Source organism: Nocardia niwae NBRC 108934 = DSM 45340 (assembly GCF_001613465.1).
Lineage (GTDB): Bacteria > Actinomycetota > Actinomycetes > Mycobacteriales > Mycobacteriaceae > Nocardia > Nocardia niwae.
This window is the reverse complement of the sequence record NZ_BDCK01000001.1, coordinates 1-55,470: the sequence shown is the minus strand read 5'-3', so window position 1 is coordinate 55,470 and position 55,470 is coordinate 1. Positions and strand designations below refer to the sequence as shown.

Here is a 55,470-nt window from a genome sequence, read left to right as displayed (position 1 = left end):
GAGCGTGTCGAGGTCGACGTCGTCGGCCAGCGGCACGGCGCGGCCAGCGGTGTGCAGGATCTCCCGCCGGGCGTCGGCGTCCGGCGGCGGGACATAGACCAGCCGTTCGAGCCTGCCCGGGCGCAACAGCGCTGGATCTATCAGCTCCGGCCGGTTGGTCGCGCCCAGGACCACCACGTCGCGCAGCGGCTCCACACCGTCGAGTTCGGTGAGCAGCGCGGCGACCACACGGTCGCCGACGCCCGCGTCGGCGCTCTGTCCGCGACGCGGGGCCAGGGCGTCCACCTCGTCGAGGAAGATCAGCGAGGGCGCGGAATCGCGAGCGCGCTGGAACAATTCGCGCACCGCCCGCTCCGACGAGCCGACCCACCGATCCAGCAACTCCGCGCCTTTGACCGCGTGCACGCTGAGCTGACCGCTGCCGGCCAGCGCGCGCACGAGGAAGGTCTTGCCGCAGCCGGGCGGGCCGTAGAGCAGCACCCCGCGCGGCGGCTCGATGCCGAGGCGAGCGAAGGAGTCGGGGTGGCGCAGCGGCCACAGCACCGCCTCGGTCAGCGCCTGCTTGGTTTCCGCCATGTCGCCGACGTCGTCGAGACTCAGGCTGCCGATGGCGAGTTCCTCCATGCCGGAGCGCGACAGCGGCCGGATGACCTCGAGCGCGCCGAGCAGGTCGGGCTGGGTGAGCTGCGGCTCGCCGTTCTCCCTGGCCCGCGACGCCGCGCGTAACGCGGCCTCCCGGCACAGCGCCGCCAGATCGGAGACCACGAATCCGGGGGTGCGCGCCGCGATCTCCTCGAGCTTCAACTCCGCGGTCGGCACCCGGCGCAGCAGATGTTCCAGTAGGGCCTTACGCACGGCCGCGGTGGGCAGCGGCAACGCGAGCTCGCGGTCGCACAGATCGGGCGCGCGCAGACGCTGGTCGATCCCGGCGGGGTGCGCCGTGGTCGCGAGGAACGCGACGGAGGGTTCGGCGATCGCGGCGCGCAGCTGGTCCAGGATGAGCGTGGCGACCGGTTCGGCGTCGGCGGGCAGCAGCGCGTCGATGTCGGTGATCAAAAGGACGCCGCCCTTGCCGCAGCCGATGTCGGCCACCGCTTCGGCGACCTCGCGCAGCCGCGCGCCGCTCTCGGCCGCCCCGATGGTGGGGCCGTCCAGTTCCACCACGCGCCGCGGCGCCGCGACCGCGCGGGCCAGTGTGGTCTTGCCGACGCCGGCCGGGCCGGTGATCAGCACGCCGAGATGCGGTCTGGCGCCCAGCGTGCGCAGCAATTCGGGCTCGTCGAGGGCGAGGCTGAGCCATTCGCCGAGCTTCGCGGCCTGGCTGCGCGCGCCCGCCAAGTCTTCGACCGAGACGCTCGGCATGTCCCCGGGCGGCGTGGTCCGGGTCGCCGCGCCGTCGGCGCTGTCGCCGGGGGCCGTCGCGCCGGCCGCGAGCGACGCCGCGGCCGAGGCGGGAGCGTCTCGCGCGGCGACCGCGCCCGCGCCCCAGACCACGGCGGTGTTCGGCTGTACGCTCACCGGGCCGCGCGGATCGGTGGCGGTGACGGTGAGCAATTCCGTGGTCCAGGCGATGCCGAAGGTGCGCGACAGCGCCTGGGTGGCGGCCGTGGAACTGATGTCGGGGCCGAGGTCGCGCGGCAGCAGGGAGACCGCGTCGCCGACCGTGACGACCTTCCCGAGCAGCGCCTGCCGCAGCGTCGCGGCCGGAATCGTGCGGGTGGCGTGCACCGAGCCGCTCACGGTGATCTGTTTCGCGCCGTAGACGGTCGCGGGGGAGATCACCACCGTCGCATCCTCGCGCAGCCCGGCATTGGACAGCGTGACGTCGTCGAGCAGGGCGAATCCGGCGGGCGTGCCCGGACGGGCGACGCCGACGACCGCGGCCGTGCGCCGGGAGCCGACCAGCATGACCCCATCCCATTCCCGCAACCCGAGCGCGGTCAGCGCTTCGGGATGCAGCCGGACTACGCCGCGGCGGGCGTCGGCGGCCGAAGGATTCAGGCGGGCGGTGAGTGCCAGTTCTGCCACTGTGCCATTCTGCCGCGCGAGCCCGCCCTCGGTCACGGTTCGTCATCCCGGAATCGGACGCGGACGACGAACCCCCGGCTACTTCTTCGCGATTCCGGCCGCGACGGCGACCGAGGTGTCGGCGACGCTCGGCGACAGGCACACGAGCTTGGCCGTCCCCAGCGCGACATTCGGGCTGCCGTCGAACGGGCCACCGGGGTTCTCCGCGAGGATCTGCTCGATCAGCGCTTTCTCCTGGTCGCTGTCGAGCTTCCGGAACTCACCGCAGGTGGTGCTGGACGCCGGGCCGAGGGCGGAGTCGCGCTGCTTCGTCGTGGCCGGTGCGTCGGTGTCGGCCGTGGCGGTCGGCGTCGCGGTGCCGGGTGCGGTCGTGGTGCGCGGTGCCGAGGCGGACGTGGTCGCGCTGGCGGAGCCCTTGCGCAATCCGTTCGCGTCGGTGGACTCGTCCCCTCCGCCGCAGCCTGCCAGCAGGAAACCCACCGTCCCGGCGATCAGGACGATGGCGGAAGTTCGTTTCATACCGTGCTTTCCCCGGGTGGATCGTGGTGCCGGAGGCCCGGCGTCCGCAGCAGCGTACCGGTTCTCGCGGTTCAGTGGATGTGTGCCTGCCAATCCTCTGGCACCCGTTCGCGCGGACCCGGCACGCCTTGATCGGCGGGGTGACTGTGCGGTGGCGCCAATTCCGGTCCGCCCGTGTACATCTCTTCGGTCTCGAAGTTGTAGAACCAGTCCTCGCCCGGCTCGAAACTCTGGATGAACGGATGACCGGTGCTCTTGGCGTGGGCGGTGGCGTGCTGCGCGGGCGAGGTGTCGCAGCAGCCGACGTGCCCGCACTGGGCGCAGCGGCGCAGATGCACCCACCAGCCGGAGTTCTGCTCGCACTCCAGGCAACCGGGGCCGCTGGGTGGTACCGCGGGGTCGATGCCCGCGAGTCGCTCGGTCATGACTGCCCTTCCGTGTCGATGGCGGCGACCGGCTCCTGGTCGGGGCGGTGCAGCGGCAGCCAGACGGTGAACTTGGTGTCGCCCGGCTCGGAGTCCACCCGGATGTCGCCGTTGTGTTTGTTGACCACGATCCGGAACGAGATGTCCAGCCCCAAGCCGGTGCCCTCGCCCATCGGCTTGGTGGTGAAGAACGGTTCGAAGATCCGGTTGCGGGCCTCCGGGGCGATGCCCGGCCCGGTGTCGCCGATCTCCACGACCGCGCAATCGTTCTCGTGCCTGGTGCGGATGGTCAGCGTACCCTCGCCGTTCATCGCGTACACCGCGTTGTCGATCAGGTTGGTCCACACCTGGTTGAGTTCGGCCGCGAAGCACGGCACCTGCGGCAGCGTCCGGTCGTACTCCTTGACGACGTGCACGCCGTCGCCGATCTTGCGGCTGAGCATCACCAGCGTGCTGTCCAGCAGTTCGTGGATGTCGACCACCTGGAACGGCGCCCGGTCCATCTGCGAGTACTGCTTGGCCGCCCCGACCAGCGACGAGATGCGGGTCGTCGAATCCGCGATCTCGTTCATCAGCAGCTCGGTCTCGATGGTGTAGTTCAGCCAGCGGATGGCCCCTTGGAACACCTGCTCCGGCGAGCCCTCCAGGGTGGCGGCCACCCGTTCCAGCCAGTCGGTGTCGAATCCGGCCTGCACGAAGTTCGGCGCGAGGTTCCAGCCGTCGCTGATCCCGTGCTCCTCGAGCCACTCCCCGAGCAGATCCTCGCGGTCGGCGGCCTCCATCGGCGTGAGCTCCGGCGCCTTCGCGACCTGGGCGGCCGCCTCCTCCTGCAGGCGCACCAACGCGCCCAGCGACGACGGATCGAACTTGCCTTCCGCGATCATGGCGAGCTTGTGCCGCATGCCGGCGACCCGCTCGCGCAGCCCCGAGGTGGCGCGTACCGCGGCGGCGGCCGGATTGTTCAGCTCGTGGGTGAGCCCCGCTGACAGCGAACCGAGCGCCAGCAGCCGTTCCCGCTCACCGATGCGCGCGTTGGTGTTGCGATTGCCGAAGAACACGCCCTCCAGCAGGTGCACGGCCATCGGGAACCATTCGTGCATCATCCGGGCGAAGACCTCGGCGTCCAGCACGTAGAACCGGGACGGTCGTGTCACCTGCATCGTCCCGTTGTAGGTCTGCTCGACCTTGTCGCCGATGTAGGACGTCCAAGCGCCCGCGTAGGAACCGCGGTGCTCCGTGCGCACCAGCTCGATCTCCGCGCCTGCCGACTGCTTGGTGAGCACCACCTCGCCGTCCATCAGCACGTACAAGCACGTGGCCGGATCGCCCTCGCGGAAGACCAGCCCGGGTTGGATGGTCTCGATCCGCCCGTCGGCGCACAGCCATTCCAGCTGCTCGTCGGTCAGTTTCTCGAACAGGAACAGGCTGCGCAGCTCGGCGGGATCGCACACCGACCGGCTGCTGCGGTCCGCGGTCTGGTTCGAAGTCATCTGCGGCCTCCTGGTTAGGCGAGATAGCGGTGCACGAGCATGACGGCCATGGCGCCCTCGCCCACGGCGGAGGCGACGCGCTTGGCCGATTCGGCGTGCACGTCGCCCGCCACGAACACGCCGGGCACGCTCGTCTCGAGATGATGCGGTGGCCGGGACAGTTCCCAGCCGGTGGGGCGCGCGCCGTCGACCATCAGGTCCGGCCCGGCGAGCACGTACCCGGCGCTGTCCCGGATGACCACGCCGTCGAGCCAATCGGTCTGCGGCGCGGCGCCGATGAACAGGAACAGCCGCTCCGCGTCGGCCTTCTCCTCGGCGCCGGTCCGGTTGTCGCGCAGCACGATCTGCTGCAAGTGGTCGTCACCCTCGGCGGCGATCACCTCGGTGCCGGTGTGCACCTCGATGTTCGGAATCTGCGCGATCTGCTGGATGAGGTAGTGCGACATCGACTGTTCCAGCGACTCCGCACGGACCACCAAGTGCACGGTGCGCGCGTTGCGGGACAAAAACACCGCCGCCTGGCCCGCGGAGTTCGCGCCGCCCACGATGTAGACCTCGTGATCGGCGCACTCGGACGCCTCGGTCATGGCCGAACCGTAGTAGACGCCGCGCCCGGTGAAGTCGTCGACGCCCCGCGCCGGGTGGCGGCGGTAGTCGACGCCGGTCGCGATGATCACGGTGTGCGCGCACAGGCTGCCGCCGTCGGCGAACCGCACGGTACGCGCCGACCCCTGCACCTCGAGTCCCACCACCTCACGTGTGGTGATCACCTCGGCGCCGAATTTCGCCGCCTGCCGCCGGGCCCGGTCGGCCAGTTGCGCACCCGACAGGCCGTCGGGGAACCCGAGATAGTTCTCGATGCGCGAACTCTGCCCCGCCTGCCCGCCGGTGGCCGTCCGCTCCACCAGCACGGTGCGCAGACCCTCGGACGCGCCGTAGACCGCCGCGCCGAGACCGGCGGGACCGCCGCCGACCACGATCAAGTCGTAGAACTCGCCCGCCGGATCGACGGTCAAGCCCACGTTCTGGGCCAGTTCGCTGTCGGAGGGCTGCACGAGCGCCTCGCCCGCCGAGGTGATCACCACCGGACAGCGGTCGGGATCGGCGCCCGCCGCCTCCAGCAACCGCGCTCCCTCGGGCTCGTCGGCCAGGTACCAGCGGTAGGGCAGCTGGTTGCGCGCGAGGAATTCGCGCACCTGCGACGACCGCGGCGACCACCGATTGCCGATCACCTTGGTCTCGGTGACCGGCCGGTGGTCACTGCTGCGCCAGGCGTCCAGCAACCCGTCCAGCACCGGATAGAGCTTCTCCTCCGGCGGGTCCCACGGCTTGAGCAGGTAATGGTCCAGATCGACGACATTGATCGCGTCGATCGCGGCGTTGGTGTCGGCGTAAGCGGTCAGCAGCACGCGGCGCGCGTAGGGGTGCAGGTCCATCGCCTGCTCCAGGAATTCGATGCCGTCCATGCCCGGCATCCGGTAGTCGGCGATCAGGACCGCGACGGGCTGCCCGCGCAACTTCATCTCGCGCAGCGCGTCGAGCGCCTGGGCTCCCGATTCCGCGCGCAGAATCCGGTAGTCGGCGCCGTAGCGGCGGCGCAGGTCGCGCACGACTGCCCGGGACACCCCCGGGTCGTCGTCGACGCTCAGGATGGCCGGTTTCGTAGCAGCGGGTGAAGTCACCTGACGAGTATGGAGCCTCGCGGCGCCGTCTGTCGTGGGCGTTCGCGCAGGGCTCAGAGCCGATGGTGCAGGACGAGATCCAGCTCACTGGGCGTGAGCAGACGCTCCAGGCGTTCTTCTTGCGCGGCCGATCGGATGTGCCGCGGGAATGCCGAGGCGCCGCGCGCTCGTCGCTCGTCCTCGGGCTCGACGGCGGGAAGCAGCGGAACCTGGTCCGCCGGTCGCCGATGTAGCAGGGAGCGCAGTCTCACGGCCGATCACCTCACGTTGGGACGCCGAAATGTTGGAGGCAGTGTCTGTGCTTGATCTATCTGCGATTGTGCGCCGATCATTACAGCGACCGGCGCACGAGTAGCGAAAATGTGACGCAACTGTCTTCCGGTCTACGATGTGCGCGACTCGTTCCACCGCGTTCGGACAGATGGCCGTCGGTCCGTCGCTCGTATCCCGGAGGCAGCGTTGCCGAAAAATCTCGAAGTCAGCATCGACATCTCCGCGCCCCCGGAGCGGGTGTGGGCGGTGGTCTCCGATCTGAAGCGGATGCCGGAGTTCAGCCCGCAGTGCGTGCGCATGGTGGCGCTCGGCTCGCTGAAGGCGGGTACCTGGACGATCAACCTCAATCGCGACGGCAACAAATACTGGCCGACCACCGCCCGTATCGTGCGGTTCGAGCCGAACCAGGCGTTCGCCTTCCGGGTCAACGAGAACCGGACGGTGTGGAGCTACACCCTGGAGCCGACCGAATCCGGCACCAGGCTGATCGAACGGCGGGACGTGCCCAACGGCACCACGTGGTTCTCCCGCAGGGCGATCGATGCCGCGCTCGGCGGCGAGCTGCCGTTCGAGGAGGCGCTGGTGCGCGGCATGAACGAGACGCTCGGCAACATCAAGACCGCGGTCGAAGCAGGCGCCTGAGCGGGGTCGCGGCACGCGCCCCGAACGCGCTCGGCGCGGTGACGGCACGGGCAGCCGTGCTGGTCACCGCGCCGAACGACCGGCGTTCCGCAGTCGGGGTTACTTCCAGTTGGGCAGGGTCACGACCTGTGCCGCGTAGGACAGACCCGCGCCGAACGCGATGAGCAATGCCGTGTCGCCCGGCTTCGACTCGCCCTTGCGCAGCAGCGCCTCCATCGCCAGCGGGATCGAGGCGGCCGAGGTGTTGCCCGCCTCCTCGATGTCGTTGGCGAGCGCGCAGTGCTCGGGCAACTTCAGCACCCGGGCCATGATCTCGATGATCCGGCCGTTGGCCTGGTGCGGGATCATCGCGTCCAGGTCCTCGGGGGACAATCCCGCGCGATCGATGGCATCGCGGCACACCTTCTCCAGCGAGTGCGCGGCCCAGCGGAACACCGCGGTGCCCTCCATGGCCAGGTAGGGCCGCACCGCGTCCAGGCCCTTCTCATCGATTTCGTGGAAGTACTCCATCCAGTCCTTGTCCTGGCGGATTGCGTGGTGCTGGGTGCCGTCCGAGCCCCAGACGGTGGGTCCGATGCCCGGCTCGTCGGACGGGCCGACGATCACCGCGCCCGCGCCGTCGGCGAAGAGGAAGGCGGTGGAACGGTCGGTCGGGTTGACCGTGTTGGTCAGTTTCTCCACGCCGATCACGAGGACATGGTGGGCGGTACCGGCCCGGACCAGGTCCGACGCCAGCGCGATCGAGTGGCAGAAGCCCGCGCAGCCGGCCGAGACGTCGAACGCGGCGGCGCCGTTCATGCCGAGTTCGGTGGCGATGCGCGGCGCGGCGGCCGGCGTCAGCAACAGGTGGGTGGATGTAGCAACGATCACGCAATCGACTTGGTCGACGGCGATGCCCGACGATTCCAGCGCGCCGCGCGCGGCGGCGACGCTCATGCTCTGAATCGTCTCCGAGTCGTCGGCGAACCGCCGGGTCTTGATGCCCGACCTGGTCCGGATCCATTCGTCGCTCGAGTTGATCGGACCTGCCACCTCGTCGTTGGTGACCACGCGAGCAGGGCGGTAAACGCCGAGCCCGAGGATCGCCGTGTGCTCAGCTCCGGTGGTCTGGGCGATTCGAGCAGCCATCTGCGTCTCCTATGTACCTGCGGCGGCGCCGCCGGGTTTCCCCGAAGCATCGAAATCGTTCCCTCATCAGCCACTGCCCATCAGCGGATAGACATGAGGCTTCCTCATATTAGCTTGAAAGTCGCTCATCTGCCGCGCGTATTCCGACAATCGGTGGGTATCTCGTCTGCGCACGCCACTGCTGTACGAGGCGTGGCCCAACTAGGATGCGAGGACACAATGCTCGGTCTCGGGATTATCGGATGGATCATCATCGGCGGTCTGGCCGGTTGGATCGCCAGCAAGATCATGAAGACGGACGCCCAACAGGGCATTCTGCTCAATATCGTGGTCGGCATCGTCGGCGGTCTGCTCGGTGGGTTCCTGCTGAAGCTGCTCGGCGTCGACGTCGAGGGCGGCGGCCTCTGGTTCAGCTTCTTCACGTGCCTGGGCGGCGCGGTGATCCTGCTGTTCCTGGTTCGACTGGTCACGGGGGCCCGAGTCAGGTCGTGACCTCGCGTGCCACAGGCTCCTTTCCCGTAAGGTGTGAACGCTTGCGCCCGTCCTATCGTGGAGAGGCGCGAACCGTTTGCATCGAGCACGAAAGAGGAGCCTGTGGCCCGCCGTCCCACCCCGCCCGGCACGCCTGAACGCACCGGAGTCGGCCACGTCGCCGACCTGGTCCGCAACGCGATCCCTCCGTTGCATCCCGCCGGGCTCCCGTTCGTCGCCGCGCCCTTGGCGGTCGCCGTCGTAGGCGGCAAGCGCAAATGGGTGCGGCGCACGGGATTGTTCGCCGCGGCGGCCTGCGCGACATTCTTCCGCCACCCGCATCGCGTGCCGCCCAACCGGCCGGGCGTCGTCGTCGCCCCCGCCGATGGCGAGATCGCCTTGGTCGATACCGCCGCTCCCCCCGCCGAACTCGGTCTCGGTGACGCGCCGCTGCCGCGGGTCAGCATCTTCCTCTCCGTCTTGGACGTCCACGTGCAGCGCACGCCGGTTTCCGGCGTCGTGCGCGCGGTGCAGCACCAGCCGGGCCAATTCCGCTCCGCGGACCTGCCCGAGGCGAGTTCGGTGAACGAGCGCAACAGCATGCTGCTGGAGACCCCGGACGGCAGTCAGGTCGTGGTCGTGCAGATCGCCGGGCTGCTCGCACGCCGGATCGTCTGCGACGCCCAGGTCGGCGACGTGCTGACCATCGCCGACACCTACGGCCTGATCCGCTTCGGCTCGCGGGTCGACACCTACTTCCCGGCGGGCACCGAACTGCTCGTGCAGCCCGGCCAACGCACCATCGGCGGCGAGACCGTGCTCGCCGTGCTCGGCTCACCCGCTGACGCCTGATGGAAGCGGCGGTACCCACCCAGCGGCGCAGGCGGCGCAGCATCCGGCTGCTGCCGAGCATCGTCACCATCCTGGCGCTGTGCGCCGGGTTGTCGGCGGTGAAATTCGGCCTCGACGGCGAACTCGATATCGCGCTGGCCATGATCGGCGCGGCGGCCGTGCTGGACACCCTCGACGGCAGACTGGCCAGAATGCTCGACGCCACCACGAAGATGGGCGCCGAGCTGGACTCGCTGTCGGATGCCATCTCCTTCGGCGTCGCCCCCGCGCTGGTGCTGTACGTGACCCTGCTCAGCAGCAACAGTGTGGGCTGGATCGTCGCGCTGCTGTTCGCGGTCAGCATCGTGCTGCGCCTGGCGCGGTTCAACACCCTGATGGACGACGACACCCGGCCGGACTGGGCGCGGGAGTACTTCGTGGGTGTGCCCGCCCCGGCCGGCGCGCTCATCGCGATGGTGCCGGTGGCGTTGTTCGTGCAGTTCGGCGACGGCTGGTGGGTCGGCTTCTACGAGGTCGCGGCGTGGACGGTGTTCGCCGCCGCACTGGCTGTCAGCACCATTCCGACGCTGGCCATGAAGTCGGTGTCGGTGGCGCCCCAGGCCGCGGCCGGGCTGCTGGTGCTGGTCGCGCTCGCCGCGGCGGCGCTGGTCACCTATCCGATCGTGCTGCTGCTGGTGCTGGTGGCGCTGTACCTGGGACACATTCCGTTCGCCTGGCATTCCCAGCGCTGGGTGGCCGCGCGGCCGGAGACTTGGACGCACAAACCCGCCGAGCGGCGTGCGCAACGGCGAGCGGACCGGCGGCTGCCCGCCATCCGCCGTCCGGCCATTCCGCGTCCCGCGATCCGCGGTTCGGCGCGTCTGCGGCTGCGCCGACCTGGGGCGAAGCAACGTCAGAATGGTCATCCGCCGCCCAACGCGGGACTCTGACCCCGGCCTGCGCAGAAGGCTGGTCTCCTTCGGCGCGGCATCCGAGCGGCGCACCGGCGCCTTCGCGCGCCCCGCTGGGGGCGGTACGGTCATATCCGTCGGCCGGGGTGGAGGAAGGTGACCATGGAGTCCGACGGATTGCGGGAATTCGAGGGGCATCGGCCGCGCCTGTTCGCGCTCGCCTACCGGATGCTCGGCTCGGCGAGCGAAGCCGAGGACGCGGTGCAGGAAACCTATCTGCGCTGGGACGGCGCCGATCGGGCCACGATCCGGTCCGCCGAGGCGTGGTTGACCACGGCCCTGGTGAATCTTTGCCGTACCTGGCTGGTTTCGGCGCGAGCCCGGCGGGAGAGCTACGTCGGGCCGTGGCTACCCGAGCCGGTGCCAACGGCGCGCGGCGAGCTCGGGCCGCTGGAGACCGTCGAGGAGCGCGAACTGGTTTCGCTCGCGCTGCTGACGGCGCTGGAGCGCCTCAGCCCGGTCGAGCGGGCCGTCTTCGTGCTGCGTGAGGCGTTCGGCTACGCGCACCGCGAGATCGCCGACATGCTCGACGTCACGGAGACGAACTCGCAGCAGATCTTCCGCCGGGCGGCCCTGCGTGTGCGAGAGGGCCGGGCCCGCTTCGGCGTTCCGCCAGAGCATGCCCGCGAGCTGATCGAGCGATTCATGAAGGCGGCGCGCGAGGGTGATGTCGCGGCGCTGGAGCGGATGCTCGCCGCCGATGTGAGCGCGACGGCCGACGGCGGCGGCAAGGTCAACGCGGCCCGGCGCTCGATCCACGGTGCGAATCAGGTGGCGCGGTACCTGGCGGGCCTGTTGCGCTGGGAGGTGCCGGGGATGCGGCTGCTCGTGGAAGAGGTCAACGGGGCGCCCGCCGCGGTCGCGCGGGCGGACGGCGCGCCGCTGCTGGTGGTGGGCATCGATGCGGCCGACGGCGCGGTCACCGCGTTGCGGCTCATCGTCAATCCGGACAAGCTGGCCTATTTCGCCGGCTCGGATGGCGGGGTGGGCAGGCTGCCGGACCGTCGCCGTCCGATGTGACTCGCTTCACCGCCCCGGTCTGTCAGGAATCGGGGACCTGTCCGGTCTGAAGGGTGATGGCCGATCGAAAGGAGCCACATCATGACCGGACAGCACCGGATCGTCGTTCTCGGCGCCGGGTACGCGGGGCTGGCGGCGGCCCGCAGGCTCGCTCGCACGGCGCGGGACGCGCGGGTCACCGTGGTGGACGCCCACGCGTCGTTCGTCGAGCGTGTGCGCCTGCACCAGCGGGCGGCCGGGCAGGGGACTCCCACCTGGGATCTGCGGGAAGCCCTGGACAACAAAGGGATTCGCTTCGTGCGCGCCCGTGCGACCGAGATCGACACGGTCGCCAAGCGCGTGGCGCTCGACGCCGCGCCCGCCCTCGACTACGACACGCTGATCTACGCCCTCGGCAGCGTCGCCGACGTCGAGACCGTCCCGGGCGTCGCCAGACACGCCTACTCCATTGCGACCCAGGATGATCTGGCCGACCTGTCCGCGCCCGACGGGCCGGTGGCGATCGTCGGCGCGGGAGCGACCGGTATCGAGCTGGCGGCGGAACTGGCCGAATCGCAGCCCGGGACGCGGGTGCTGCTGCTCGGGTCGGAGGAGCCGGGCGCCTGGCTGTCGGCGCGGGCGCAGGCGCACATCGGGCGGACGCTCGAGCGTCTCGGCGTAGAGATCCGCTCCGGCGCAAAGGTGATCGAGGTGACGCCCGACGGTGCGCGCTTGGCCGACGGTTCGCTGGTCGAGGCCGCGACGACGGTGTGGACCACCGGTTTCCGGGTGCCGGATCTCGCCGCCCGCTCCGGTCTGGCGGTGGATGCCGACGGCCGGGTGCTGACCGACGCCACCCTGCGGTCGGCGTCGCACCCGGACATCTTCGCCGCGGGCGACGCCGCCGTCGTCGCGGGGCCGGGCGGGCGTGAGCTGCGCATGGCGTGTGCCACGGCGCTGCCCACCGGTAAACACGCGGCCGATGCCGCCGTCGCCCGGATGCGCGGTCGCGAGCCGCGAGACCTCCGGTTCCGTTACGTGCTCCAGTGCCTGAGCCTGGGCCGCCGGGACGGCGTCGTGCAGGTCGTGCACGCCGATGACGCACCGGCGCGGACGGTGCTGACCGGGCGGGCGGCGGCGTGGGTCAAGGAGCGCATCGTGCGCGGCGCGGCTTGGTCGGCGCGCCCCTGACCCGAATCGTCAACCGATAGTTGACGACTGCCCATCGTCAACCTATGGTTGACGCATGACCTCACAATTCCGCCTCGACGACCTGATCGACGGCATCAAGAAGGCCCGCCCCGACAACGTGCTCGACCAGCTGTCCGACGCTGTCGTCGTGGCCAACCACCTCGGCGAAGTGGCCGATCACCTGATCGGACACTTCGTGGACCAGGCGCGCCGCTCCGGCGCCTCCTGGACCGACATCGGCGCCAGCATGGGCGTCACCAAGCAGGCCGCGCAGAAGAGGTTCGTGCCCAAGGTGCCCGAACCGGGCGCCGCGGCGGCCATGGACCCGAACGCGGGCTTCGCCCGTTTCACGACCCGGGCGCGCGCGGTCGTGATGGCGGCGCAGGAGGCGGCGCGCAGCGCGGGCAACCGCGAGATCGCGGTCGGGCACGTGGTGCTGGGGCTGCTCACCGAACCGGAGGGACTCGCGGTGCACGAAATCGTCCACCACGGCGTGGCCGTCGATGTCATCGCCGCGGCCGCCTCCGCGTCCCTGCCGCCGAGCGAGGGGGATGTGCCCGCGCTGGTGCCGTTCGGGGCGGAGGCCAAGAAGGTGCTCGAGCTCACCTTCCGAGAGGCGCTTCGGCTGGGGCACAACTACATCGGCACCGAGCACATCCTGCTCGCCCTGCTCGAACAGGAGAACGGCGCCGGCCTGCTCAGCGATCTCGGCCTCGACAAGGCGAGGGTCGAGACGCATCTGGGGGAGTTGCTCGCGTCCATCACGGCCGAGAAATCCTGATCCTCGTGGGCGGCGGGAAGTTCCGTGCGCGGAGCGCCCTCGCGGTGCCCTCGCTGGTGATCGGCGCGGCCCGGCGAACAGACGCCGGTCACCGGATCCGCAACGTCGTCAACGGGGTTCGCGGGGCGCACGCCGCGCGGGCGCGTCGTCGCCGGGCACTGCGCACCCGGGGAGCCGGTGTCCGCGGGCCGCGCCGGAGCGCGCGGGTCGAACAGCACTCGGCCCGAGCGGCCTGATCACCCCCGCCCGGCCAGCCCGCCGCCCCATCGCGGCCAGCGGGCCTGTGGTTTCGGCTCGGAGACCAGCGGTTCACGGCGAATGTCGGTGATGTACAGGGGCAGGCGCGGCTCCAGTTCGGCGAGCAGCGCGAGGGCGCGTCCGCCCTGCGCCGCTCGGTATTCCGGCATGGTCAGCCCGAGGATCTGCAGGAAATGCACGCGGCCGTGCCTGCTGTCGACGACGCGGAGTTCCGGGTCGGTGGTGAAGCAGACGGCGTGATTGGTGCAGTCCGCTTGGTCGGCCGCGATCGGCCCGTTCGTCTTGATGGTGTGTCCCGGCTCGAACCACTTGCCGGACTGGAAGACGTAACGGGCGAGGTTCTGCATGAAGTTCGCCGGCCACGCGGGCGGTTCGGTGTCCGCGCGCCCGCGGGCCAGCCGGAAGGTGAATTCGAAGCCCCAACCGGACTCGGCCGGGTTGTCCCACTCCTTTTCGTACAGCTCGGTCATGCCGTAGCTGACGTAATGCCAGTGCGGCACCGGATCGGTGCGGGAGTAGGCGCTGATCCCGTCGAGCGGGTCGGACCCGCCCAGGGACCACGGGTGGTCGGACGCCCAATGGAAGGGCTCGATATCGCCGTACAGCGGCCGCAACGCCTCGTCGATCGCATCCCAGCCGGGTTTCTCACTCACGCAGCCACCATAAGCAGCGCGCATCCGGCCGTTTCAGGGGCGTCGGACGCTGCGGCCGCTAGGCATCCGGCACGTTGCGGGCGAGCTCCTCCAGCCAGGCCGTTGCGGACGCGTCGCTGGGCGCGCGCCAGTCGCCGCGCGGCGAGAGCGAACCGCCGGAGCCGACCTTCGGCGCGTTCGGCAGCGTCGAGCGCTTGAACTGGCTGGTCTGCACGAAGCGGAGCAGGAACTCGCCCAGCCAATGCTTGATCGTGGCGAGGTCGTAGGCGTTGCGCTGGTCGGCGGGGACGAGGTCGGGCCAGCGGCCGGTCGCGGCATCCGACCAGGCATGCCGGGCCAGGTAGGCGACGCGGCTGGGCCGGTAGCCGAAGCGCAACAGGTAATAGAGGTGGAAGTCCTGCAGTTCGTACGGGCCGACCGTGGCCTCCGAACTCTGGGCGGGTGCGGAGGAGTCCTCGTGCGGAATCAGCTCCGGTGAGATCTCGGTGCGCAGGATCGACGACAGCGCCTCGTCGGCCTCCGGGCCGAACTGCTCGGTGTCCACCGCCCAGGCGATCAGGTACTTGATCAGGGTCTTGGGCACCGAGGCGTTCACGCTGTAGTGCGCCATGTGATCGCCGACGCCGAAGGTGCACCAGCCCAGCGCGAGTTCGCTGAGGTCGCCGGTGCCCACCACGAGCGCGCGGTGCATGTTGGCCAGCCGGAACAGGTGCGAGGTGCGCTCACCCGCCTGCACGTTCTCGTAGGTGATGTCATAGACCTGCGCGCCGTCGGCGGCCGGGTGGCCGAGGTCGCGCAGCATCTGCGTCGCCGAGGCGCTGATGTCGATCTCGCGCGCGGTGACGCCGAGGGCGGCCATCAGGCGATGCGCGTCGGTCCTCGTCCTGGTGCTCGTCGCGAAGCCGGGCATGGTGTAGGCCAGCACGTTCGAGCGGGGCAGGCCGAGCCGGTCCATCGTCTTCGCGGCCACGATCAGCGCCTGAGTGGAGTCCAAGCCGCCGGACACCCCGATCACCACGCGCTCGGTGCCGGTGGCGCGCAGTCGCGTGCTCAGGCCCTCGATCTGGATGTGGTGCACCTCGGCGCAGCGCTCGTTGCGCAGGGCCGGGTCGGCCGGGACGTAGGGGAAGCGCTGGATCTCGCGCTCCAGCGCGACCGGCTCCTCCGGAACCGGCAGCCGCACGTCGATGTGCCGCATCGCGGCCAGCCGATCCCGGTGGTCGTGCACGTTGTCGGCGAAGCTGGTGGCGCGCAGCCGGTCGGCGACGAGGCGGCGCACGTCGAGGTCGGCGGTGACCAGCTGGGGATGGTCGCAGAACCGCTCGCCCTCCGCGAGCAGGTCGCCGTTCTCGCAGATCAGCGCCTGGCCGTCCCAGGCGAGGTCGGTGGTCGACTCGCCGGTCCCCGCGGCGGAGTACAGGTACGCCGCGAGATAGCGCGCCGAGTGGGAGGTGCACAGCGACCGCCGGTAGTCCGCCTTGCCGATCACGATATTGCTCGCGGACAGGTTGACCAGCACGGTCGCCCCGGCCAGCGCCGCGAAGCCGCTGGGCGGCAACGGCACCCACCCGTCCTCGCAGATCTCCAGGTGGAAGACGAAGTCGTCCAGATTGCTCGCCCGGAACAGCAGGTCGGACCCGAACGGCGCCCGATGCCCGGCGATGGTGACGTGGTCTTCCAGCGCCTCGCGCGCCGCCGCGAACTGGCGCTTCTCGTAGAACTCCCGGTAATTCGGCAGATAGCTCTTCGGCGCCACGCCCAGCACCAGGCCACGGCAGATCGCGATCGCGCAGTTGAACAACCGATGCTGGGCCCGCACGGGGGCGCCCACCACGAGCACCGTGTCGATGTCCGTGCTCGCCGCGACGAGCCGGCCCAGCGCCGCCTCGACCGCGGCGTCCAGCGCATCCTGGTGGAACAGGTCGTCGGCGGTGTAGGCGGACAGCCCCAGCTCGGGGAACACCGTCAGCACGGCGCCGGCCGCCGCGGCCTGCGCGGCCAGCTCCACGGTCTGCTCCACGTTGTAGGCGGGGTCGGCCACCCGCACCCTGGGGACGGCGACCGCCACCCGCGCGAAGCCGTGCCGATAGAGCGAATCGAACGGCAGGTCGTCCACCCGCGCCCCCTTCCGGGCCGAGGTTGATCATGGTCCAACCGGAATCTACGCCGCCGCAGACGGACGGGCGCGGCGGCGAGTGGCCGAAGACCCGGGGAGCAGTGCCGTGACCTGCGCTTTTGACGCCCCGGTCGGTTGGCGCGAATCGTCCGGCCGGAGATGTGAACCGCTGGCGGCTAAGCTATAGCAATGGCGGATGAAACGGATTCCGACCTAATAGCGGGGGAACGGCGCGCAGATCTGCTGCGCGCGCTTTCGTATGTGTCCACCGAGTCCCAGCCGGACGGCAGTTACGTGGTGAACGGCGACCTGCCGCCCGACGTCGCCCCGCCGTTCATTCGCGCCATCATGCGGGTGGAGGCGGAGCTGCTGCTGCACGACGCCGAGCTCGTCACCGTGGAGGGCGGCGAGCCCCGCACGCCGGAGGAACGCCGCACCGACGCGTTCGTCGCGCTGGTGCTGCGCGTCGACGACCGGCCCTGACCCGGTGCGGACCTTGCACTCACCACCCCAGAGTGCTAAAAATGCTTTTGGCACTCTCGACCTGTGAGTGCCAGGTCGGGACGGTGAGACCGGGTTCCGTAGACACCCTCGGTCGTCCGTCGCGGGCACCGAACCTGGCCAGCGTAACTGGGATGACCCAACCGGCGGTCGTCCTGTGTGTCAGCCATCCACATGGAGGATCTCAACAACGCCATGGCCAAGACAATTGCGTATGACGAAGAGGCCCGCCGCGGCCTCGAGCGGGGTCTGAACAGCCTCGCCGACGCGGTCAAGGTGACGCTGGGCCCCAAGGGTCGCAACGTTGTCCTGGAGAAGAAGTGGGGCGCCCCCACGATCACCAACGATGGTGTGTCCATCGCCAAGGAGATCGAGCTGGAGGACCCGTACGAGAAGATCGGCGCCGAGCTGGTCAAGGAAGTCGCCAAGAAGACCGACGACGTCGCGGGTGACGGCACCACCACCGCGACCGTGCTCGCCCAGGCGCTGGTGCGCGAGGGTCTGCGCAACGTCGCGGCCGGCGCGAACCCGCTGGGCCTGAAGCGCGGCATCGAGAAGGCCGTCGAGGCCGTCACCGCCAAGCTGCTCGACACCGCCAAGGAGGTCGAGACCAAGGAGCAGATCGCCGCCACCGCCGGTATCTCGGCCGGCGACGCGTCCATCGGTGAGCTGATCGCCGAGGCCATGGACAAGGTCGGCAAGGAAGGCGTCATCACCGTCGAGGAGAGCAACACCTTCGGGCTCCAGCTCGAGCTCACCGAGGGTATGCGCTTCGACAAGGGTTACATCTCGGGTTACTTCGTGACCGACCCCGAGCGTCAGGAAGCGGTCCTCGAGGACCCGTACATCCTGCTGGTCGGCTCGAAGGTCTCGACCGTCAAGGACCTGCTGCCGCTGCTGGAGAAGGTCATCCAGGCGGGCAAGCCGCTGCTGATCATCGCCGAGGACGTCGAGGGCGAGGCCCTTTCCACCCTGGTGGTCAACAAGATCCGCGGCACCTTCAAGTCCGTCGCCGTCAAGGCGCCCGGCTTCGGTGACCGCCGCAAGGCTCAGCTCGCCGACATCGGCATCCTGACCGGTGGCGAGGTCATCACCGAAGAGGTCGGCCTCTCGCTGGAGAGCGCGGGCATCGAGCTGCTCGGCCAGGCGCGCAAGGTCGTCGTCACCAAGGACGAGACCACCATCGTCGAGGGCGCGGGCGACCCGGAGGCCATCAAGGGCCGGGTGCAGCAGATCCGTAGCGAGATCGAGAACTCCGACTCGGACTACGACCGCGAGAAGCTGCAGGAGCGTCTGGCCAAACTGGCCGGCGGTGTTGCGGTGATCAAGGCGGGCGCGGCCACCGAGGTGGAGCTCAAGGAGCGCAAGCACCGCATCGAGGACGCCGTGCGCAACGCGAAGGCGGCTGTCGAAGAGGGCATCGTCGCCGGTGGTGGCGTGGCTCTGCTGCAGTCGGCTCCGGCGCTGGAGGAGCTGAAGCTCGCCGGTGACGAGGCCACCGGCGCGAACATCGTGAAGGTCGCGCTGTCGGCTCCGCTGAAGCAGATCGCGTTCAACGCGGGCCTCGAGCCCGGTGTGGTCGCCGAGAAGGTGTCGAACCTGCCCGCGGGTCACGGCCTGAACGCCGACTCGGGCGAGTACGAGGACCTGCTGGCCGCCGGCGTCGCCGACCCGGTCAAGGTCACCCGTTCGGCGCTGCAGAACGCGGCTTCGATCGCGGCCCTGTTCCTGACCACGGAGGCCGTTGTCGCCGACAAGCCGGAGAAGGCCGCCGCTCCCGCCGGTGACCCGACCGGTGGCATGGGCGGCATGGACTTCTGAGTCCGGCCACCCGCCAGCGCATTTCGAACCGGAAGCCGGTCCACCGCGAGGTGGGCCGGCTTCCGGCGTTCGGGGGTCAGATTCCGTCGAGGGTGACGACGGTGAACGGCGTCTTCGGGGTGCCCGGGCTCATCGGGCCGCCCTTGTCGAACTGGGAGGAGACGATCAGGGTTCGGTCACCGGCGCGGGCCAGGGTCGTCGGGATGGCGAGCGCCTCGTCGCTGCGCCGCTCGGCCAGCGTCGCGGTGGCGCCGTCGTCGGACACGGTCCAGCGGCTGATCTGGTTGGTGGTGTTGTGTGCGGCCCACAGGACGCCGTCGCGCAGGTCGAGCCCGTCGCCCTGCCGGAGATCGCCGCCGCTCAGCGTGACCTTGCCGATCGGGTTCGCCCCCGGCGTCAGCGCGATCCGGTACAGGTCGCCGCGCGGCATGTCGACGGTGAGCAGATAGCGCCCTGCCGGATCGGCGACGATGCCGTTGAGGCTGAAGCCGCCCGGCTCGATCGGCGGCAGCGCGGCGCGCAGGTCGAACTGCGGGGTCAGCTCCCCGCGCCCGCCTCGGGCTCTGGCGGCGGCCAGCTGGTCCGGGGTGACGCGATAGACGACCGCCCGCGTGCTGTCGGTCAGATACGCCGTACCGTCCGGGGTGAGGGCGAGATCGTTCACGAAGCGGGGATCGCTTCCCGGCACGGTGAAGTCGGCGAGCAGGGCGCGGGTCGCGATGTCGTACACGGCGACGCCGGTGGTCGAGTCGGTCACCCACAGCCGGCCCGCGGCGTCGACCTTCAAGCCGTTGGCGGTCTTGTGGTTGTTGGCGCCCTCGGGCAGGAAGATCTCGGCTCGCCGGGCGTCCGGGGCCGCTCGATAGACGGCGCCGGTGGTGTACGAGCCGACATAGACGTCCCCGGTGCGTGCGTCGACCGCGATGCCTTCGGGGTATGCGCGGTCGCCGGGAAGTTCGTATGCGGTGTGGACGGCGGTGCTGGGCGCGCCACCGGCGCCGCAGGCCGCGAGTGTGACGCAGGCGCTCGCGGCGGCCAGGCTCGACAGCAGGCGGCGGGGGAGTGCGTAGGGCATCGACTTACCTCTTCGAGTCCGTTCGATCTAATGCATTCGCATCTAAGAACGGCCATGAATTTATGTTAGAACTCTAATATCAGTCAAGGTTCAAATGGTGAGACGCACGGATACCATGCGGTTATGACGTCGCTGCCCGCCGCCGAACGGATCGGCTCGTATCTCAAACGTGCCGAGCAGTCCCTCAACACGGCCAAGAACGCCGCGTTGAAACCGGCGGGCGTCACCGTGCCGCAGTACGCCGCCCTGCTTTTCCTCGCGGAGAATCCCGGCATCTCGGCGGCCGCGCTGGCCCGGCTCTGCGGCGTCACCCCGCCGTCGATGAACACCGTGCTGAGCAATCTGCAGGACCGCGGGCTCATCGAGCGCACGCCGCACCCGTGGCACAAGAACGTCCTGGAGACCACATTGACCGACAGGGGCGCGGCGGTGATGCGTGACGCGGACGCCCGCGCGGTCCGCGTCGAGCGGGCGCTCGCCGAGGAGTTCACCGACGCCGAACGGGCCACGTTGCAGGAGTTGTTGACGCGATGCGCGGACCGGCTGGACTCGATCCGTCCCGGCCCTGCCGCCTAGCGGATTGCCGAGGCGGCGCGACTCGGGGTCGCGCCGCTCGCGGATCGGGTCGGGCGGGAACCGGAAGCGCGGTGGGAGACTTGGTCTTTCCGAGCGCGAGCGCGAGCGCCAGGCCGGCGATGAGCGTGGAGGCCAACGGCAGCCACGCGCCGCCGTGTGAATCCGGCACGGTCGCGCCGATGATCGACCCGAGGCCCGCGCCGAGATAGATGGCCGATCCGTTCAGGCCGAGGGCGACGGTGGGTGCGTCGTGGGCGATGCCGAAGAGGCGATGCTGCTGCGGGACCAGGATCGCCGAACCGAACAGCCCGGTGACGGCGAGCACGACGAACACCGCCCACGCGGCATGGATGGCCACGCCGGGCAGCGCCAGGCCGACCAGCGCGCCCGCGAGCCCCACCGTCAGGGTGCGGCGCGGGCCGTAGCGGTCGACCGCCCGCCCGGCCTGCGCATTGCCGATCACCTGGCCGATGCCCATGGCCAGCAGCAACCAGGCGATCATGCTCTGTGGCACGGAGGTCGCGACCACGACCGGCAGGTAGACCATCCAGCGGCCGCTTCGCGGTAAGCCGCCGCGCCGCGACCGGCTCGCGCCGCGATCATCGTGCCGCCCGCCCCGGGGGCGAGGTGGTCTCGGTGATGTCGGTCGGCGTGCCCGGCGGGCGGGCCGGTCGTACGCTGAAGCCATGCCTGACCGCGGTCGGATCAGAGGCGTGCTCTACGACATCGACGGCGTCCTGGTGACCTCCTGGCGGGAGATCGAGGGCGCCGCCGCCGCGGTGCGCCGGATCGGTGCGAGCGGGCTGCGCCGCGCCTTCCTGACCAACACCACCTCACGTACCTGCGCCGAGATCGCGGAACGCCTGTGCGGCACGGGTATCGAGGTCGAGCAGGCCGAGATCGTCACCGCCGCAAGGCTCACCGCCGAGTTCGTGCGCGGCCGCTACCCCGATGCCGTGGTCTGGGTGCTCAACCACGGCGACATCACGGCGGACCTCACCGGTCTGACGCTCGACGACGGTCATCCCGACGTGGTCGTGATCGGCGGTGCTGGACCGGAATTCGATCACGCCGCACTGAGCCGGGTGGTGGAACTGATGCTGGACGGCGTGCCCGTCGTCGCGATGCACAGCGGACTGACCTGGGCGACAGCGGATGGGCTGCGCATCGACGCGGGCGCCTACCTGCCCGGCCTGGAGGCGGCGGGCAACTCGCGCATCGAGGTGGTCGGCAAGCCCGCCGCGCCCGGTTTCCGCACCGCCGCGGCGTTGATGCGGCTCGACCCGGCGGAGGTCTTGATGATCGGTGACGATCTGTCTTCGGATGTGCTTGCGGCGCAAGACGCCGGGTTGACCGGCGTACTGGTGCGCACCGGTAAATTCCGGCCGGAGGTGCTGGCGTCGGCCGACCGCGCGCCCGATCACGTTATCGATTCCGTGGCCGCGCTGCCGGAATTGCTGGCCCGGCAAGCGGGTCGGGCGAACCTGCCGTAACCGACGAATCGGAATGAAACAAAAAATTCTACAGTTTCCCTCTAAAATTGCCCGCAATCGCAACGCATCTGGGTATCGTCTGTTTCGGCAAATAGCCAGTGACAAGGAATGTCTCACGGACAGATCGGAGTTGCCGGATGCTCGATTCGCTGATGAGCGTGCTTGTGCGCAAACTACTATGGTCGCCGGGCTTCGGCTCGGCGACCGATCAATGAGGTAGCAACTGCTCAGCCAACTTTCGGCTAACGTGATGTCGGTCGAGGGTTGTAACGAAGGGCCCGATCCGTGACGATGAGTTCGGGCCCTTCTGTATTGTCTGCCCCAATGTCACAGGATGCGAATACGGGTCGAATGTATGCCGGGCAACCCGTGGAGGACCGGCAGCGTCAGCGGCGTGCGCGTTTTCTGGAGTCAGGCCTGACGGTCTTCGCGCGGGACGGCTACGCCAATAGTTCGGTCGGCGCCATCTGCAAGGACGCCGGACTCTCCTCGCGGCAGTTCTACGAGGAGTTCACCGGTCGCGAGTCCCTGCTCCTAGAGCTGTACGAGCAGATCGACCGGGAGTCGCGGGACGCGGTGAAGAAGGCGTTGGACGCGAAGACCGGCGCGAAGGCGCTGGACGTCATCGACGCCGCCGTCCGCGCCTACGTCGAATCGATCGGATCCGATCCGCGCAAGGCGCGCGTCGCCCTGGTGGAAGTGGTCGGCGCGGGCCCGAAGGTGGAGAAATTCCGCCTCGCGGTGCGCCGGGAGTGGGGTTCGCTGCTGGCCGGCGCCGCCGAGGATGCCGCGCTGCACGGTGAGATACCCGCGGGCGACTACGAGATGCGGATGCTCGCCATCATCGGCGGCGTCAACTACGTGGTGGACTCCTGGAGCGGCGCGGAGCCGCGCCCGCCGCTCGACGACGTCATCCGGGTGCTGAGCAGGGTGATCATCGGCGCGGTTCGCGCCTAGCGTCCCGGTCCGCCGGATCGGAGCGTCGAGCGCGGTAACGTGCGGGGATGCAGACAGTTCCGATCCAGATGCCGGACGGCACCACGGTCCCGGTGCGGTTGATCCCGGCCGAGGGCGCGCACCGGCACCCGGTCACCCCGGATACGCCGCGCCCGGTGCTGGTCATCGTGCCCGGCCTCGGCGTGCCCGCGGGCTACTACGAACTGTTCGGCGCGGGCCTGGCGGCGCGGGGGTTCGACGTGGCCATCGGCGAGCTGCGCGGCAACGGCGACAGCAGGCCGAAGCCGAGTTCCGCCAGCACGTACGGCTACCACGAGCTGGTCTCGGTGGACTTCCCGGCGATCTTCGAGGTGGTCCGCGAGCAGTTCCCGGACAGCACGCCGTATCTGCTCGGGCACAGCATGGGCGGCCAGCTCGGCGTCATGTACGCCGCGCGCATCCGCGGCAGGCTCGGCGGGCTCGTCCTGGTCGCGTCCGGCACCCCGTATTACCGCGGCTACCGCGGACTTTCGGGTCCGGGCATGCTGGTCGGCACCACGGCGATCTCGCTGACGGCCAACCTGGCCGGCTTCTGGCCCGGCGACCGGGTCTCGATGGGTTTCGGCCGCCAGTCCAAGGTGCTGATCTCCGACTGGGCCCGGCTGGCCCGCACCGGCCGGTTCGTCCCGGTCGGCGCGGACATCGACTACGAGGAGCGCATCGCGCGGCTGAAACTTCCGGTGCTGTCCATCACGATGACCGGAGACGACCTCACCCCGCCCAGCTCCGCCGAGCACCTGCTGGAGAAGCTGCCCAACGCCGAGGTGACGCGCTGGCGCCAACCCGAACCGCTGGGGCACAACGGCTGGATCCGCCAGCACGCCAGCACCGTGGACCAGATCGAGAAGTGGCTGCGCGACCGGTGAGCGGGCCTCCGCTGTGGCCGCGCGCCGCTGAGGACGGATCGCGTCCGGCGGCGACCGTTCGTCAGGGGCGGCGTTCGATCAGCATCTGGGTGAAGAACTCGTAGATCAGCGCCGCCTGGAAAGCCGACTGCTTGTTGTCGGCCGCACCGCCGTGGCCGCCCTCGATGTTCTCGTGGTACCAGAACTCGTGGCCCTGTTCCTCCAGCAGCGCGGCCATCTTGCGGGCGTGGCCGGGGTGCACACGGTCGTCCCTGGTGGAGGTGGTGAGCAGGATCGGCGGGTAGGCGCGGTCGGCGCGAGCGTTCTGGTAGGGCGAGTACTTGCCGATGTACTCCCAGTCCTCCGGCTTGTCGGGGTCGCCGTACTCGGCCATCCAGGACGCCCCCGCGAGCAGCAAGTGGTAGCGCTTCATGTCCAGCAGCGGCACCTGGCAGACGATCGCGCCGAACAATTCGGGGTAGCGGGTCAGCATGACGCCCATGAGCAGTCCGCCGTTGCTGCCCCCGACCGCCCCGAGCTGGTCCGCGGTGGTGATACCGCGCGCGACCAGGTCCTTCGCGATCGAGGAGAAGTCCTCGTACACCTTGTACCGGTTGGCCTTCTGCACCGAGGTGTGCCACTGCGGCCCGTACTCGCCGCCGCCGCGGATGTTGGTCATCACCCAGGTTCCGCCGCGCTCCAGCCACCCCATGCCCGACGCGCCGCTGTAGGCCGGGGTGCGCGACACCTCGAAACCGCCGTAGCCGGACATCACCGTCGGTCCCGGGACGTCCTGACGGTCGCGATGGCGCAGCACGAAGTACGGCACCTGTGTACCGTCGTCGGACGTGGCGAAGAACTGCTCGGTCACTACGCCGTCGGCGTCGAAGAACCCGGGCTCCTGCTTGAGCCGCTCGGTGCGCCCGCCGACCGCGCTGGCCAGCAGCGTCGCCGGAGTGGTGAACCCGCTCGTGTTCAGCATGAACTCGTCGCCGCTCTCCAGCGGGTCGAGATTCAGGACGCTGGTGGTGGCCATCGGCGGGGTGTCGGCCAGCGGCTCGCGGCGCCAGCCTTCCGGGCCGGGGGTCAGCACGTAGAGCTTGGTCTGCACGTCTTCGAGCGTGACCAGCAACAGGTGGTTCTCGGTCCAGCCGTAGCCGTGCAGCGAGGTGTGCGCGTCCGGAGTGAAGAGGACCTCGAAATCGCGGGCGCCGGCCAGGAACTTCTCGAAGTCGGCGGCCAGCAGCGCGCCCGCGGGGTAACTCGCGCCGCCGATCTCCCACGGCGACTTCAGCCGCACCAGCAGCCAGTCCTTGTACCAGGATTCACTGGCGTCGCTGGGGATGTCCAGGTACCGGAGCGTGCCGTCGGCTTCCAGCAGGTAGACCTCTTCGTTGAAGAAGTCGGTGGCGCGGCCGACGTAGTGCCGTTCGTAACCCGGCGTGCGGTCGTAGCCCGCCGAGACCGCGACATCGCCGCTCTCGCCCTCGAAAACGGTGACCGCCTCGGTCAGGGCGGTGCCGCGACGCCAGCGTTTCGCGATCCGCGGATACCCCGAATCGGTCAGCGAGCCGGGGCCGAAGTCGGTGCCCACATACACCGAGTCGATGTCGATCCAGCGGATCTCCGACTTCGCCTCGGGCAGGAAGAAGCCGCCGTCGGCCGGGTCGAGGAACACCCTGCGCTCCAGGTCGAATTCGCGGACCACCTTCGCGTCCGCACCACCCCGCGACAGGCTGATCAGCGCGCGGGACTGTTCCGGGCGCAGCACCGCCGCCCCGCCCCAGACCCAGTTCTCGTCCTCGGCGGCGGCCACCGCGTCCAGGTCGATCAGCACGTCCCAGTCCGGCGCGTCCTCGGCGTATTCGGCGAGGGTGGTGCGCCGCCAGAGGCCGCGCGGATGCTCGGCGTCGCGCCAGAAGTTGTACAGCCAGCGGCCGCGCCGCGCCGGGTAGGCGATCTTGGCGTCGGTGTCGAGCATGTCGAGGATGCGACGCTCCAGCTCGCGGAAGCGATCGGAGTCGGCGAACCTGGCATGCGCGACCGCGTTGTGCGCGCGCGCCCAGTCGAGGGCGCGCTCGTCGGTCACTTCTTCCAGCCAGAGGTGGGGGTCGGTCACATTCCGCTCAACGCCGCTCATCCCCACATTGTGGCCGAGCGGCGCGGCGCGGGTTTACCAGGTGTGCGCTACGTCGACGACGACGCGCGATCCGCCCCCCGGTCCGGGGAGGGTGGATACCTGGAACGGCAACCGGGCGCGCGTGCCCGCGCCGATCGTGGTCTGGCCTTCGAAGGAGCCCGCCCAGGCCACTTGGCGGAAGGTCCGGTAGTCCCGCACGTCGGCGAGCTCGGCCCGGTTCGGCGGGTTGTAGGTGGAGGAGAACGCGTCGTCGTAGGCGGGGGCGTTGAGGCTGATGCTCAGGAACGCTCCGCCACGCAGCGGCACGAGCGCTCCGGAGCCGTCCATGACGACCCGCTCGACGTAGCCGGCGTGATAGCCGGTCACCGGTCCGGCGATGTCGAACACCAGGCGGTCGAAGCAGTCGTGCCGGCCGGCGCGGACTCCGGTCAGCGGTGCGAGCGATCGGGCTTGGCTCGTCTTGGGGATCGAGCCCCAACCGGACGCGCACGCCGGGGCGGCGGAGGCCGGAGCGGGCGCGATCCAGAGACCGGCGAATGTCACGAGGGAAAACAACAGCAGAAGCAAGCGACGCATGGTCGCACCGCCTTCGGGGGCACGGGAGGATTGATGTACTTCATGCATCGGTCCAGGTGGGCGCCCTGTTACCGTCGATAATGGCGAAAAGTGTTGGCCGGTGCGGCAACTCGTTCGCTACGCGAAGCCCTCCGGTCGCTCGCCGTTCGCCGCGGACCGATGCTCGCTCCGCGCGGACAGTAGGATCGCTGCTGGTGAGGCCGATCCGACCAGGAGGTTCGAGGTTGCCACCCTTCCTCTGGGAGCAGCACTGCTGTCTGCCGCTGACACCCGCCGCCCGCATCGGCGACCTCGCGCGCTACCCGGCCGGATCGTACTTGTCGGTGAACGTCGGATACTCCCGGCAGTCGACCGCCGATTCGCTGGCGCTGCTGGCCCGATTCCGGCGAGACGCCATGGCGGACAGCCGGTTTCATCTGGTCGACAGCGCCGACGACATCGGAGCGCCCGACACCATCGCGCTCGCGTTCGACCTGGAGGACTCCGGCCCGCTCGGTGGTGATCTGGACAACGTCGCGCGCTTCGCCGAGCTCGGCGTGCGGTCGCTGCTGCCCACCTACAACCACGCCAACGCCGCGGGCTGCGGATGCCTGGACGCCGAGGACACCGGGCTCACCGGATACGGACGCGACCTCGTCCACGCGCTCAACGAAGCAGGCGTGTTCGCCGACGGCTCGCACTGCTCCCGGCGCACCGGACTGGAACTGGCCGAACTGAGCGTCGTCCCGATGATCTACAGCCACTCCAATTTCGCCGCGCTCTGGGACCACCCGCGCAACATCACCGACGACCAGGCGCGCGCCTGCGCCGCCACCGGCGGCGTGATCGGCATCAACGGCGTCGGCATCTTCCTCGGCCGCAACGCGGCGGAGGAGCGCGCCGAGCGGATCGCGGCGATGGCGCGGCACATCGAGTACGGCGCGGAACTCGTCGGCATCGAGCACATCGGAATCGGCTCGGACTACTCCTTCGACGCCGAGGACTTCAACGCCGAGATGGCGAACAATCCGGGCGCCTTCTCCGAGGCATACACCAGATACGGTCCCCTGCACTGGGTCCCGCCGGAGGACCTGACCGGCGCCAGCGACGTCCCCGGCCTCGACGAGGCCCTCACCGTCCGCGGCTTCACCCCCGCCGACCGGGCCGCGGTCTTCGGCGAGAACTTCCGCCGCGTCGCCCGCCGGGTCTGGCGCGGCTGACCTCCGGCCGCGGGAGGTGCTCGCGTTCGCCGCGGCGATGTGCCGTTCGCGGGTTTCATGCGAGGCGGAACGGCTGTTCAGGCGGCATGTTAGGGCCGTCTGGGTGGGGTGTTGTTCCCGGTCGGGGGAAGGTCGGTATGCGGTGTGGTCCACGCCTCACAGTTGTGGGGTACGGGTGCGTGAAGTTTGCGCTGCGGAGTTAGGCTCGGGGCGTGACTTCCCACTACGATGTCGTCGTTCTCGGTGCTGGTCCCGGCGGATACGTCGCCGCGATCCGCGCCGCTCAACTCGGCCTGCGAACAGCGATCGTCGAGCAGAAATACTGGGGTGGTGTGTGCCTGAACGTGGGCTGCATCCCGTCCAAGGCGCTGCTGCGCAACGCCGAGCTCGCCCACATCTTCACCAAGGAGGCGAAGACCTTCGGCATCTCCGGTGAGGTGAACTTCGACTTCGGGGTCGCCTTCGACCGCAGCCGCAAGGTCGCCGACGGCCGAGTCAAGGGCGTCCACTTCCTGATGAAGAAGAACAAGATCGACGAGTTCGACGGCAAGGGCACCTTCACCGGCCCGAACTCGCTGTCGGTCGAACTCGGCAAGGGCGGCACCGAGACGATCACGTTCGACAACGCGATCATCGCGGCGGGCACCGTCACCAAGCTGCTGCCCGGCACCCGGCTCAGCGCCAACGTGGTCACCTACGAGGAGCAGATCCTCACCCGTGACCTGCCCGGCTCGATCCTCATCGTCGGCGCGGGCGCGATCGGCATGGAGTTCGGCTACGTCCTGAAGAACTACGGCGTCGACGTGCGCATCGTCGAGTTCCTCGACCGCGCGCTGCCGAACGAGGACGCGGACGTCTCCAAGGAGATCACCAAGCAGTACAAGAAGCTCGGCATCACCATCACCACCGGTGCGGCCGTGCAGTCCATCGAGGACGACGGCGCCAAGGTCACGGTCGCGATCAAGGACAACAAGACCGGCTCGGTGGAGACCGTCACCGTCGACAAGGTGCTGCAGGCCGTCGGCTTCGCCCCGCGCGTCGACGGCTACGGCCTGGAGACCACCGGCGTGGTGGTCACCGACCGTGGCGCGATCGGCATCGACGACTACATGCGCACCAACGTGCCGCACATCTACGCGATCGGCGACGTCACCGGCAAGCTGCAGCTCGCGCACGTCGCGGAGGCGCAGGGCGTGGTCGCCGCCGAGACCATCGCGGGTGCGGAGACCGTCACGCTCGGCGACTACCGGATGATGCCGCGCGCCACCTTCTGTCAGCCGCAGGTCGCAAGCTTCGGCCTGACCGAGCAGCAGGCCCGCGACGAGGGCTACGACGTGAAGGTCGCGACCTTCCCGTTCACCGCCAACGGCAAGGCGCACGGGCTCGGCGACCCGACCGGTTTCGTCAAGCTCATCGCCGACGCCGAGTACGGCGAACTGATCGGCGGGCACCTCATCGGCCCGGATGTCTCCGAGCTGCTGCCCGAACTCACCCTCGCGCAGAAGTGGGATCTGACGGTCAACGAGCTGACCCGGAACGTGCACACCCACCCGACGCTCAGCGAGGCCCTCCAGGAAGCCTTCCACGGCCTGGCCGGACACATGATCAACTTCTGATCCGTCGCGGGAAAGGGCGTGCGGTCACCGATCGCGCGCCCTTTTCGTCTGCCCGGCAAGGGTTTCCGCGCCGGTAGGGTCGTCGGCGGTCGGCGCGGTCGCCGACGGTCTGCTATACAGCGTGCATGCTTCGCAGGTGGCTGATCGGAAGTGTGCCGGTGCTCGTCGTGGTGGTGCTGCTGGGGATGGGCACCTTCTACCTGACGAAGGCGCGCACCTTCCAGTTGGCCGGTCACGTCGTCAGCAGGGTCGACACCGACGCCAGGGTGGTAGCGCTGACTCTGGACGACGGGCCGACCGACCGGGCCCCCGAAGTGCTGCGAGTCCTCGCCGAGGCGCAGGTTCCGGCCACGTTCTACCTGAACGGGCGTGATCTCGCCGCGCACCCGGAATACGGCAGGGCGATCGCCGCGGCGGGCCACGAGATCGGCAACCACACCTATTCGCATCGCCGGATGGTTCTCGTGACGCCCGGTACGGTTCGGGACGAGGTGGAGCGCACCGACGCCGAGATCATGCGGACCGGCTACGTCGGCCCCATCACCTTCCGCCCGCCGTACGGCAAGAAGTTGTGGGTGCTGCCGCACTACTTGGCCGAGCACGACCGCGTCACCGTCACGTGGGACGTGGAGCCCGACTCGGGCAAGGCGGGCGCGACGGCGGACGACATCGTCGCCGAGACCCTCGGCAAGGTCCGTCCGGGCTCGATCGTCCTGCTGCACGTCATGCACGGGAACGCCGCGCCGTCGATCGCCGCGATCCCGCGCATCGTCGCCGAATTACGCTCCGCGGGCTATCAATTCGTCACGGTCTCCGATCTGATGGCGCGCTGATCCGCCGGCGCCGAGCGGCTCACCGCAGGGGCTTCGGGCAGTGCCCGCTCGCAGACCTCGGATGACTCGGTCCGGCCGGTCGGAGCGCGGAATCGTCCGGCTAACCGGCGGCCGGGAGCATCCCGTACGCGTGCGTCGGCGTGAACAGCACCAAGGCGCGACGATCGGCGACCATCGCGGCGCGGTACTCGTCCCAATCGGGGTGCTCGCCATTGGCGGTGCGGTAATAGTCGACGAGCGCGTCGACGGTGGGGTCGTCGGGCGCCGCGGCGACCGGGGTGAGTTCCACCGTGCCTTCGAGCACGGCATACGCGAAGAAGTCCGCGCGGGTCACGTGCAGTGCCGCCCACGGGTCGCGGACGAGGTTGTGATATTTCGCGCGGTCGGCGGTGATCGAGACACGGATGCGGCCGTCGGCGCCGACGACGTGCAGCACGTTGGACAGTTGCGGGCGGCCGTTGCGGCGGATCGTGGTGAGCACGGACCTGTGGTGATCGCGGGCGAAATCGACTGCGGCGGCGAGTTCCATGCCCGTGTAACCCGTGGCGCGGCGGGTCTCTTCCCGTCGCGGCCGGTCAGTCGCGGTGGTAGGCCGCCTGCGCCTCCCGCACGCGGGGCATGTTGGTCTCCAGCACCTGGATCAGCGCCTCGAGGTGTGCGGCCACCTCGGCGCCCAGCTCCGTGAGGGTGTATTCCACGCGCGGCGGAATCGTCTCCTGCACCTCGCGATGCACCATGCCGTCGCGTTCCAGCGCTTGCAGGGTCTGCGACAGCATGCGCTCGCTCACACCGTCGACCCGCCTGCGCAGTGCGCTGAACCGGTATGGGCCTTCGCGTAGCGCGACCAGCGCCAAGGTGCCCCAGCGGCTGGCCACATTCTGCAGGACCGGTCGCGACGTGCAGTTCCGTGCGAAGACGTCGGCTTCCAGCGTGGGGTCGTCGGCTTCGGCCGAGACGGTGCGCTGGGTGGTCATGCCCGCCATGGTACCGAACTTGACCGCAGTGGCGGCGGAATGCATAGTGCTTACTAATAGTTAGTACTATGTAATTCGCACCTTGGGAGGTAATCATGACCATCGCCGTCACCGGAGCCAGCGGGCAGCTGGGCCGACAAGTGGTGGAGGAGTTGTTGCGCGCGGGGTCGACGCCCGTCGCGATCGTGCGCGATCCGCGGAAAGTGGCCGATCTGGCCGAACGGGGCGTGGACGTCCGGCAGGCCCCCTACGACGACCCGGCCGCGCTGGAGCGCGCCCTCGACGGCGTCGACCGGGTGCTGTTGATCTCGGGCAACGAGTTCGGCGCGCGAGTAGCTCAGCACACCAATGTCATTCGCGCGGCCGAACGCGCCGGGGTGGAACTGCTCGCCTACACCAGCATTCCGAACGCGGCCGACAATCCGCTGATCCTCGCTCAGGAACACAAGGCCACCGAGGCTGTGCTCGCCCGATCATCTGTGCCGCACGTCTTGCTGCGCAACGGCTGGTACTGGGAGAACTACGTGGGCGGTCTTGCGCACGCGGTGGAGTCGGGCGTGTTGCACGGAGCTGCGGGCGAGGGGCGCGTGGCGGGCGCGGCACGCGCCGACTACGCCGAAGCGGCCGCCCGGGTGCTTACCAGCGATGGTCACGCTGGCCGGGCGTACGAACTCGGTGGCGGCGAGCGACTCACCTACGCCGAACTGGCACAGGTGATTTCGGAGGCCTCGGGCAAGCCGGTGCGCTACGAGAACCTGCCCGAAGCGGACTACGCCGCAGCCCTGAGCCGGGCCGGGCTGCCCGACGCCTACGCGAAGGCGCTCGCCGACGCCGACGCGGGCATCGCCACCGGCATCCTGGATGTGCGGTCGGGCGACCTGGAGAAATTGCTCGGGCGACCGGCTACCCCGGCGGTCGAGGTCTTCCGCGCGGCACTCGCCTGAACCCTTCCAGCGGCTTTTGTCAGATGGCGCCCACGGTGATGGGCCAGGTGCGGTGACTTCGTCACGCGTGCCCGGCCCATCACCGCTCGACTGATATCAGTGCCGTGCTCCGTGGCCCGAGTTCGGAAGTCAGCGTCCCTGGCGCACCGCGTCGCTGGTTCGGACGCCAACGTGCCCGGCGCACCTCAACCACGTCTTTCGAGCGAAGCGAGACCGAGCATCCGCGAACACGCCGCGACGCAGTCGCGGCAAATCCAACACAGCTCACACCCACTGCACCAACTGGATGATGATTCCGTTCGGGTCACGCATCTGGAAGTAGCGCTCGCCCCACTCCTCGGTCTCGATGGGCGTCACGATCGGCACACCCTCGCCTTGCAGCCGGGCGTACTCGGCGTCGATGTCGTCGACGACGAAGACGACGAGCAGGCCTTCGCCCGCGCTGCCCGCCGCGCTCTTCGGTTTGAAACTCGCCAGCCCGGTGCGCAGGTAGATGACGTTCAGTCCGGCGTCGGCGCGATCCAGCGAGACGAACCCGTCGGCCGACATCTTCTCCTCGAAGCCGAGGTGGTCGATGAGGAACTTCGCCGAGGCGGCCGGGTCGGGGACGTTGAGCGAGATGGCGGAAGCGGTGATGTTCATGGACCCTCCTCGGTCTCTGTACTAAGTACACTGTACTTTGTAGAGCAAAAGGCGACGGTTGGCACTATGAACTGCGTCACATCGATACCATCGGTGCCGAGAGGTAGTGGAGGAGACGGCAATGGGACAGCCCAAGGAGCGCAGCGGCGCGGGTGACCCGGTGCGCACACTGGAGTTGCTGTGGCGGGCGCCAGGCGAGCCGGGCAGCGGCCGAGGCCCGAGACAGCGCAGCAGCGTCGAGGAGGTCGTGGCCGCCGCGATCGAGATCGCCGACGCGGAGGGCATCGCAGCGCTCACGATGCGCGCGGTGGCCAACCGGCTCGGTCTGACGCCGATGGCCACCTACACCTACGTGCCGGGAAAGGCCGAGCTGATCGACCTGATGCTGGACACGGTGTACGCCCAGATGGAGCGCGGGGACCTCAGCGGCCTGCCATGGCGTGAGCGGGTCGCCGGGATCGCGGCCGAGAACCGCGCCATGCTGACCCGGCACCCGTGGGTGGCGTATCTGCCCACCACCCGGCCGCCGCTCGGCCCCGGTCTCGCCGCCAAATACGACCACGAGCTGGCCGCGTTCGCGGACCTGGGGTTGGACGACGTCGCCATGGACGCCGCCCTCACGTTCGTGCTCGGCTTCGTCACCTCCGTCGCCCGCATCGCCATCGACAGCGCGCGGGCGGCGGCGGATAGCGCCATGTCCGACGGACAGTGGTGGGAACGGGCCGCGCCGGTTCTCGCGCGGGTCTTCGACGCCGAGCGCTACCCGCTGGCCGCGCGCGTCGGCACCACGGCGGGCCAGGCGCACGACGCCGCCTACAGCGCCGAGCACGCCTACGAGTTCGGCTTGGCGCTGGTGCTGGACGGGTTGGCGCGCCGCATCGAGGGGGCGTCCGCCGGCGCCTAGACGCCGTCGCGCTGGATACGCAGGGCGGTGATGGTCGTGGCCAGACCGTCGTATTGATTGATGAGCAGCACGATTTCGATCAAGCTGCGCTCGTCGTAATGCTTCGCCAGCTCGGCCCAGGTGTCGTCGTCGAGATCGCGCGTCTCGACCAGCCGGTCCACCGCGGCCAGCAGCGCGCGATGCTTGTCCGACCAGCCTGCCGCTGCCGGGCCCGTGCGCAGCCGCTCGAGGATCTCGCTCGTCACCCCGGCGCGCCGGCCGAGCCGGATGTGATGGTCCATCTCGTAATCGCAGCCGCGCAGATGCGCGACGCGGATGATGACCAGTTCCGACTCGTGCCGGGGCAGCCGCCCGCCCGGCATGAGTTTGCCCGAGTAGTGCAGCCAGCCGCGGAACAGCCCCCTGGTACGGCCGAGCGTGCTGAACAAGTGGGCGTCGCCGGTGCCCGCGGCGCGGGAAAGCACCTGCCAGACAACCCAGTTGAGCGGGCCGAGTTCCCGGAGCCGTCCGGGTGAGATGCGTGGTTGCAGCGCTGAAACCATGCCGGTTGCCACCTCCGCGTGGTCTGTGCGGCCGGCGTCGGTGCCGACCGAGAGAGAGCCTACTTGGCAGTATCCCGTGAAGCGCGCCACCATTCTTTTGCTTTCGGAGTGGTTTTCGGCGGGGTACCCCGTCATCATCAGTACCGGTGCTGGTCACCGTGGCGTCAGGTGTGGACAACAGGTCGGCAGGGGAATAGATGCTGGTGAGGATCAGGCCCGGAGCGGAGCTTTCCGGCGCCGAGCGGGAATTCGTCGCGTGCCTGCGGTCGTATCCGACGACCGGCCTCGCCGTGGTGGATATCGAGGCGGACAACCGGCGCGTCGACGCGGTGGTGTGGACCCCTCGGGGCCTGACCGTGCTGGAAGTGCACGGATTCCAGCGCAGGCAGAGCGGCATTCTGAGCACACCGGCCGAAGGGCCGTGGAAGATCAGCGACGCGCCCGTGGAATTGGACGACCCGGAGTCCGGCAGCCCCGCCGAGCGCGTGGAACACGGCATGTACGCGGTCAAGCACATGCTCCAGCGGGCGTTGCAGGACCCGGGGCACATCAGCGGCGCCGTGGTGCTCGTCCCGTTCCGCGGCGCGGTGGTACGCCCGGCGCGCACGAATCTGCGTCCGGGCCTGGATGTGGTCGTCGGAAACGTCACCGACGCGACCGAACTGCGTATCTACCTGGAGGGATTCTCCGCGGGACCGCGTGACTGGACCGCGGACCGGGTGATCGGGGCGTGCGGCGCGCTCGGTCTGGCGGAGCTCACCCCTTCCCGCGCGGAACTGCTGGAAGCGGGGTTCGAGGAGCACGCGCCGGAGCCCGTCAGCACCATCGCCCGCACACCGAAGCCGCGCGTCGAACCGACACCCGGCGTCGCGACGAGAAGTCATGCCTACGCGGGGTGGTCGGTCGTCGTCATCGCCGTGGTCGGGGTCCTGTTCGTGCTCGGCGTGATCGCCACCGCGCTCGCGCACGACTCCGCGCAGCCGATCCCGGCGACCGGCACGACGAGCCCGACTCCGTCGCCGCCCGCGTACCGGCCCACCCAGTGCTTCCCCTTCCAGCAGAATTGCTGAGCGGTCAATCCCGCACGGCGCGGCCCAGTTTGGTCAGGCGCAGAGCGTGCTCCGCGCGGGCCAGCACGTGCGTGCGCGAGGTGGTGATGTGGGCGGTGAGCGTGTCCAGCGCCACGTCCACCGCACCGGACACCAGGTGCTCGGCGACCGCGATGTGCTCGGCGGTCATTCTGGCGATCCGTTCCGGCGTCGGCATGTCCAGCGTGCGCACCGGGCGCACCCGGACGTGCACGGCGGTGAGCGCGTCGGCGAGCGCGGCGTTGCCCGCGGCCGCGAGCAAGGTGGTGTGGAACCGCTCGTCGGCGGCCACCAGCGCGGTGCCCGGTGCGGGCGGGTCGTCGCGCAGTGCGCGCCAGGTGTCGAGTTCCGCGCGCACGAGATCCAGATCGTGCGCGGGCGCCGCGCCCGGCGGCCCCACGCGTTGCATTCCCCTGGCCTCCAGGACGAGCCGCAACTCGTAGAGGTGATCGAGTTCGTCGAGCCTGGGCCGGTACGGATACAGGCCGTCGGCGAGACGCTCGACCAGACCGTCGGCCTGCAAGCGGGCCAACGCCTCGCGCACCGGGGTGCGCGACATCCCGTACGCCTCGGCGAGGCGTTCTTCCCGGAGCCGTTCGGTCGGCACGATGGCTCCGGTGGCCAGATCCCGGCGCAACGAGTCGTAGACCTGATCGCGCAACGGAATACGGCCCCTGTGGCGGGCCACGGCGGCGCTCAGATCGCCATCGCCGAGCGGACGTCGCTCTCGGCGCCCGCCCCGCCCGCGCCCGTAGCGGTCACCCGGCCGGATCGCAGCACGTAGTAACGCTGCGCCGCCTGCAACGCGAAGCCGATGTGCTGTTCGACCAGCAGCACGCTCAATCCGCCGCGCCGGGTGAGATCGATGATGGTGCGCTCGATCTCGGCGACCACCGACGGCTGGATGCCTTCGGTCGGCTCGTCCAGGATGAGCAGCTTCGGCTCGGTGATCAGCGCCCGCGCGATGGCCAGTTGCTGGCGCTGCCCGCCGGACAGCAGACCCGCCTTGCGCGTCAGCAGCTCGCGCAGCGCCGGGAACAGGTCGAGCGATTCGTCGATCAGCGCCTTGCTGCGTTTGCGGCCGTCCGCGACCACCTGGAGGTTCTCCGCGGTGGTCAGTTGCGGGAAACTCTGCTGCCCTTGCGGCACGTACGCGATCCCGCGGCGCACCCGCCGCGACGGCGACAGTTTGGTGACGGTCTCGCCGTCGAACTCGATCCGGCCCGACTTCGTGCCGATCAGGCCGACGGCGGTGCGCAGCAACGTGGTCTTCCCAGCGCCGTTGTGTCCCATGATGGCGACCACGCTGTCGTCCGGGACGGTCACCGAGACGCCGTGGATCACCTCGGTGCGGCCGTAGCCGGAGTGGATATCGGTGAGTTCAAGCATCGCTGTTCCCTTTCCGGGGTGCGTCCGGGCTCGGGGCGCTCGACGCGTCCTCCAGCTCGGTTCCGACGGCCGCGGCGGTGCCGAGGTAGACCTCCTGCACTTTCGGGTCCGCCTGGACCTGTGCGACGGTTCCCTCGCTGAGCACCTTGCCGCCGGCCAGGACGGTGACCGAGGTGGCGAAGGCGCGCATGAAATCCATGTCGTGCTCGACCACCACGACCACCCGGTCGCCGCCGATCCGGCGCAGCAGATTCCCGGTCTCCTCCCGCTCCTCGGCGCTCATCCCGGCCACCGGTTCGTCCAGCAGCAGCACCGACGCGTTCTGCACCAGGAGCATGCCGATCTCGAGCCATTGCTTCTGCCCATGCGCGAGCACTCCGGCGGGCTTGTCCCGGAGATCGGTCAGACCGGTGGTCTCCAGCGCCTCCTCGATCGCCGGGAGCACGGATCCGCGGCGGCGCAGCATGGTGAGCGCGGAGCGGCCCGCGCCCGCGGCGATGTCGAGGTTCTGTAGCACGCTGAGCTGCTCGAATACGCTGGCGGTCTGGAACGTCCGCCCGACGCCGAGCCGGGCGATCCGGTGCACCTTCTGGCCGAGCAGTTCCACGCCGGTCTTCTGCGCCGACCCGGTTGCCGGGACCAGCCCGGTGATCGCGTCGATCAGTGTCGTCTTGCCCGCGCCGTTGGGACCGATGAGGAAGCGCAGATCGCCCTGCAACACCGTCAGGTCGACCTCGGTGACAGCCTTGAATCCGTCGAAACTCACCGACAGACCGCGAACCTCGAGGTACTCGCTGGACATTCCGGCGTTGCCGCCGAGTTTCGGCTCGTGCGTCGTCTCGGTCATCGCGATTCCACCTTCTCCGTCGCGGGTTCGGGCAGCTTTTCGACCACCACCGTCGCGGTCGGCGCGGTTCGCCGGAACCGGTTGTCCAGCAGACCCTTCAGCAAAGGCCAGAGTCCGGCGAGGCCGGCCGGGACGAACCCGACCACCACGATGAACAGCACGCCCTGCAGATACGTCCATCCCGAGGGGAACTCCTCCGACAGCGCCGTCTGCGCCCACGCCACGCCGATCGCGCCGAGCACCGGCCCGAGCAGCGTGGTGCGTCCGCCGATCGCGACGCCGATCAAGAACGCGATGGAGGGGACCACGCCGATGTCCGCGGGGGAGATGATGCCGACGATCGGAGTGAACAGCGCGCCGGCGATGCCCGCGAAGATCGCGGCGACCACGTAGGCCACGATCTTGACGTTCGCCGGGTCGTATCCGAGGAAGCGCACCCGCTCCTCTTGGTCGCGCACCGCGACGAGCAACTCGCCGTAGCGGCTGTGCATCAGCTGTCGCACCAGCGCGACCACCACCAGCAGCGTGGCCGCGGCGAAGAAGAACAGCATGCGCCGGTTGACCGGGTCGGACAGCTTGAAGCCGAAGAATGCGCGGAAATCCGACAATCCGGTGAAGCCGCCGATGGCCTGCTGACCGGTCAGCAGGATGGCCAGCGCAGCGGCCAGCGCCTGACTGAGGATGGCGAAATAGGCGCCCTTCACGCGGCGCTTGAAGACGCCGTAGCCGAGCGCCGCGGCGACCAGCGCGGGCAGCACGAGGATGCCGAGCAGCGCGACCGGAGCCGACGCGAACGGCTGCCAGAACGACGGCAACTCGCGAATGCCCGCGATCTCCATGAACTCCGGCACGTCGTTGCCCAGCCGGGCGGCGTCGGCCATCTGCAGGTGCATGGCCATGATGTAGGCGCCGATGCCGAAGAACACCCCTTGACCCAGGGTGAGCATTCCGCCTCGGCCCCAGGCCAATCCGATGCCGACGGCGACGATCGCGAAGCACAGGAACTTCGCAAGCAGGTTGAGCCGGAAATCGCTGAGCACGGCAGGCGCGACCGCGAACAACAGGACGGCGGCGACGGCGAATCCGGCGAGCGCGCTCAGCGTGGAGTGCGCGCGCCACCGCTGGGCGAGCGTGGTCATGCGAGGCTCCTTGTCCGGACGGTGAACAGGCCCTGCGGGCGAACCTGCAGGAAGATCACGATGGCGACGAAGACGATGACCTTCGCGATGGACGCGGTGGTCGAGTACTCGATGTAGGAATTGAGCAGGCCCAGCGCGAATGCCGCGATCACCGTGCCTTTGATCTGGCCCAGCCCGCCGATCACCACCACCAGGAACGCATCGATCAGGTAGCTCTGACCGATGGTCGGGCTGGTCGAGCCGATCAGGGTGAGCGCGACACCGGCCACGCCCGCCAGACCCGAACCGACGAAGAACGTGCTGATATCGGTGAAACGGCTGGACACGCCCGAGGTTTCGGCCAGGCCGCGATTCTGCACCACCGCGCGAATCCGGCGGCCAAGCGGCGTCGCCTTGAGGACGGCGGCCAGCGCGGTCACCGCGACCACCGCCAGGACGAGGATGAAGATGCGCGTCTTCGGCACCACCGCGCCCAGGATCGTGACGCCCCCGCTGAGCCACTCCGGCGCGACGACGTTCTTGGCGGGCGCGCCGAAGATGTCGCGCGCCAGCTGTTGCAGCACCAGCCCGACACCGAAGGTGACCAGCAGGGTGTCCAACGGCCGGTCGTACATCCAGCGGATCAGGCCCATCTCCAACGCGGCGCCGAGCACGCCGCCGACGAGGAAGCCGATCAGCAGTGACACGACGAGCGAGACGCCCGCCGACGAGATGACCTTCTGCACAACGTAGGTCGTGTAACAGCCGGCCATGATGAACTCGCCGTGCGCCATGTTGATCACGCCCATCTGCCCGAAGGTCAGGGACAGGCCGAGTGCGGCGAGCAAGAGGATAGATCCCAGACTCAGCCCGGTGAAGAGCTGTCCGATCACAACATCCATGGGGAGGCTCCTGTGTTGGATTTGCCGCGCCTTCGCGCGGCGTGTTCGGGGCCCCGGGGTGCCCGTGTTGCCTGACGATGTTTCCGCCTGTCCGATGCTGCCCGCGGCCCCCCTCATTACGCTCCGCGTGACCGCCGAGACGACCGGGTCGCTCGGCGGTCACCGGTAGCTGGGCCGCGGACAGCCGCGGACTACTTCAGGCCCTTGGCCCAGTCGTAGGACTTCAGGTAGGGGTCCGGCGTCACGGCCTTGCCGGAGTCCCAGACGGTGTAGATCAGTCCGTCGGGACGGATCTCGCCGATGCGAGCGGTCTTGGTGATGTGATGGTTGGCGCCGTCGATGGTGACCAGGCCCTCGGGTGCTTCGAAGCTGACGCCGTCGGCGGCGGCCTGGATGTCCTCCACCTTGAACGATTTGGCCTTTTCGACGGTGTTCTTCCACAGGTAGACCGACGCGTAGGCGGCTTCCATCGGGTCCGAGGTCGGCTTGTCGGCGCCGAAGGCGGCCTTGTAGTCGGCGACGAACTTCTTGTTCACCGGGGTGTCGACGGTCTGGTAGTAGTTCCAGGCGGTGAGCTGCCCGGCGATGTGCTGGGCGCCGATGCCCGCGACCTCTTCCTCGGCGATGGACACCGAGACCACCGGCATCTCGGCGGCCTTCAGGCCCGCGTTGCTGTACTCGCGGAAGAACGCCACGTTGGAGTCGCCGTTCAAGGTGTTGAACACCGCGCCCGCCTTGGCCGTGCGGACCTTGTTCACGATGGTGGAGAAGTCGGTGGAGCCGAGTGGGGTGTAGTCCTCTCCCTTGATCTCGATGCCGTTGGCGGCGGCGTACGCCTTGATCTCGCGATTGGCGGTCTGCGGGAAGACGTAGTCGCTGCCGACCAGGTAGAGGGAGGTGATGCCCTTCTGCTTCAGGTAGGCCAGCGCCGGGACGATCTGCTGGTTGGTGGTCGCGCCGGTGTAGAAGATGTTCTTGCTGTCCTCCAGGCCCTCGTACTGCACCGGGTAGTAGAGCAGCGAATTCAGGCTCTCGAACTTCGGCTTCATCGCCTTGCGGCTCGACGAGGTCCAGCCGCCGAACACCGCGGCCACGCAGTCGGCGCTGATCAGCTTCTCGGCCTTCTCCGCGAAGGTTTTCGGGTCCGAGGCGCCGTCCTCGAGCACCAGATCGATCTTCTTGCCGAGCACGCCGCCCGCGGCGTTGATCTGGTCGACGGCCAGCTTGGTGGAGTTGGCGACGGTGACCTCGGAGATCGCCATCGTGCCGGACAGCGAGTGCAGCGAACCGACCTTGATCGTGTCCTTCGACGTGTCGACGCAGGACGCGGCGCCCGAGCCGGTGGTCGAGGCGTCGTCCTTGGCGCCGCAGGCGGTCAGCAACAGGCCGGCGAGCGCGATCGCGGTGGGCACCGCCATCGCTCGCGCCAAACGCGGGGAGCGACGGGTGGCACGGAAATCTGGCATGGGGCGAACCCTCTCCTCATCAGGTGTTGCGGCGGCGTCGGCAAGGCGCCGCGTCGAACACCGCCGTCTTCGCCCCGGTCACGGCTGTAGACGGGGCTGTATACAACGGCTGTATTCGTGATGCGAACGGTAGACAGGAGTTGTTGCGCCGGAATATCTCTCGATGACAAGTCCGTTTCGTCTGTTTCACTCGTGTGAACGTTTTCCGTAAACGTGCGGTGAACGGTTGTGAGGTTCTGGCAAACGCGCTGGCCAGGGTGGATCTGGCTACGGTTGCGTAGCGTCGCCGCGATGCGGCACGCTTCGACTCGTACGACGTCTGAACCGTCCCACATGCCGCGGCGGCGAACCGCGGACCGAGTCGAGGAGGACAAGGTGGGCCACTACAAGGCGAACCTGCGGGATATCGAATTCAACCTGTTCGAGGTACTCGAACTGGACAAGCTCCTCGACACCGGCGCCTACGGAGACCTCGATTCCGACACCGTCCGGGAGATCTTGGCGGAGGTCCAGCGGCTCGCCGAGGGGCCGGTGGCGGACTCCTTCGCCGCGGCCGACCGCGATCCGGTCGCCTACGACGCGGCCACCTTCTCGATCGCCGTTCCGGAGCCGCTGCGCAAGACCGTCGCCGCGGTGCGCGAGGCGGGCTGGAGCAGGCTCGGCATGCCGGAGGGCATGGGCGGGACCCCGGCGCCGGCGGCGCTGGTCTGGGCGGTCGCCGAGATGCTCACCTGCGCCAATCCGTCGGCGTCGTTCTTCAACATGGGCCCGGTCATGGCGGCCGTGCTGTACAACGTGGGCACCGAGCAGCAGCGGCATTGGGCCACGCTCGGCTTCGACAAGGGCTGGCAGGGCACCATGGTGCTCACCGAGCCCGACGCCGGTTCCGACGTGGGCGCGGGCCGCACCAAGGCGATCCGCCAGGAGGACGGCTCCTGGCATATCGAGGGCGTCAAGCGGTTCATCTCCGGCGCGGAGGTCGGGGACACCGCGGAGAACGTCTTCCATCTGGTGCTGGCCCGGCCGGAGGGCGCCGGACCGGGCACCAAGGGGCTGTCGCTGTTCTACGTGCCGAAGTTCCTGTTCGACCACGAGACCTTGGAACTCGGCGAGCGCAACGGCGTGTACGTCACCGGGGTCGAGCACAAGATGGGCCTGAAGTCCTCGCCCACCTGCGAGCTGACGTTCGGCGGCCACGGCACCCCGGCCAAGGGCTGGCTGGTCGGCGAGGTGCACAACGGCATCGCGCAGATGTTCCAGGTGATCGAGAACGCCCGCATGATGGTCGGCGTCAAATCCTCCGGCACCTTGTCGACCGGTTACCTCAACGCGCTCGATTTCGCCAAGGAACGGGTGCAGGGCGCGGATCTGACCAAGATGACCGACAAGGCCGCGCCGCGCGTGACCATCGTTCGGCATCCGGACGTGCGTCGTTCGCTGGCCATGCAGAAGGCGTACGCGGAAGGCCTGCGCGCGGTCTACCTCTACACTGCCGCACATCAGAACGCTGATGTGGCGCAACTCGTCTCGGGCGCCGACCCGGAGCTGGCGCACCGGGTGGACGACCTGCTGCTGCCGATCGTCAAGGGCGTGGGCTCCGAGCGGGCCTACCAGTACCTGACCGAGTCGTTGCAGACCCTGGGCGGTTCCGGCTATCTGCAGGACTACCCGATCGAGCAGTACATCCGGGACGCGAAGATCGACTCGCTCTACGAGGGCACCACCGCCATCCAGGCGCAGGACTTCTTCTTCCGCAAGATCATTCGCGATCAGGGCGTGGCGCTCGGCCACCTCAACGCGCGGATCGCGGCGTTCCTGGACGCGAAGACCGGCCGGTTCGGCGCCGAGCGCGAATTGCTGCGCACGGCCGCGGAGGACGTGCAGGCGATGGCCGCCACGCTCACCGGTTACCTGATGGCCGCCCAGCAGGAGCCCGCCGAACTGTACAAGGTCGGCCTGGGTTCGGTGCGCTTCCTGCTCGCGGTCGGCGACCTGCTCATCGGCTGGCGGCTGCTGGTACAGGCGGAGATCGCGGCCGCCGCCCTGGCCGCCGACGCCTCGGAGAAGGATCGCGCCTTCTACGCCGGAAAGGTCGCCGTCGCCGGCTTCTTCGCCAAGAACGTGCTGCCCACCCTGACCGCGGTTCGCGGGATCATCGCCGCGCTCGACAACGACATCATGAACTTGGACGAGGCTGCGTTCTGACTGCCGGGCCATGGCATGGGGCGGGTGATGTCGATCGCGGCGTGGTGGACAGCAGGTGGGCGCTGGGGCCGGACCGAACTTCGCGCACCACGGGCTGTGGTTCGGCGGGTGGGAGCGATCGCAGCGGGATGGTGGGCGGTCGTCAGGTCCCCGGCTGGGATAGAAGTTTGAGCACTACCGGACGGGATAGGGTGCCTGAGACCTGGCGGGCCAGGTGGTTGGCACTCGCGCCTGCCGCGTGGGCGGCGCGCAGGGCGGTGCCGAGTTCTTCGCGGGCGGCGTCGGCGGCGGCTTGGGCGTCGCGGAGTCGCTGGGCGGCGCGGTCGACTCCGGACGGCTCGCCCTTCGTGGTCAAGTCATTGACCAGTTCGACCTCCGGGAGGCGCGCTTCCCGTTCATCGGGAGCGGCGTCGCGGCGCATCGCCGCTCTGGCGAAATCCATCAGGAACGCCCGAGTGGCGTCCCTGTCCTCCGCGGCGGCCTCGCCGAGCAGCAGTTTGGTGGTCTGCGGCACCGCCAGTGACCAGTTGGCCAGACCGCACAGGGCCAGCAGCAGGCGGCCCGCGTCGGCGGAACCCACGTCGAACTGCTCTTGGGCGCGGTCGAATTTGCGCACATAGTGGGCGGCGCGCCAGCCGTCGATGTCGTGCGCGTCGGCGCCGCGATGCAGTGCTTCCCAGAGCATCAGGCGCAGCAACTGGGGATTGTCCCGGTGATAGTCGTACAACTTGCCGACATACGCGCCGGGTTCGGTGTCGGCCAGCGGCTGCACCACCTCGATGAACTCGCGCAGCGTCTCGATCAGGATGACGTCGAACAGCTTGTCCTTGCTGCCGAACAGCCCGTAGATGCGCTCCTTGTTGACGCCCGCCGCCTCCGCGATCCGGTCGACCCGCGCGCCGGCCAGCCCGTGCTGCGCGAATTCGTCGCGGGCGGCGCGCAACAGGGCCTGCCTGGTCGCGTCACTGCGTTTCATGGTGGCGGTCATGACGGACACTTTACCATTTCATTAAACCAACTATTTGGTTGACAATCCAAGCTCCCCGGGCCTACCTTCGTTCCATGGCAATGCCCACCTTCCAGTCCGTGGCTCCGGCCCGGACGCGCATCCGCGACACGTCGTCGCGTGCCCACACCGGGCGCACCCTGCCCTTCTTCGTTCTGGCAGCACTGCTGGCCACCGGCCAGATGTACGTTCCCATCCCGCTTTTCACCGTCATGCGGGCCGACTGGGGCGTCGGCTCGGCGGCGATGACCTGGATCATCAGCGCCTTCGCCTTCGGATACGCCGGTGGCTTCGTCCTCTTCGGCCCGCTGTCGGATCGCTACGGTCACCGCCGGGTGCTGGTCACCGGGATGCTGGTGGCGGCAGTGGTCACACTATTGACCGGATTGGCGTTCAGTGCGCCGCTGGCCGTCGGCCTGCGCGTAGCCCAGGGTCTGGCGGTCGGCTCGATTCCCCCGGCGATCATGGCCTACGTGGCGACGCGCATCGCGCCTGCGCACCGTGCCGTGGCCACCATGTCGGTGGCCACCTCGTTCCTCGCGGCAACGGTGGTCGCCCAGATCGTGTCCCAGTGGATGGTCGGCGCGTTCCCGTGGCGCACGGTCTTCATCGCCTCCGCGCTCGCCTTCGCCGTGCTCGCGTGGGTCTTGCGTTCCGCGCTGCTGGCCGACGCGCCCACCGGACGGGACAAGCCGCTGCGGCACAGCTACGCCGCGATTCCCGCCGTGCTGCGCATCCGGGCGCTGGTGCCGATGCTTGTCGCGGGCGCGATGAGCATGGCGGTGATGGTCGGGGTGTACACCGGTCTGGAACTGACCGGGGTGGTCCGGGGTTCGGGTGAACTGCTCGCGCTTCGTGCGGGCGCGCTGCCGGTGATGGTCGCGCTTCCGCTGCTCGCAGTGCCGCTCGCCAGGCTGTCCAAGCACGGTCAGATCGTGCTGGGCGTGCTCATCGCCGCGACCGCGATGGTGATCGCGACCTTCGAGGGCGCCCACCCGTTCGTGCTGGCCGTCCTGCTGGCCGTTCTGGTCGGCGGGCTGGGCATCATCGCACCGGCCGTGCTGCAGAGCGCGGGCGAACTGGGCGGCGAATCCCGCGCCGCCGCCATGTCGGTCGCGATGTTCAGCTTCTATGTGGGCGCGACCATCGGCCCGCTGGTCGCGGCCGCCGCCGCGCCGCACGGCTTCGCGGCTCTGGCCTGGACGCTGGCGCTGCTGCTCGTCGCAGCGCTCGGTATGACGGTGGTCGGTCTCCGTATGCAACGCCGGGCGCAAGCCGCCTGACCATGATGTCCGGCCGGTCTCGCTGACGCGGGACCGGCCGGACGGATGTCAGGAGCAGCTACGCACCGCAGTCACCTTGCCGCTCAATTGTTCCCGGCCGTCCCAGGCCACCTCGATCTCCACGCCGTGGTATTCCCGGGCCACCTCGCGCAGCATCGCGACCGCGGCTGCCCGCGCCCGGCCATGGCGACAAGCTACTTCAGCACGTACGGCGAAACCGAGCTGCGGTGTTCGCTGATGTCGAGCACCTTGCCCAGCGGGGGGAACGCGCGCTGCGGGCAGTTGGCGCGTTCGCAGACCCGGCAGCCCGCACCGATCGGCGTCGGCTGCACTTCGTCGAGATCGATGCCGTCGGCGTAGATCACCCGGGCGGCGTGCCGCAGCTCGCAGCCGAGGCCGATGGCGAAGGTCTTGCTGGGCTGCCCGAAACGGGTAGCCCGGCGTTCGACCGTGCGGGCCACCCAAAGGTATTTGCGGCCGTCGGGCATCTGCGCGATCTGCGTCATGATCTTGCCCGGGTAGGCGAAGGTCTCGTACACATTCCACAGCGGGCACGTCCCGCCGCTGGAGGAGAAGTGGAAACCGGTGGCGGACTGGCGTTTGGACATGTTGCCCGCCCGGTCGACCCGCACGAACGAGAACGGTACGCCGCGCAGCGACGGTCGTTGTAGCGTGGAGAGCCGGTGGCAGATGGTCTCGTAACTCTGCGTGAAGAACGCCGACAACCGTTCGATGTCGTAGCGGAAATCCTCGGCGACCTCGTGGAACTGCGTGTACGGCAGCACCGTCGCCGCGGCGAAGTAGTTGGCCAGCCCGAGCATCGCCAGTTTGCGGGCGTCCTCGGACGCGAAGTTGCCCTCCTCGACCAACTTCTCCAGCAGCTCGCCGCACTCGAAGTAGGCCAGCTCGGCGGCCAGTTTGAAGGTCCGCTGCCCGCCGGACAGATGCGGCGCGATCTCCAGATTGCGGGTCTGCGGATCGTAGCGGTGCAGCACGCCCTCACCGAGATCGATGCGCTCGGTGATCCGGACGTCGTGGCCGCGCAGCATCCTGGCGATCTCGGTGTTCACGTCGCCGCCGTGGAAACGGATGCGGGCGGTGAGGTCCTCGGCGGCGGTGTCCAGCTCGTGGATGTAGTTCTGGCGCTGGTAGAAGTAGTCGCGCACTTCCTCGTGCGGCTTGCTGATGGCGCCGCTGCCGGCGCCGTCGGCGAACCGGTCCTCGGTGGCCGCGGCCAGCTGGGCGGAGGTGTTGCGGTAGCGGTTGTGCATGTTGACCAGTGCGCGAGCCATGCTCGGGTGCGCCGAGACCATATCCGCGATCTCCTGGGCGTCGGCCTCGATGCCCAGCTCCTCGTCCATCACGACTTCCTGCAGTTCCGCGATGAGCCGGGTGTCGTCCTGCGCGGAGAAGAAGGTCGTGTCGACGCCGAACACGTCGCTGATCTTGAGCAGGACCGGGACGGTGAGCGGGCGCACGTCGTGCTCGATCTGGTTGAGATAGCTCGCCGAGATCTCCAGCTGCTGGGCCAGCGCGACCTGGCTCAGCCCGCGTTCGGTCCGCAGCTGACGCAACCGAGCGCCGACGAAAGTCTTGGCCATGCGTCCAGCTTATGGCGGCTTTCGCATCCGTGCCAATTTCCGATTAGCACTCCTCGCAGGCAGGTGTCATACCCGGCGGCTACCGTCGGCAGGGTGTTGTTCTCGGATGTCGTCCTGGCCTCGGAGACCGTGCGCGCGACCAGGTCACGCAAGACGAAGATCGCCACGCTGGCCGGTCTGCTCACGGCGGCCGCCCCGGAGGAGCTCGCGCCCGTCGTCGCCTGGGCGTCCGGCGAGCTACCGCAGGGGCGGATCGGCACCGGGTGGCGCACGCTCACCACGCTCGACCACCCGCCCGCACCGGTCGCGACGCTGACGGTCTCGGCGGTGCACGCCGCGTTGAGCGAGCTGGCAGGCACCTCCGGCGCCGGGTCCGCCGCCCGGCGCAAGGAGCTGCTCGCGGCATTGTGGTCCGCGGCGACAGCGGACGAGCAGGGCTTCCTGGTGCGCTTGCTCACCGGGGAACTGCGCCAGGGAGCGCTCACCGCCGTGGTCGCGGAGGCCGTGGCGGTCGCCGCCGATGTGCCGCCGGATCTGGTGCGCCGGGCGTACATGCTGTCGGGCCGATTGCCGGTCACCGCCGTCGCCGCGCTGACCGGCGGGGCCGCCGCGCTGGCGGAATTCCGGCTCGAAGTCGGCCGTCCGATCCAGCCCATGCTCGCCTCGCCCGGCGCGACGCTCGACGAGGCGCTGATCGAGTTCGCGGGCGAGGTGAGCGTCGAGCACAAGCTGGACGGCGCCCGCATCCAGGTGCACCGGGACGGCGACCGGGTCCGGATCTTCACCAGGACGCTGCGCGAGATCACCGCGGGCGTTCCCGAGCTGGTCGAGCTGGTCGCGGGCCTGGACTGCGGCAGCGTCGTGCTGGACGGCGAGACGCTCGCGCTCACCGATGCCGGGCGGCCGCGCCCGTTCCAGGAGACCATGAGCCGCTTCGCCGAGGTGAGCTCCACCCGGGAATTGCTCCTTCATCCGTACTTCTTCGACTGCCTGCACCTGGACGGCCGGGACCTGCTCGACGCTCCGCTGTCCGAGCGGCGCGCCGCGCTGACGAAGGTGGCGGGCGAGCACGCCATCCCCGCCCTCCTGCGCCCGGATGCCGAGGCCGCCGCCGAATACTTCGACGCCGCGCTGGCCGCGGGCCACGAGGGCGTCATGATCAAGTCGTTGACCGCGCCGTACGCGGCGGGCAGGCGAGGCAGGGCCTGGCAGAAGATCAAGCCGACGCACACCCTCGACCTGGTCGTGCTGGGCGCGGAGTGGGGCTACGGCCGCCGCACGGGTTACCTGTCGAACCTGCATCTCGGCGCGCGTGACCCCGAGACCGGCGAACAGGTGATGGTGGGCAAGACGTTCAAAGGGCTCACCGACGCCCTGCTGCAATGGCAGACCACCGAATTCCCGCGCCACGAACGCTCGCGCGATCAGCACACGGTGTATCTGTGGCCGGAACTCGTGGTCGAGATCGCCTTGGACGGCGTGCAGGTCAGCCCGCGCTACCCCGGCGGTGTCGCGTTGCGGTTCGCTCGTGTGGTGCGGTATCGCCCCGACAAAGAACCGGCCGACGCGGACACGATCGATACCGTTCGCGCGCTACTGCCGTGATGTGAAGCGCGCACGCTCCCGCGGCGGCGCGTGTCGGGCGCGCCGAGCAGGTCGAGCCGCTGCGAGTATGGGCAGCGCAAGGTTCCGGATGGCCGCCACAACGCAGTGGTCCGGCCGGTTCGTACCTCCGGACAAGGAATCGGCGGGTGGGTGGGATGATGCGAACTCTGCGGTGCCGGCGGTATGTCCGGCTTGTCGTTGCGCTGCTGGGCGCCATGGCGGTGAGTGCGGTCGGCACGCCGGCTCAGGCGAATCCGATCGAGCAGTTCCTCACCCCGTCGCGTGAGTATTCCGGGATCCTGCCCACGCCGCTGGGCGATCCGTTCTACACGCCCCCGCCGGGATTCGACAGTGTCCCGCCGGGAACGATCCTCGCGTCCCGGCAAGGCGGCACCGGCCTGACCCTCTTGCCGTTGCGTTCGACCGAACTGCTGATCCGGTCCACCGATTCCAAGGATCGTCCGGTGCCCGTGGTCGCGACGCTGCTCGTGCCGCGGACGCCGTGGCCAGGGCCTGGGCCACGCCCGGTGCTGTCGCTGAATGCCGCGATCGACTCGCTGGGGCATCGGTGTGCGCCGTCCTACGAGCTCAGAAACGAGTTGTGGGCCGAACTGTGGGCCGCCCAAATTCCGCTGTCCAAGGGTTATGCCGTGCTCGTGCCCGACCATCAGGGCCCGCGGCAGGCGTACGCGGCGGGGCTGATGGCCGGGCACGCCGTGCTCGACTCGATCCGCGCCGTGGTGAACACGCCGGAATTCGGCTTGCGACCGGATGCGCCGACCGTGGTCACCGGCTACTCCGGCGGGGCCATCGCGAGCGGGTGGGCAGCGCAACTGGCCCCGCGATACGCGCCCGAGCTGAATCTGGTGGGTGCGGCGTTCGGCGGTGTCCCCGCCGACTTCGGCCTGCTGCTGTCCACCATGAACGGCCGCAACGCCGCGTCGGGCGTCTTCTTGGCCGCGACCCTGGGGCTGGCGCGGGAGTATCCCGAGCTGCTCGGCCTGATGAACGACGACGGTTGGCGACTGGCCCAGATCGGTAAGGACTTGTGCATGGTCGCGGAGGAGTTCGGCGGCGTGGTCGCGCCGATTCCGGTGCAGGCGCTCACCCATGCCGCCGCGCCGACCGAGCTGCCGATGGTCAGGGAGATCCTCGACGCGAATCGGCTGGGGGCGAGCGCGCCGACGGTACCGGTCTTCCTCTACCACGGCACGCACGACCCGTGGGTGCCGCTGGCGGGCGCGGAGAAGCTCTACGCGGACTGGTGCGGCGCCGGGACGCCGGTGGATTTCCAGGTCTATCTCGGCGAACACTTCGTGGTCGGCCTCAGCGGCATCCCCGGCGCGAACTCGTGGATCGATGATCGGTTCGCCGGCCGTCCGGTCGCCCCGCGCTGTACCCGAACCGGCTGAACTGGGCGAAACAGACTAGCCGAGCCGTACCGGACGAACTTCCGGCAACCGGCATGGCCATCGCGTTCGGGGGTGCAGCACACTGGAGGCGTGACCGTCGAATTACTGGTTCTCCTGATCGTCATCGTCACAGCACTCGCCTTCGATTTCACCAACGGTTTCCACGACACCGCGAACGCGATGGCGACCTCCATCGCCACCGGTGCGCTGCGGCCGCGGGTGGCGGTCGCGCTCTCGGCGGTGCTGAATCTCATCGGCGCGTTCCTGTCGGTGGCGGTGGCCGCCACCGTGGCGAAGGGCATCGTGCGGCTGGATGCCGTCGGAGGCCAGGACCTGCTCGTCATCGTGTTCGCCGGTCTGGTCGGCGGGATTCTGTGGAATCTGCTTACCTGGCTGTTCGGTCTGCCGTCGAGTTCGTCGCACGCCCTGTTCGGCGGTTTGATCGGGGCGACGCTGGCCGCGCTCGGCTGGAGCGGGGTGATCTGGGCGTCCGGGGCCGACGGCGTGCTCACCAAGATCGTCCTGCCCGCGGTGCTCGCCCCCGTTGTCGCCGCGCTGGTCTCGGCCATCGGCACCTGGCTGGTGTACCGGATCACTCGCGCCGCCGAGGAGGAGAAGGTCACCGAGGGCTTCCGCTGGGGGCAGATCGGCTCCGCCTCGCTGGTCTCGCTGGCGCACGGCACGAACGACGCGCAGAAGACTATGGGCGTGATCTTCCTGGCGCTCGTGGCGCACGGCACGCTCACCAAGGACGACGAGCTGCCGCTGTGGGTGATGGCCGCCTGTGCCCTGGCCATCGCCGCGGGCACCTACCTCGGCGGCTGGCGGATCATCCGGACGCTGGGCAAGGGTTTGGTCGAGATCGACTCCCCGCAGGGACTCGCGGCGGAATCCGCCTCGGCCGCGATCATCCTGACCTCGGCGCACTTCGGGTTGCCACTGTCCACCACGCAGACCGCGACCGGCTCCATCCTGGGCACGGGCCTGGGCAAGGGCGCCGAGGTGCGCTGGGCCGTGATGGGGCGGATGGTGGTCGCGTGGTTGCTCACGCTGCCGCTGGCCGCCGTGGCCGGGGCGATCTGCTGGGCCATCGCCCACCTCATCGGCGGGCTGGCCGGTGTGCTGGTGGTCTTCGGCATCCTGATCGGGCTGTCGGCGCTGATGTACCTGCGGTCGCGCCGCGACCCGGTGCACACCGGCAACGTCAACGAGTGGCCGGGCGACGGAACCGATCCGCCCCCTGCCGCACCGGACGGCCGGACCACGCCGGCGGACTCCAACCGCTCGGCTCAGGTGTAGGAGGACCAGCGTGCACACTCTAGTCACGAATCTGAACTCGCTGTGGAAAGTCACCCTGGCCGGGCTCGTGCTCGGCGCGGGTCTGCCGATGATCTTCGCGATCGGAGTGCGGTTCTGGTCGACGACCGTGACGACCGACGCGGGTACGGGCGCGGTGCGGCGCAACTATCCCGCGCTCGCCGCCGCGCTGGCGTGTTTCGGGCTGGTCGTCGTCGCGATCGTCGGCGGGATCCTGTACACCGCGAAAGCGTTCATAGCCGCCAGATTCGGCATCCATTTGTTCGGCCAGGCGTGAGGAGTGCCAGCGTGACGGATCCAGTGAAACCGGTCCCGGTCCGGCCGAAGCTGCTCGGCAAAGTCGTGGGCTGGCTGCGCGCGGGCTACCCGCAGGGCGTTCCGCAGTCGGATTATGTGGCCCTGTTCGCCGTGCTGCACCGGCACCTCACCGACTACGAGGTGGTGGCGATCGCCGAGGAACTGGTCGCGTCCAATCCGTCCAGCCAGATCACCCACGCCGAGATCGAGGAGGCCATCGCCCGGGTCGCCAAGGAGCAACCGGCCGATGGCGACGTCGCACGCGTCGCCTCCCACCTGGCCGCCGGTGGCTGGCCGCTGGCCGATCCGCCTGCCGATTCGGACTGACCGAGCCGCCGCCGATGCACCCCTTCCTCACCGCGATCATGGGCTGGCTACGAGCCGGATACCCCGACGGCGTCCCGGAGGCCGACTACATCCCGCTGCTCGCCCTGCTGCGCCGCCGCCTGTCCGACGAAGAAGTGGCCCGGATCGCCGCCGAGCTGACCGGCTCCGGCGGCGCGGACCTCGACCAGACCGACATCCAAGTGATGATCACCAAGATCACCAATGACATGCCGTCCGAAGCGGACGTGGCCCGGGTGCGCGCCCGGGTCGAGGCCAACGCCTGGCCGGACCCGGCCGGCGACTGAGTCACGTCTGCTCGCGCGGGCCGCTGAGATAGGGCAGGCGGCGCACGCCCGCCGCCACCTCGTAGGCGAGATCCTCGTAGCCGAGCGCCAGTTCGGCAAGGCGCTCCCAGGCGTTGTGCACGGCCCATTCCGGTGCGTCTGCGAGGATTTCGTACGCGCCGGCGGAGAACTGGGCGAGCCGGTCGACCACCATGCCCACCGTTTCGGTGTGCATGTGCGCGCCGCCGTGCGGTGGCGGCGTCTCGGTGGCGACCCAGCGATCGATGGTGAGCACGAGTCGGGCGCGATGCTGGTCGATGTCGTTCGTCCCACCCGGCTCACGGCGTAGGCGGCGCTGGTGCAATCCCGCGAGTAGGTGGGCGGATTCCAGGATCGGGTGTGCGCGCGGCGGCGCGGTGCGGCAGGCCTGCAGGACGAGTTCTTTGGTCGGCAGTGGCTCCACTGCGATAACCCCCAGGATCGAATGGCCGGTGCCGGGCGTCACGGGAAGGATCATCGACGATGCCGCCCGCCCGGGCGCGGCAACCGGTACCGAGTGCGCAACGGCTCGGTGTCCCAGGGTGATTCGAGGACGACGAGCCCGACGGCTTCCAGCGCCGTGAGCCCGACCCGGCGCGCCAACTCCTCCGTCAGCGAAACCATCTCCGCCGCTTGGATAGCCGCCGTGGCCTGCTCCGTAGTCACCATCCGGCCACGCAGATAGGACACCACCCACGCGTCGTCACTGACCCGCCGCGCCTGATGCGGCGTCTGATCACTCACGATCCACATCCGGTCGACGACGTGCACAGACATCGAATCCCCCTTCATCCCCGCCGAGCAGGGAATCGTGCAGAGCCCCCGCTGTGATGCGCAACACGCGAATCGTAAACTATACAAGTCACTTTACGGAAGTGTTTGCACGGCATACTCCGCTGTATCGTGCTGACATGGCGCTGTCACCTGCGGTTGCGCGTTGGGAGCTCGCGCTTCGGCTGCGGCAGCGACGGTTGGAATTGGGTATCGGCGCCGCATCGATCACCAGAGCCCTCGATGTCTCGGCCGCCTACTGGTCGCATATCGAGAACGAGCGCAACCTGCTTCCGAAGGACAAGCTGGAACGACTGCTGGACATCCTCGAGATCGATGCCGATGAACAGCGAGAGCTGCTGGCGCTGCGGGTAGCCGCGCGAGGACGCGGCTGGTGGAGCAGATACTCCGCCCTGTTCGGTGAGGACATCCTTCGCTACTACGGCATGGAGTGGGGCGCCGAAACCATCCGGACGTATGAAAGCCTCATGATGCCGGGCTTGCTACAAGGCGAGGAATACATTCGTGCACTGATGCTTTCGGCCGGGGCGACCGTCCGCGCGATCGAAGTAGATCAACGTGTCGAAGCGAGACTGCATCGGCAGCGACGGCTGACGGGTGAGAGGCCCGTTTCGTTACGGGCCGTTGTCGGCGAGGCGGCGCTCCGGCAGCAATTCGGCGGCCCAGACGTACTGCGGCGTCAACTGATCCACCTGGCCGACCTCCTCGAGTCGCACTCCGAGAACATCGAACTGCAAATCATTCCATTCACCGCAGCAGACAGTGTCCCGGCAAGTTCCACCTACCATCTACTGGACTTCGTCAGTCCGCGGTTGCCGACGCTCGCGTGGCACGAATCGGCGGTATTCGGCCAGATCATCGTCGACGACGAGAGCCGAAACGAAACCAGAGTCCGCGACTTGGGTTTCGTATTCGAGCGGGCACGATCTACCGCACTGCCCAGAGACGAGTCGCTGGCGCTCATCCGGACGGCTGCTGCTGAATTACAGTCGAACGGGTGAGCAGTACCGGTTGGTTCAAATCCTCGTATTCCAATGACAGCCAGACCTGCCTGGAGGTCTGCTTCGACGGCGGTCGAGTCCTGGTGCGGGACAGCAAGTTCCCAGGAGCACCGGACGAGTCACCCACGCTGGCGTTCGCACCCACCCAATGGCACGCATTCACCACCGCGCTGCGCACCACCGACCTCGCCTGACCCTTCTCCCAGACGACTCTCAGCTTCACAACACCCGGCACACAGCTCCACCCGCAAAAGTGTCCCCGTCGATGCGAACCAATCCATCGACAGCCTCACCAGTGGGCAACTGCCCTGCCCACCACACGACCGGCCGGCGGCGCGCAAACCCCTCGCACGCGCCGCCGGCCGATCGCTTTCACGAGTGGCACATGGTTGCGGCGAAACGCGAGAAGACCTCTCCGTGGTGTGCCACTCGTCAGATGTCGGCTCCGCGGCGGCGGAGGGCTTCGCGGGCGCGGGTGGTGATGGTGTGGGGGCGGTGGGTCAGGAGGGTGGCGCTTACGCGGATAAGGGTCCAGCCGAGGGATTCGAGGGCCGCGGTCCGGTCGATGTCCCAGGCGCGCTGGTTGCGGTCGGTCCAGTGGTGGGCTCCGTCGTATTCGACGGCGACTCGCCATTTCCGCCAACCCATGTCGAGGCGCGCGAAGGTCATGCCGTCCGGGCCCGCCACCCGAATCTGGGTTTCCGGCGCCGGTAGTCCGGCTTGCCGGAGCAACAGCCGGGTGCGCGTCTCCTGGAGGGACTCCGCACCGCCGTCGATATAGGGCAGCGCTCGGCGCAGGCTCTTGGCGCCGCGCGCACGCGGATGCCGATCGGCCAGCCGCTCGATGTCTCCGGTGGTCAGCCGGGTCGCGTTGCAGAGGGCGTCGACGACCTCGACCGCCTCGCCGAAGTCGAGTCGTCGGACCAGGTCGAATGCGGTGCGAGCCGGTGTGGTGCAGCGGAACCCGCCAACCGTGCACACTTCATCGGCCGGAATGGCATCCCGATAGACGAGTACGTGCCTCGGCGGCCGGGCGCGTGAGGGCAGCGTGATCTCGGCGGGCTTGTCGTCCAGCCACAGCGTCCCATGCATGGCCGCTGCGGAGAACCCGACGAGAATCCCCGAGCCCTTGGCCCAATGCCCGGCCGCTTCCGCGCGCCCCCGCGCCCCCAACCGAACCCCCTTCCGGACGTACACATCCGGATGAACCCGCTCGAAATCCTTCCGCAACTCCCAAGCACTGACCACCCCCGCCCGTACCGCCCAACTCCCCGGAAAAACCTCCCCGAATTCCCCCATCCCCCCATCCTCACCACCACCCCCGACAGATTTCGCGAGTGGCGGGACTGTGGATTA

At 69.1% G+C, this 55,470-nt stretch carries 57 protein-coding genes (1 of these 57 only partly in view); 29 read left to right on the top strand and 28 right to left on the bottom strand.

Features of this window, described 5'->3' with window-relative positions; all coding sequences use genetic code 11:
- The 6 genes from NNI01S_RS00285 to NNI01S_RS34175 all read right to left on the bottom strand — a co-directional run.
- On the bottom strand, positions 1-2,028 hold the 5' portion of the coding sequence (locus NNI01S_RS00285) for an AAA family ATPase (RefSeq protein ID WP_063016308.1). The gene continues 198 nt to the left of window position 1, outside the view; only the first 2,028 of its 2,226 coding nucleotides appear in the window; the start codon lies at positions 2,026-2,028; its stop codon lies off the left edge, out of view.
- 78 nt (positions 2,029-2,106) lie between these two features.
- Positions 2,107-2,547, bottom strand: a complete 441-nt coding sequence (locus NNI01S_RS00280; protein WP_063016215.1) for a hypothetical protein — start codon at positions 2,545-2,547, stop codon at positions 2,107-2,109.
- 71 nt (positions 2,548-2,618) lie between these two features.
- A complete protein-coding gene (locus NNI01S_RS00275; protein WP_063016213.1) occupies positions 2,619-2,972 on the bottom strand; it encodes a UBP-type zinc finger domain-containing protein in 354 nt (117 codons plus the stop codon).
- Positions 2,969-4,462 carry an ATP-binding protein gene (locus NNI01S_RS00270; RefSeq protein ID WP_063016211.1) on the bottom strand — a complete coding sequence of 498 codons (1,494 nt, stop codon included), beginning with the start codon at positions 4,460-4,462 and terminating at the stop codon, positions 2,969-2,971. Before NNI01S_RS00270 ends, NNI01S_RS00275 begins: the two co-directional genes overlap by 4 nt.
- A 14-nt stretch (positions 4,463-4,476) precedes the next feature.
- The gene (locus NNI01S_RS00265; protein WP_063016209.1) at positions 4,477-6,144 is read right to left on the bottom strand and encodes an NAD(P)/FAD-dependent oxidoreductase; all 1,668 of its coding nucleotides are present in this window, start codon (positions 6,142-6,144) and stop codon (positions 4,477-4,479) included.
- Positions 6,145-6,197: 53 nt separating this feature from the next.
- On the bottom strand, positions 6,198-6,395 hold the full coding sequence (locus NNI01S_RS34175) for a hypothetical protein (RefSeq protein WP_157114528.1): 198 nt from the start codon (positions 6,393-6,395) through the stop codon (positions 6,198-6,200).
- Positions 6,396-6,603: 208 nt separating this feature from the next.
- On the opposite strand from NNI01S_RS34175, the gene NNI01S_RS00260 reads away from it, so the two are divergent.
- Positions 6,604-7,059: an SRPBCC family protein gene (locus NNI01S_RS00260; RefSeq protein ID WP_063016207.1), complete on the top strand. Its 456-nt coding sequence runs from the start codon at positions 6,604-6,606 to the stop codon at positions 7,057-7,059.
- Positions 7,060-7,158: 99 nt separating this feature from the next.
- Here NNI01S_RS00260 and NNI01S_RS00255 read toward each other — a convergent pair whose 3' ends face one another.
- A complete protein-coding gene (locus NNI01S_RS00255; protein WP_063016205.1) occupies positions 7,159-8,187 on the bottom strand; it encodes a beta-ketoacyl-ACP synthase III in 1,029 nt (342 codons plus the stop codon).
- A gap of 219 nt (positions 8,188-8,406) precedes the next feature.
- On the opposite strand from NNI01S_RS00255, the gene NNI01S_RS00250 reads away from it, so the two are divergent.
- The 6 genes from NNI01S_RS00250 to NNI01S_RS00225 all read left to right on the top strand — a co-directional run bounded on the left by NNI01S_RS00250 (position 8,407) and on the right by NNI01S_RS00225 (position 13,431).
- Positions 8,407-8,679: a GlsB/YeaQ/YmgE family stress response membrane protein gene (locus NNI01S_RS00250; RefSeq protein WP_063016203.1), complete on the top strand. Its 273-nt coding sequence runs from the start codon at positions 8,407-8,409 to the stop codon at positions 8,677-8,679.
- Between the two features lie 102 nt (positions 8,680-8,781).
- On the top strand, positions 8,782-9,510 hold the full coding sequence (locus NNI01S_RS00245) for a phosphatidylserine decarboxylase (RefSeq protein ID WP_063016201.1): 729 nt from the start codon (positions 8,782-8,784) through the stop codon (positions 9,508-9,510).
- Positions 9,510-10,439 (top strand): CDP-alcohol phosphatidyltransferase family protein, encoded by a 930-nt coding sequence (locus NNI01S_RS00240; protein WP_063016198.1) that lies wholly within the window; start codon positions 9,510-9,512, stop codon positions 10,437-10,439. The genes NNI01S_RS00245 and NNI01S_RS00240 overlap by 1 nt, the downstream gene beginning before the upstream one ends.
- Before the next feature lie 123 nt (positions 10,440-10,562).
- On the top strand, positions 10,563-11,480 hold the full coding sequence (locus NNI01S_RS00235) for an RNA polymerase sigma-70 factor (RefSeq protein WP_063016196.1): 918 nt from the start codon (positions 10,563-10,565) through the stop codon (positions 11,478-11,480).
- 81 nt (positions 11,481-11,561) lie between these two features.
- The gene (locus NNI01S_RS00230) at positions 11,562-12,650 is read left to right on the top strand and encodes an NAD(P)/FAD-dependent oxidoreductase (protein ID WP_063016194.1); all 1,089 of its coding nucleotides are present in this window, start codon (positions 11,562-11,564) and stop codon (positions 12,648-12,650) included.
- Between the two features lie 55 nt (positions 12,651-12,705).
- A complete protein-coding gene (locus tag NNI01S_RS00225) occupies positions 12,706-13,431 on the top strand; it encodes a Clp protease N-terminal domain-containing protein (RefSeq protein WP_063016192.1) in 726 nt (241 codons plus the stop codon).
- Positions 13,432-13,667: 236 nt separating this feature from the next.
- Here the strand turns inward: NNI01S_RS00225 and NNI01S_RS00215 are convergent, their stop codons facing one another.
- Together NNI01S_RS00215 and NNI01S_RS00210 are read right to left on the bottom strand one after the other, a co-directional pair.
- Positions 13,668-14,342, bottom strand: coding sequence for a suppressor of fused domain protein (locus NNI01S_RS00215; RefSeq protein ID WP_063016188.1), 675 nt, complete (start codon positions 14,340-14,342; stop codon positions 13,668-13,670).
- A 58-nt stretch (positions 14,343-14,400) separates the two neighbouring features.
- Positions 14,401-16,458 (bottom strand): NAD(+) synthase, encoded by a 2,058-nt coding sequence (locus NNI01S_RS00210; protein WP_084488338.1) that lies wholly within the window; start codon positions 16,456-16,458, stop codon positions 14,401-14,403.
- Between the two features lie 189 nt (positions 16,459-16,647).
- Here NNI01S_RS00210 and NNI01S_RS00205 point away from each other — a divergent pair, with 189 nt between their 5' ends.
- Complete coding sequence (locus NNI01S_RS00205) at positions 16,648-16,941, top strand: hypothetical protein (protein ID WP_040784153.1); 294 nt, start codon at positions 16,648-16,650, stop codon at positions 16,939-16,941.
- Positions 16,942-17,154: 213 nt separating this feature from the next.
- Positions 17,155-18,780 carry a chaperonin GroEL gene (gene groL / locus NNI01S_RS00200; protein WP_063016304.1) on the top strand — a complete coding sequence of 542 codons (1,626 nt, stop codon included), beginning with the start codon at positions 17,155-17,157 and terminating at the stop codon, positions 18,778-18,780.
- A 76-nt stretch (positions 18,781-18,856) separates the two neighbouring features.
- On the opposite strand, the gene NNI01S_RS00195 is transcribed toward groL, so the two are convergent.
- Positions 18,857-19,855, bottom strand: coding sequence for an SMP-30/gluconolactonase/LRE family protein (locus NNI01S_RS00195; protein ID WP_063016186.1), 999 nt, complete (start codon positions 19,853-19,855; stop codon positions 18,857-18,859).
- A 123-nt stretch (positions 19,856-19,978) separates the two neighbouring features.
- Here NNI01S_RS00195 and NNI01S_RS00190 point away from each other — a divergent pair, with 123 nt between their 5' ends.
- The gene (locus NNI01S_RS00190; RefSeq protein WP_174554338.1) at positions 19,979-20,431 is read left to right on the top strand and encodes a MarR family winged helix-turn-helix transcriptional regulator; all 453 of its coding nucleotides are present in this window, start codon (positions 19,979-19,981) and stop codon (positions 20,429-20,431) included.
- Here NNI01S_RS00190 and NNI01S_RS00185 read toward each other — a convergent pair.
- Positions 20,343-20,978: an MFS transporter gene (locus NNI01S_RS00185; protein WP_063016184.1), complete on the bottom strand. Its 636-nt coding sequence runs from the start codon at positions 20,976-20,978 to the stop codon at positions 20,343-20,345. The genes NNI01S_RS00190 and NNI01S_RS00185 overlap by 89 nt on opposite strands.
- Before the next feature lie 139 nt (positions 20,979-21,117).
- Between NNI01S_RS00185 and NNI01S_RS00180 the strand changes: the two genes are divergently transcribed.
- The 3 genes from NNI01S_RS00180 (at position 21,118) to NNI01S_RS00170 (ending at position 23,786) form a co-directional block, all read left to right on the top strand.
- Positions 21,118-21,924: an HAD-IIA family hydrolase gene (locus NNI01S_RS00180; RefSeq protein ID WP_063016182.1), complete on the top strand. Its 807-nt coding sequence runs from the start codon at positions 21,118-21,120 to the stop codon at positions 21,922-21,924.
- Positions 21,925-22,248: 324 nt separating this feature from the next.
- The gene (locus NNI01S_RS00175) at positions 22,249-22,881 is read left to right on the top strand and encodes a TetR/AcrR family transcriptional regulator (RefSeq protein WP_245675918.1); all 633 of its coding nucleotides are present in this window, start codon (positions 22,249-22,251) and stop codon (positions 22,879-22,881) included.
- A 47-nt stretch (positions 22,882-22,928) separates the two neighbouring features.
- Positions 22,929-23,786, top strand: a complete 858-nt coding sequence (locus NNI01S_RS00170; RefSeq protein WP_063016178.1) for an alpha/beta hydrolase family protein — start codon at positions 22,929-22,931, stop codon at positions 23,784-23,786.
- Positions 23,787-23,847: 61 nt separating this feature from the next.
- On the opposite strand, the gene NNI01S_RS00165 is transcribed toward NNI01S_RS00170, so the two are convergent.
- Positions 23,848-25,905: a prolyl oligopeptidase family serine peptidase gene (locus NNI01S_RS00165; RefSeq protein ID WP_063016176.1), complete on the bottom strand. Its 2,058-nt coding sequence runs from the start codon at positions 25,903-25,905 to the stop codon at positions 23,848-23,850.
- A 33-nt stretch (positions 25,906-25,938) separates the two neighbouring features.
- A complete protein-coding gene (locus tag NNI01S_RS00160) occupies positions 25,939-26,481 on the bottom strand; it encodes an AMIN-like domain-containing (lipo)protein (protein WP_063016300.1) in 543 nt (180 codons plus the stop codon).
- Positions 26,482-26,705: 224 nt separating this feature from the next.
- Between NNI01S_RS00160 and NNI01S_RS00155 the strand changes: the two genes are divergently transcribed.
- The 3 genes from NNI01S_RS00155 to NNI01S_RS00145 all read left to right on the top strand — a co-directional run bounded on the left by NNI01S_RS00155 (position 26,706) and on the right by NNI01S_RS00145 (position 30,129).
- Positions 26,706-27,680, top strand: coding sequence for a dipeptidase (locus NNI01S_RS00155; RefSeq protein ID WP_063016173.1), 975 nt, complete (start codon positions 26,706-26,708; stop codon positions 27,678-27,680).
- Between the two features lie 212 nt (positions 27,681-27,892).
- Positions 27,893-29,296, top strand: coding sequence for a dihydrolipoyl dehydrogenase (gene lpdA, locus NNI01S_RS00150; RefSeq protein WP_063016171.1), 1,404 nt, complete (start codon positions 27,893-27,895; stop codon positions 29,294-29,296).
- A 125-nt stretch (positions 29,297-29,421) separates the two neighbouring features.
- On the top strand, positions 29,422-30,129 hold the full coding sequence (locus NNI01S_RS00145) for a polysaccharide deacetylase family protein (RefSeq protein ID WP_063016169.1): 708 nt from the start codon (positions 29,422-29,424) through the stop codon (positions 30,127-30,129).
- 100 nt (positions 30,130-30,229) lie between these two features.
- Here the strand turns inward: NNI01S_RS00145 and NNI01S_RS00140 are convergent, their stop codons facing one another.
- Positions 30,230-30,658 carry a PPOX class F420-dependent oxidoreductase gene (locus tag NNI01S_RS00140; RefSeq protein WP_063016167.1) on the bottom strand — a complete coding sequence of 143 codons (429 nt, stop codon included), beginning with the start codon at positions 30,656-30,658 and terminating at the stop codon, positions 30,230-30,232.
- Between the two features lie 46 nt (positions 30,659-30,704).
- The gene (locus tag NNI01S_RS00135; RefSeq protein WP_063016298.1) at positions 30,705-31,103 is read right to left on the bottom strand and encodes a winged helix-turn-helix transcriptional regulator; all 399 of its coding nucleotides are present in this window, start codon (positions 31,101-31,103) and stop codon (positions 30,705-30,707) included.
- Between the two features lie 95 nt (positions 31,104-31,198).
- On the opposite strand from NNI01S_RS00135, the gene NNI01S_RS00130 reads away from it, so the two are divergent.
- Complete coding sequence (locus NNI01S_RS00130; protein WP_063016165.1) at positions 31,199-32,047, top strand: SDR family oxidoreductase; 849 nt, start codon at positions 31,199-31,201, stop codon at positions 32,045-32,047.
- Positions 32,048-32,311: 264 nt separating this feature from the next.
- Here NNI01S_RS00130 and NNI01S_RS00125 read toward each other — a convergent pair whose 3' ends face one another.
- On the bottom strand, positions 32,312-32,689 hold the full coding sequence (locus NNI01S_RS00125) for a VOC family protein (protein WP_063016163.1): 378 nt from the start codon (positions 32,687-32,689) through the stop codon (positions 32,312-32,314).
- Positions 32,690-32,810: 121 nt separating this feature from the next.
- Here NNI01S_RS00125 and NNI01S_RS00120 point away from each other — a divergent pair, with 121 nt between their 5' ends.
- Positions 32,811-33,593 (top strand): TetR/AcrR family transcriptional regulator C-terminal domain-containing protein, encoded by a 783-nt coding sequence (locus NNI01S_RS00120; protein ID WP_063016161.1) that lies wholly within the window; start codon positions 32,811-32,813, stop codon positions 33,591-33,593.
- On the opposite strand, the gene NNI01S_RS00115 is transcribed toward NNI01S_RS00120, so the two are convergent.
- Positions 33,590-34,123 (bottom strand): carboxymuconolactone decarboxylase family protein, encoded by a 534-nt coding sequence (locus NNI01S_RS00115; RefSeq protein WP_084488341.1) that lies wholly within the window; start codon positions 34,121-34,123, stop codon positions 33,590-33,592. The two genes, NNI01S_RS00120 and NNI01S_RS00115, sit on opposite strands and share 4 nt — an antisense overlap.
- 209 nt (positions 34,124-34,332) lie before the next feature.
- Here NNI01S_RS00115 and NNI01S_RS00110 point away from each other — a divergent pair, with 209 nt between their 5' ends.
- Positions 34,333-35,205, top strand: coding sequence for a hypothetical protein (locus tag NNI01S_RS00110; RefSeq protein WP_063016159.1), 873 nt, complete (start codon positions 34,333-34,335; stop codon positions 35,203-35,205).
- A 4-nt stretch (positions 35,206-35,209) separates the two neighbouring features.
- Here the strand turns inward: NNI01S_RS00110 and NNI01S_RS00105 are convergent, their stop codons facing one another.
- The 6 genes from NNI01S_RS00105 to urtA form a co-directional block, all read right to left on the bottom strand.
- Positions 35,210-35,911, bottom strand: coding sequence for a GntR family transcriptional regulator (locus NNI01S_RS00105; protein WP_063016156.1), 702 nt, complete (start codon positions 35,909-35,911; stop codon positions 35,210-35,212).
- A gap of 8 nt (positions 35,912-35,919) precedes the next feature.
- Positions 35,920-36,612: an urea ABC transporter ATP-binding subunit UrtE gene (gene urtE / locus NNI01S_RS00100; RefSeq protein ID WP_063016154.1), complete on the bottom strand. Its 693-nt coding sequence runs from the start codon at positions 36,610-36,612 to the stop codon at positions 35,920-35,922.
- The gene (gene urtD, locus NNI01S_RS00095; protein WP_063016152.1) at positions 36,605-37,459 is read right to left on the bottom strand and encodes an urea ABC transporter ATP-binding protein UrtD; all 855 of its coding nucleotides are present in this window, start codon (positions 37,457-37,459) and stop codon (positions 36,605-36,607) included. The genes urtE and urtD overlap by 8 nt, the downstream gene beginning before the upstream one ends.
- Positions 37,456-38,598: an urea ABC transporter permease subunit UrtC gene (urtC, locus tag NNI01S_RS00090; RefSeq protein ID WP_063016150.1), complete on the bottom strand. Its 1,143-nt coding sequence runs from the start codon at positions 38,596-38,598 to the stop codon at positions 37,456-37,458. The genes urtD and urtC overlap by 4 nt, the downstream gene beginning before the upstream one ends.
- Positions 38,595-39,479 carry an urea ABC transporter permease subunit UrtB gene (gene urtB / locus NNI01S_RS00085; protein WP_063016148.1) on the bottom strand — a complete coding sequence of 295 codons (885 nt, stop codon included), beginning with the start codon at positions 39,477-39,479 and terminating at the stop codon, positions 38,595-38,597. Before urtB ends, urtC begins: the two co-directional genes overlap by 4 nt.
- A 191-nt stretch (positions 39,480-39,670) precedes the next feature.
- Positions 39,671-40,945, bottom strand: coding sequence for an urea ABC transporter substrate-binding protein (gene urtA / locus NNI01S_RS00080; RefSeq protein ID WP_063016146.1), 1,275 nt, complete (start codon positions 40,943-40,945; stop codon positions 39,671-39,673).
- 375 nt (positions 40,946-41,320) lie between these two features.
- On the opposite strand from urtA, the gene NNI01S_RS00075 reads away from it, so the two are divergent.
- Complete coding sequence (locus tag NNI01S_RS00075) at positions 41,321-43,150, top strand: acyl-CoA dehydrogenase (RefSeq protein WP_063016294.1); 1,830 nt, start codon at positions 41,321-41,323, stop codon at positions 43,148-43,150.
- Between the two features lie 142 nt (positions 43,151-43,292).
- On the opposite strand, the gene NNI01S_RS00070 is transcribed toward NNI01S_RS00075, so the two are convergent.
- A complete protein-coding gene (locus NNI01S_RS00070; protein WP_245675917.1) occupies positions 43,293-44,138 on the bottom strand; it encodes a TetR/AcrR family transcriptional regulator in 846 nt (281 codons plus the stop codon).
- 74 nt (positions 44,139-44,212) lie between these two features.
- On the opposite strand from NNI01S_RS00070, the gene NNI01S_RS00065 reads away from it, so the two are divergent.
- A complete protein-coding gene (locus tag NNI01S_RS00065; protein WP_063016144.1) occupies positions 44,213-45,439 on the top strand; it encodes an MFS transporter in 1,227 nt (408 codons plus the stop codon).
- A 194-nt stretch (positions 45,440-45,633) separates the two neighbouring features.
- Here the strand turns inward: NNI01S_RS00065 and ramB are convergent, their stop codons facing one another.
- Complete coding sequence (gene ramB, locus NNI01S_RS00060) at positions 45,634-47,040, bottom strand: acetate metabolism transcriptional regulator RamB (RefSeq protein ID WP_063016142.1); 1,407 nt, start codon at positions 47,038-47,040, stop codon at positions 45,634-45,636.
- A 93-nt stretch (positions 47,041-47,133) separates the two neighbouring features.
- Here ramB and NNI01S_RS00055 point away from each other — a divergent pair, with 93 nt between their 5' ends.
- The 6 genes from NNI01S_RS00055 to NNI01S_RS00030 all read left to right on the top strand — a co-directional run bounded on the left by NNI01S_RS00055 (position 47,134) and on the right by NNI01S_RS00030 (position 52,303).
- Positions 47,134-48,645 (top strand): ATP-dependent DNA ligase, encoded by a 1,512-nt coding sequence (locus NNI01S_RS00055; protein WP_063016290.1) that lies wholly within the window; start codon positions 47,134-47,136, stop codon positions 48,643-48,645.
- Positions 48,646-48,800: 155 nt separating this feature from the next.
- On the top strand, positions 48,801-50,057 hold the full coding sequence (locus tag NNI01S_RS00050; protein ID WP_063016140.1) for a lipase family protein: 1,257 nt from the start codon (positions 48,801-48,803) through the stop codon (positions 50,055-50,057).
- 90 nt (positions 50,058-50,147) lie between these two features.
- Positions 50,148-51,356, top strand: coding sequence for an inorganic phosphate transporter (locus NNI01S_RS00045; RefSeq protein ID WP_063016138.1), 1,209 nt, complete (start codon positions 50,148-50,150; stop codon positions 51,354-51,356).
- Between the two features lie 10 nt (positions 51,357-51,366).
- Positions 51,367-51,651, top strand: a complete 285-nt coding sequence (locus NNI01S_RS00040; RefSeq protein ID WP_063016136.1) for a hypothetical protein — start codon at positions 51,367-51,369, stop codon at positions 51,649-51,651.
- Between the two features lie 11 nt (positions 51,652-51,662).
- Positions 51,663-51,998, top strand: coding sequence for a DUF3349 domain-containing protein (locus tag NNI01S_RS00035; RefSeq protein WP_063016134.1), 336 nt, complete (start codon positions 51,663-51,665; stop codon positions 51,996-51,998).
- A gap of 14 nt (positions 51,999-52,012) precedes the next feature.
- Positions 52,013-52,303, top strand: coding sequence for a DUF3349 domain-containing protein (locus NNI01S_RS00030; protein ID WP_063016132.1), 291 nt, complete (start codon positions 52,013-52,015; stop codon positions 52,301-52,303).
- Between the two features lies 1 nt (position 52,304).
- On the opposite strand, the gene NNI01S_RS00025 is transcribed toward NNI01S_RS00030, so the two are convergent.
- Together NNI01S_RS00025 and NNI01S_RS00020 are read right to left on the bottom strand one after the other, a co-directional pair.
- On the bottom strand, positions 52,305-52,787 hold the full coding sequence (locus tag NNI01S_RS00025; RefSeq protein WP_245675916.1) for a DUF4254 domain-containing protein: 483 nt from the start codon (positions 52,785-52,787) through the stop codon (positions 52,305-52,307).
- 8 nt (positions 52,788-52,795) lie between these two features.
- Positions 52,796-53,098 carry a hypothetical protein gene (locus tag NNI01S_RS00020; protein WP_063016286.1) on the bottom strand — a complete coding sequence of 101 codons (303 nt, stop codon included), beginning with the start codon at positions 53,096-53,098 and terminating at the stop codon, positions 52,796-52,798.
- Between the two features lie 134 nt (positions 53,099-53,232).
- On the opposite strand from NNI01S_RS00020, the gene NNI01S_RS00015 reads away from it, so the two are divergent.
- Entirely contained in the window at positions 53,233-54,114 is an 882-nt protein-coding gene (locus NNI01S_RS00015) for a DUF5753 domain-containing protein (RefSeq protein WP_063016129.1), read from the top strand.
- Entirely contained in the window at positions 54,111-54,308 is a 198-nt protein-coding gene (locus tag NNI01S_RS00010; protein ID WP_063016128.1) for a DUF397 domain-containing protein, read from the top strand. The genes NNI01S_RS00015 and NNI01S_RS00010 overlap by 4 nt, the downstream gene beginning before the upstream one ends.
- A gap of 238 nt (positions 54,309-54,546) precedes the next feature.
- Here the strand turns inward: NNI01S_RS00010 and NNI01S_RS00005 are convergent, their stop codons facing one another.
- Positions 54,547-55,287 (bottom strand): type IV toxin-antitoxin system AbiEi family antitoxin, encoded by a 741-nt coding sequence (locus tag NNI01S_RS00005; protein WP_245675915.1) that lies wholly within the window; start codon positions 55,285-55,287, stop codon positions 54,547-54,549.
- Positions 55,288-55,470 lie beyond the last annotated feature (183 nt).

Excerpts from the sequence above, each read along its gene's own strand:
- NNI01S_RS00280 (WP_063016215.1), bottom strand. The coding sequence starts at position 2,547 with ATGAAACGAACTTCCGCCATCGTCCTGATCGCCGGGACGGTGGGTTTC.
- NNI01S_RS00275 (WP_063016213.1), bottom strand. The coding sequence starts at position 2,972 with ATGACCGAGCGACTCGCGGGCATCGACCCCGCGGTACCACCCAGCGGC.
- NNI01S_RS00270 (WP_063016211.1), bottom strand. The coding sequence starts at position 4,462 with ATGACTTCGAACCAGACCGCGGACCGCAGCAGCCGGTCGGTGTGCGAT.
- NNI01S_RS00255 (WP_063016205.1), bottom strand. The coding sequence starts at position 8,187 with ATGGCTGCTCGAATCGCCCAGACCACCGGAGCTGAGCACACGGCGATC.
- NNI01S_RS00250 (WP_063016203.1), top strand. The coding sequence starts at position 8,407 with ATGCTCGGTCTCGGGATTATCGGATGGATCATCATCGGCGGTCTGGCC.
- NNI01S_RS00240 (WP_063016198.1), top strand. The coding sequence starts at position 9,510 with ATGGAAGCGGCGGTACCCACCCAGCGGCGCAGGCGGCGCAGCATCCGG.
- NNI01S_RS00235 (WP_063016196.1), top strand. The coding sequence starts at position 10,563 with ATGGAGTCCGACGGATTGCGGGAATTCGAGGGGCATCGGCCGCGCCTG.
- NNI01S_RS00230 (WP_063016194.1), top strand. The coding sequence starts at position 11,562 with ATGACCGGACAGCACCGGATCGTCGTTCTCGGCGCCGGGTACGCGGGG.
- NNI01S_RS00225 (WP_063016192.1), top strand. The coding sequence starts at position 12,706 with ATGACCTCACAATTCCGCCTCGACGACCTGATCGACGGCATCAAGAAG.
- NNI01S_RS00205 (WP_040784153.1), top strand. The coding sequence starts at position 16,648 with ATGGCGGATGAAACGGATTCCGACCTAATAGCGGGGGAACGGCGCGCA.
- groL (WP_063016304.1), top strand. The coding sequence starts at position 17,155 with ATGGCCAAGACAATTGCGTATGACGAAGAGGCCCGCCGCGGCCTCGAG.
- NNI01S_RS00195 (WP_063016186.1), bottom strand. The coding sequence starts at position 19,855 with ATGCCCTACGCACTCCCCCGCCGCCTGCTGTCGAGCCTGGCCGCCGCG.
- NNI01S_RS00190 (WP_174554338.1), top strand. The coding sequence starts at position 19,979 with ATGACGTCGCTGCCCGCCGCCGAACGGATCGGCTCGTATCTCAAACGT.
- NNI01S_RS00185 (WP_063016184.1), bottom strand. The coding sequence starts at position 20,978 with ATGGTCTACCTGCCGGTCGTGGTCGCGACCTCCGTGCCACAGAGCATG.
- NNI01S_RS00180 (WP_063016182.1), top strand. The coding sequence starts at position 21,118 with ATGCCTGACCGCGGTCGGATCAGAGGCGTGCTCTACGACATCGACGGC.
- NNI01S_RS00175 (WP_245675918.1), top strand. The coding sequence starts at position 22,249 with ATGTCACAGGATGCGAATACGGGTCGAATGTATGCCGGGCAACCCGTG.
- NNI01S_RS00170 (WP_063016178.1), top strand. The coding sequence starts at position 22,929 with ATGCAGACAGTTCCGATCCAGATGCCGGACGGCACCACGGTCCCGGTG.
- NNI01S_RS00165 (WP_063016176.1), bottom strand. The coding sequence starts at position 25,905 with ATGAGCGGCGTTGAGCGGAATGTGACCGACCCCCACCTCTGGCTGGAA.
- NNI01S_RS00160 (WP_063016300.1), bottom strand. The coding sequence starts at position 26,481 with ATGCGTCGCTTGCTTCTGCTGTTGTTTTCCCTCGTGACATTCGCCGGT.
- NNI01S_RS00145 (WP_063016169.1), top strand. The coding sequence starts at position 29,422 with ATGCTTCGCAGGTGGCTGATCGGAAGTGTGCCGGTGCTCGTCGTGGTG.
- NNI01S_RS00140 (WP_063016167.1), bottom strand. The coding sequence starts at position 30,658 with ATGGAACTCGCCGCCGCAGTCGATTTCGCCCGCGATCACCACAGGTCC.
- NNI01S_RS00135 (WP_063016298.1), bottom strand. The coding sequence starts at position 31,103 with ATGACCACCCAGCGCACCGTCTCGGCCGAAGCCGACGACCCCACGCTG.
- NNI01S_RS00130 (WP_063016165.1), top strand. The coding sequence starts at position 31,199 with ATGACCATCGCCGTCACCGGAGCCAGCGGGCAGCTGGGCCGACAAGTG.
- NNI01S_RS00125 (WP_063016163.1), bottom strand. The coding sequence starts at position 32,689 with ATGAACATCACCGCTTCCGCCATCTCGCTCAACGTCCCCGACCCGGCC.
- NNI01S_RS00120 (WP_063016161.1), top strand. The coding sequence starts at position 32,811 with ATGGGACAGCCCAAGGAGCGCAGCGGCGCGGGTGACCCGGTGCGCACA.
- NNI01S_RS00110 (WP_063016159.1), top strand. The coding sequence starts at position 34,333 with ATGCTGGTGAGGATCAGGCCCGGAGCGGAGCTTTCCGGCGCCGAGCGG.
- urtE (WP_063016154.1), bottom strand. The coding sequence starts at position 36,612 with ATGCTTGAACTCACCGATATCCACTCCGGCTACGGCCGCACCGAGGTG.
- urtD (WP_063016152.1), bottom strand. The coding sequence starts at position 37,459 with ATGACCGAGACGACGCACGAGCCGAAACTCGGCGGCAACGCCGGAATG.
- urtC (WP_063016150.1), bottom strand. The coding sequence starts at position 38,598 with ATGACCACGCTCGCCCAGCGGTGGCGCGCGCACTCCACGCTGAGCGCG.
- urtB (WP_063016148.1), bottom strand. The coding sequence starts at position 39,479 with ATGGATGTTGTGATCGGACAGCTCTTCACCGGGCTGAGTCTGGGATCT.
- urtA (WP_063016146.1), bottom strand. The coding sequence starts at position 40,945 with ATGCCAGATTTCCGTGCCACCCGTCGCTCCCCGCGTTTGGCGCGAGCG.
- NNI01S_RS00070 (WP_245675917.1), bottom strand. The coding sequence starts at position 44,138 with ATGACCGCCACCATGAAACGCAGTGACGCGACCAGGCAGGCCCTGTTG.
- NNI01S_RS00065 (WP_063016144.1), top strand. The coding sequence starts at position 44,213 with ATGGCAATGCCCACCTTCCAGTCCGTGGCTCCGGCCCGGACGCGCATC.
- ramB (WP_063016142.1), bottom strand. The coding sequence starts at position 47,040 with ATGGCCAAGACTTTCGTCGGCGCTCGGTTGCGTCAGCTGCGGACCGAA.
- NNI01S_RS00050 (WP_063016140.1), top strand. The coding sequence starts at position 48,801 with ATGATGCGAACTCTGCGGTGCCGGCGGTATGTCCGGCTTGTCGTTGCG.
- NNI01S_RS00030 (WP_063016132.1), top strand. The coding sequence starts at position 52,013 with ATGCACCCCTTCCTCACCGCGATCATGGGCTGGCTACGAGCCGGATAC.
- NNI01S_RS00020 (WP_063016286.1), bottom strand. The coding sequence starts at position 53,098 with ATGTCTGTGCACGTCGTCGACCGGATGTGGATCGTGAGTGATCAGACG.
- NNI01S_RS00015 (WP_063016129.1), top strand. The coding sequence starts at position 53,233 with ATGGCGCTGTCACCTGCGGTTGCGCGTTGGGAGCTCGCGCTTCGGCTG.